This is a genomic window from Achromobacter sp. 18P8.1.1 (assembly GCF_057799415.1).
Genome location: NZ_JBYOKH010000045.1, coordinates 1 through 54,701, shown reverse-complemented (window position 1 = coordinate 54,701; position 54,701 = coordinate 1). Strand labels below are relative to the sequence as shown.

At 67.5% G+C, this 54,701-nt stretch carries 48 protein-coding genes; 23 read left to right on the top strand and 25 right to left on the bottom strand.

What is annotated here, in order from left to right; translation table 11 throughout:
• The first annotated feature begins 80 nt into the window (after nt 1–80).
• The 5 genes from ccmE to ccmI are packed head-to-tail and all read left to right on the top strand — an operon-like array spanning nt 81 to nt 4,870.
• Nucleotides 81–542: a cytochrome c maturation protein CcmE gene (ccmE, locus tag AC27VE_RS23680; RefSeq protein WP_088588521.1), complete on the top strand. Its 462-nt coding sequence runs from the start codon at nt 81–83 to the stop codon at nt 540–542.
• A complete protein-coding gene (locus AC27VE_RS23675) occupies nt 539–2,548 on the top strand; it encodes a heme lyase CcmF/NrfE family subunit (protein ID WP_488705143.1) in 2,010 nt (669 codons plus the stop codon). The genes ccmE and AC27VE_RS23675 overlap by 4 nt, the downstream gene beginning before the upstream one ends.
• On the top strand, nt 2,548–3,069 hold the full coding sequence (locus AC27VE_RS23670; protein ID WP_006224208.1) for a DsbE family thiol:disulfide interchange protein: 522 nt from the start codon (nt 2,548–2,550) through the stop codon (nt 3,067–3,069). The genes AC27VE_RS23675 and AC27VE_RS23670 overlap by 1 nt, the downstream gene beginning before the upstream one ends.
• A 2-nt stretch (nt 3,070–3,071) precedes the next feature.
• Nucleotides 3,072–3,548: a cytochrome c-type biogenesis protein gene (locus tag AC27VE_RS23665; protein ID WP_488705142.1), complete on the top strand. Its 477-nt coding sequence runs from the start codon at nt 3,072–3,074 to the stop codon at nt 3,546–3,548.
• Nucleotides 3,545–4,870 (top strand): c-type cytochrome biogenesis protein CcmI, encoded by a 1,326-nt coding sequence (gene ccmI / locus AC27VE_RS23660; protein ID WP_488705141.1) that lies wholly within the window; start codon nt 3,545–3,547, stop codon nt 4,868–4,870. Before AC27VE_RS23665 ends, ccmI begins: the two co-directional genes overlap by 4 nt.
• A 26-nt stretch (nt 4,871–4,896) precedes the next feature.
• Here ccmI and AC27VE_RS23655 read toward each other — a convergent pair whose 3' ends face one another.
• The 4 genes from AC27VE_RS23655 to AC27VE_RS23640 all read right to left on the bottom strand — a co-directional run bounded on the left by AC27VE_RS23655 (nt 4,897) and on the right by AC27VE_RS23640 (nt 11,191).
• Nucleotides 4,897–8,094: a tetrathionate reductase subunit A gene (locus AC27VE_RS23655; RefSeq protein ID WP_488705145.1), complete on the bottom strand. Its 3,198-nt coding sequence runs from the start codon at nt 8,092–8,094 to the stop codon at nt 4,897–4,899.
• A 54-nt stretch (nt 8,095–8,148) separates the two neighbouring features.
• Nucleotides 8,149–9,183 (bottom strand): NrfD/PsrC family molybdoenzyme membrane anchor subunit, encoded by a 1,035-nt coding sequence (nrfD, locus tag AC27VE_RS23650; protein WP_488705140.1) that lies wholly within the window; start codon nt 9,181–9,183, stop codon nt 8,149–8,151.
• Nucleotides 9,184–9,202: 19 nt separating this feature from the next.
• Nucleotides 9,203–9,964, bottom strand: a complete 762-nt coding sequence (gene dsrO / locus AC27VE_RS23645; protein ID WP_088588527.1) for a sulfate reduction electron transfer complex DsrMKJOP subunit DsrO — start codon at nt 9,962–9,964, stop codon at nt 9,203–9,205.
• Nucleotides 9,965–10,654: 690 nt separating this feature from the next.
• Nucleotides 10,655–11,191 (bottom strand): DNA-deoxyinosine glycosylase, encoded by a 537-nt coding sequence (locus tag AC27VE_RS23640; protein ID WP_488705139.1) that lies wholly within the window; start codon nt 11,189–11,191, stop codon nt 10,655–10,657.
• Nucleotides 11,192–11,357: 166 nt separating this feature from the next.
• Between AC27VE_RS23640 and AC27VE_RS23635 the strand changes: the two genes are divergently transcribed.
• A complete protein-coding gene (locus tag AC27VE_RS23635) occupies nt 11,358–12,221 on the top strand; it encodes a pirin family protein (protein WP_488705138.1) in 864 nt (287 codons plus the stop codon).
• A 237-nt stretch (nt 12,222–12,458) separates the two neighbouring features.
• Nucleotides 12,459–13,487 (top strand): AraC family transcriptional regulator, encoded by a 1,029-nt coding sequence (locus AC27VE_RS23630; RefSeq protein WP_006224217.1) that lies wholly within the window; start codon nt 12,459–12,461, stop codon nt 13,485–13,487.
• Nucleotides 13,488–13,565: 78 nt separating this feature from the next.
• Here the strand turns inward: AC27VE_RS23630 and AC27VE_RS23625 are convergent, their stop codons facing one another.
• From AC27VE_RS23625 to AC27VE_RS23585, 9 genes are all read right to left on the bottom strand, one after another.
• Nucleotides 13,566–14,462, bottom strand: coding sequence for a SphA family protein (locus tag AC27VE_RS23625; RefSeq protein ID WP_427955191.1), 897 nt, complete (start codon nt 14,460–14,462; stop codon nt 13,566–13,568).
• Nucleotides 14,459–16,081 carry a phytoene desaturase family protein gene (locus AC27VE_RS23620; protein WP_488705137.1) on the bottom strand — a complete coding sequence of 541 codons (1,623 nt, stop codon included), beginning with the start codon at nt 16,079–16,081 and terminating at the stop codon, nt 14,459–14,461. Before AC27VE_RS23620 ends, AC27VE_RS23625 begins: the two co-directional genes overlap by 4 nt.
• A gap of 24 nt (nt 16,082–16,105) precedes the next feature.
• A complete protein-coding gene (locus AC27VE_RS23615) occupies nt 16,106–16,615 on the bottom strand; it encodes a flavin reductase family protein (protein ID WP_006224219.1) in 510 nt (169 codons plus the stop codon).
• Complete coding sequence (locus AC27VE_RS23610) at nt 16,612–17,853, bottom strand: styrene monooxygenase/indole monooxygenase family protein (RefSeq protein WP_488705136.1); 1,242 nt, start codon at nt 17,851–17,853, stop codon at nt 16,612–16,614. The genes AC27VE_RS23615 and AC27VE_RS23610 overlap by 4 nt, the downstream gene beginning before the upstream one ends.
• A gap of 60 nt (nt 17,854–17,913) precedes the next feature.
• Nucleotides 17,914–18,702 (bottom strand): SDR family oxidoreductase, encoded by a 789-nt coding sequence (locus AC27VE_RS23605; protein WP_488705135.1) that lies wholly within the window; start codon nt 18,700–18,702, stop codon nt 17,914–17,916.
• Nucleotides 18,703–18,911: 209 nt separating this feature from the next.
• A complete protein-coding gene (locus AC27VE_RS23600) occupies nt 18,912–19,541 on the bottom strand; it encodes a class I SAM-dependent DNA methyltransferase (RefSeq protein WP_488705134.1) in 630 nt (209 codons plus the stop codon).
• Nucleotides 19,538–20,623, bottom strand: coding sequence for a PDDEXK nuclease domain-containing protein (locus tag AC27VE_RS23595; protein WP_488705133.1), 1,086 nt, complete (start codon nt 20,621–20,623; stop codon nt 19,538–19,540). Before AC27VE_RS23595 ends, AC27VE_RS23600 begins: the two co-directional genes overlap by 4 nt.
• A 112-nt stretch (nt 20,624–20,735) precedes the next feature.
• Complete coding sequence (locus AC27VE_RS23590; RefSeq protein WP_488705132.1) at nt 20,736–22,592, bottom strand: phosphoenolpyruvate carboxykinase (GTP); 1,857 nt, start codon at nt 22,590–22,592, stop codon at nt 20,736–20,738.
• A 141-nt stretch (nt 22,593–22,733) separates the two neighbouring features.
• Nucleotides 22,734–24,356: an acyl-CoA synthetase gene (locus tag AC27VE_RS23585; RefSeq protein WP_488705131.1), complete on the bottom strand. Its 1,623-nt coding sequence runs from the start codon at nt 24,354–24,356 to the stop codon at nt 22,734–22,736.
• Between the two features lie 101 nt (nt 24,357–24,457).
• Between AC27VE_RS23585 and AC27VE_RS23580 the strand changes: the two genes are divergently transcribed.
• Nucleotides 24,458–25,201 (top strand): TetR/AcrR family transcriptional regulator, encoded by a 744-nt coding sequence (locus tag AC27VE_RS23580; protein WP_088590460.1) that lies wholly within the window; start codon nt 24,458–24,460, stop codon nt 25,199–25,201.
• Here the strand turns inward: AC27VE_RS23580 and AC27VE_RS23575 are convergent.
• Nucleotides 25,147–26,076 (bottom strand): SDR family oxidoreductase, encoded by a 930-nt coding sequence (locus AC27VE_RS23575; RefSeq protein WP_488705130.1) that lies wholly within the window; start codon nt 26,074–26,076, stop codon nt 25,147–25,149. The two genes, AC27VE_RS23580 and AC27VE_RS23575, sit on opposite strands and share 55 nt — an antisense overlap.
• 137 nt (nt 26,077–26,213) lie before the next feature.
• On the opposite strand from AC27VE_RS23575, the gene AC27VE_RS23570 reads away from it, so the two are divergent.
• The 4 genes from AC27VE_RS23570 to AC27VE_RS23555 all read left to right on the top strand — a co-directional run bounded on the left by AC27VE_RS23570 (nt 26,214) and on the right by AC27VE_RS23555 (nt 29,741).
• The gene (locus tag AC27VE_RS23570) at nt 26,214–27,008 is read left to right on the top strand and encodes an enoyl-CoA hydratase/isomerase family protein (protein WP_488705129.1); all 795 of its coding nucleotides are present in this window, start codon (nt 26,214–26,216) and stop codon (nt 27,006–27,008) included.
• A 57-nt stretch (nt 27,009–27,065) separates the two neighbouring features.
• Nucleotides 27,066–28,358, top strand: a complete 1,293-nt coding sequence (gene ertE / locus AC27VE_RS23565; RefSeq protein WP_488705128.1) for an N-carbamyl-l-glutamate amidohydrolase ErtE — start codon at nt 27,066–27,068, stop codon at nt 28,356–28,358.
• A gap of 115 nt (nt 28,359–28,473) precedes the next feature.
• Nucleotides 28,474–28,809 carry a thioredoxin family protein gene (locus AC27VE_RS23560; RefSeq protein ID WP_006226863.1) on the top strand — a complete coding sequence of 112 codons (336 nt, stop codon included), beginning with the start codon at nt 28,474–28,476 and terminating at the stop codon, nt 28,807–28,809.
• A gap of 56 nt (nt 28,810–28,865) precedes the next feature.
• Complete coding sequence (locus tag AC27VE_RS23555; RefSeq protein ID WP_488705144.1) at nt 28,866–29,741, top strand: DMT family transporter; 876 nt, start codon at nt 28,866–28,868, stop codon at nt 29,739–29,741.
• Nucleotides 29,742–29,751: 10 nt separating this feature from the next.
• On the opposite strand, the gene AC27VE_RS23550 is transcribed toward AC27VE_RS23555, so the two are convergent.
• Both AC27VE_RS23550 and AC27VE_RS23545 read right to left on the bottom strand, forming a co-directional pair.
• A complete protein-coding gene (locus tag AC27VE_RS23550; protein WP_315140816.1) occupies nt 29,752–30,636 on the bottom strand; it encodes a DMT family transporter in 885 nt (294 codons plus the stop codon).
• Nucleotides 30,627–31,355, bottom strand: coding sequence for a GNAT family N-acetyltransferase (locus AC27VE_RS23545; RefSeq protein WP_488705127.1), 729 nt, complete (start codon nt 31,353–31,355; stop codon nt 30,627–30,629). Before AC27VE_RS23545 ends, AC27VE_RS23550 begins: the two co-directional genes overlap by 10 nt.
• Nucleotides 31,356–31,477: 122 nt before the next feature.
• Between AC27VE_RS23545 and pdxR the strand changes: the two genes are divergently transcribed.
• Complete coding sequence (pdxR, locus tag AC27VE_RS23540; RefSeq protein WP_424625827.1) at nt 31,478–32,968, top strand: MocR-like pyridoxine biosynthesis transcription factor PdxR; 1,491 nt, start codon at nt 31,478–31,480, stop codon at nt 32,966–32,968.
• An 18-nt stretch (nt 32,969–32,986) separates the two neighbouring features.
• On the opposite strand, the gene AC27VE_RS23535 is transcribed toward pdxR, so the two are convergent.
• Both AC27VE_RS23535 and AC27VE_RS23530 read right to left on the bottom strand, forming a co-directional pair.
• Complete coding sequence (locus AC27VE_RS23535) at nt 32,987–33,283, bottom strand: hypothetical protein (protein ID WP_006226868.1); 297 nt, start codon at nt 33,281–33,283, stop codon at nt 32,987–32,989.
• Nucleotides 33,283–33,915, bottom strand: coding sequence for a LysE family translocator (locus tag AC27VE_RS23530; RefSeq protein WP_006226869.1), 633 nt, complete (start codon nt 33,913–33,915; stop codon nt 33,283–33,285). The genes AC27VE_RS23535 and AC27VE_RS23530 overlap by 1 nt, the downstream gene beginning before the upstream one ends.
• A 273-nt stretch (nt 33,916–34,188) precedes the next feature.
• Here AC27VE_RS23530 and AC27VE_RS23525 point away from each other — a divergent pair, with 273 nt between their 5' ends.
• Nucleotides 34,189–35,013, top strand: coding sequence for a DUF72 domain-containing protein (locus tag AC27VE_RS23525; protein ID WP_488705126.1), 825 nt, complete (start codon nt 34,189–34,191; stop codon nt 35,011–35,013).
• 18 nt (nt 35,014–35,031) lie between these two features.
• On the opposite strand, the gene gorA is transcribed toward AC27VE_RS23525, so the two are convergent.
• Nucleotides 35,032–36,390 (bottom strand): glutathione-disulfide reductase, encoded by a 1,359-nt coding sequence (gene gorA / locus AC27VE_RS23520; protein WP_488705125.1) that lies wholly within the window; start codon nt 36,388–36,390, stop codon nt 35,032–35,034.
• Between the two features lie 163 nt (nt 36,391–36,553).
• Between gorA and AC27VE_RS23515 the strand changes: the two genes are divergently transcribed.
• The gene (locus AC27VE_RS23515) at nt 36,554–37,177 is read left to right on the top strand and encodes a LysE family translocator (protein ID WP_488705124.1); all 624 of its coding nucleotides are present in this window, start codon (nt 36,554–36,556) and stop codon (nt 37,175–37,177) included.
• A 22-nt stretch (nt 37,178–37,199) separates the two neighbouring features.
• Here AC27VE_RS23515 and aceE read toward each other — a convergent pair whose 3' ends face one another.
• Complete coding sequence (aceE, locus tag AC27VE_RS23510; protein ID WP_488705123.1) at nt 37,200–39,863, bottom strand: pyruvate dehydrogenase (acetyl-transferring), homodimeric type; 2,664 nt, start codon at nt 39,861–39,863, stop codon at nt 37,200–37,202.
• Nucleotides 39,864–40,047: 184 nt separating this feature from the next.
• Nucleotides 40,048–41,130, bottom strand: a complete 1,083-nt coding sequence (nirK, locus tag AC27VE_RS23505; RefSeq protein WP_488705122.1) for a copper-containing nitrite reductase — start codon at nt 41,128–41,130, stop codon at nt 40,048–40,050.
• 194 nt (nt 41,131–41,324) lie between these two features.
• On the opposite strand from nirK, the gene AC27VE_RS23500 reads away from it, so the two are divergent.
• Nucleotides 41,325–42,098, top strand: a complete 774-nt coding sequence (locus tag AC27VE_RS23500; RefSeq protein ID WP_488705121.1) for a Crp/Fnr family transcriptional regulator — start codon at nt 41,325–41,327, stop codon at nt 42,096–42,098.
• A 4-nt stretch (nt 42,099–42,102) separates the two neighbouring features.
• Here AC27VE_RS23500 and AC27VE_RS23495 read toward each other — a convergent pair whose 3' ends face one another.
• Entirely contained in the window at nt 42,103–42,909 is an 807-nt protein-coding gene (locus AC27VE_RS23495; protein WP_488705120.1) for a formylglycine-generating enzyme family protein, read from the bottom strand.
• Nucleotides 42,910–43,014: 105 nt separating this feature from the next.
• Nucleotides 43,015–45,300: a nitric-oxide reductase large subunit gene (locus AC27VE_RS23490; protein ID WP_488705119.1), complete on the bottom strand. Its 2,286-nt coding sequence runs from the start codon at nt 45,298–45,300 to the stop codon at nt 43,015–43,017.
• Between the two features lie 232 nt (nt 45,301–45,532).
• On the opposite strand from AC27VE_RS23490, the gene AC27VE_RS23485 reads away from it, so the two are divergent.
• Together AC27VE_RS23485 and AC27VE_RS23480 are read left to right on the top strand one after the other, a co-directional pair.
• Nucleotides 45,533–45,991 carry a MarR family winged helix-turn-helix transcriptional regulator gene (locus AC27VE_RS23485; RefSeq protein ID WP_006226879.1) on the top strand — a complete coding sequence of 153 codons (459 nt, stop codon included), beginning with the start codon at nt 45,533–45,535 and terminating at the stop codon, nt 45,989–45,991.
• Entirely contained in the window at nt 45,988–46,710 is a 723-nt protein-coding gene (locus tag AC27VE_RS23480; protein WP_488705118.1) for an aspartate/glutamate racemase family protein, read from the top strand. Before AC27VE_RS23485 ends, AC27VE_RS23480 begins: the two co-directional genes overlap by 4 nt.
• A 5-nt stretch (nt 46,711–46,715) precedes the next feature.
• Here the strand turns inward: AC27VE_RS23480 and AC27VE_RS23475 are convergent, their stop codons facing one another.
• Entirely contained in the window at nt 46,716–47,426 is a 711-nt protein-coding gene (locus AC27VE_RS23475; RefSeq protein ID WP_488705117.1) for a Crp/Fnr family transcriptional regulator, read from the bottom strand.
• Between the two features lie 163 nt (nt 47,427–47,589).
• Here AC27VE_RS23475 and AC27VE_RS23470 point away from each other — a divergent pair, with 163 nt between their 5' ends.
• The 5 genes from AC27VE_RS23470 to AC27VE_RS23450 all read left to right on the top strand — a co-directional run bounded on the left by AC27VE_RS23470 (nt 47,590) and on the right by AC27VE_RS23450 (nt 53,908).
• The gene (locus AC27VE_RS23470) at nt 47,590–49,281 is read left to right on the top strand and encodes an acyl-CoA synthetase (protein WP_488705116.1); all 1,692 of its coding nucleotides are present in this window, start codon (nt 47,590–47,592) and stop codon (nt 49,279–49,281) included.
• 42 nt (nt 49,282–49,323) lie between these two features.
• Complete coding sequence (locus AC27VE_RS23465; RefSeq protein ID WP_088590445.1) at nt 49,324–51,093, top strand: acyl-CoA dehydrogenase; 1,770 nt, start codon at nt 49,324–49,326, stop codon at nt 51,091–51,093.
• Nucleotides 51,094–51,321: 228 nt separating this feature from the next.
• On the top strand, nt 51,322–52,332 hold the full coding sequence (locus AC27VE_RS23460) for an ABC transporter substrate-binding protein (RefSeq protein ID WP_454676560.1): 1,011 nt from the start codon (nt 51,322–51,324) through the stop codon (nt 52,330–52,332).
• Nucleotides 52,333–52,427: 95 nt separating this feature from the next.
• Entirely contained in the window at nt 52,428–53,180 is a 753-nt protein-coding gene (locus tag AC27VE_RS23455) for an ABC transporter permease (protein WP_088590477.1), read from the top strand.
• Nucleotides 53,168–53,908, top strand: coding sequence for an ABC transporter ATP-binding protein (locus AC27VE_RS23450; RefSeq protein WP_488705115.1), 741 nt, complete (start codon nt 53,168–53,170; stop codon nt 53,906–53,908). The genes AC27VE_RS23455 and AC27VE_RS23450 overlap by 13 nt, the downstream gene beginning before the upstream one ends.
• Nucleotides 53,909–53,950: 42 nt before the next feature.
• Here AC27VE_RS23450 and AC27VE_RS23445 read toward each other — a convergent pair.
• Nucleotides 53,951–54,701 (bottom strand): MFS transporter (locus AC27VE_RS23445; RefSeq protein ID WP_488705114.1); only part of this gene is annotated, 751 nt, incomplete at its 5' end.

Genomic DNA, 54,701 nt, shown 5'->3' with positions numbered 1-54,701 from the left:
GGTGGTGTGGGGGTTGTGGTGGGGCGCCGCGCGCGCGCCCGGCGCCAGGCCGCACGCAGGCAAGCTGGCGAGGGACGACCATGACGCCGCGCAAGCGCCGCATGTTCGCCATCGCGGGCGGCCTGGGGCTGCTGGCCATCGCCACCGCGCTGGTACTCAATGCGCTGCAATCGAACCTGGTGTTCTTCTTCAGCCCCACGCAGGTGGTGGCGAAAGAAGCCCCACGGACCGGGAGCTTTCGCGTGGGCGGGCTGGTGGAGCAAGGTTCCGTGCGCCGCGAGGCCGACGGTCTGACCCTGCGGTTCATCGTGACCGACACCGCGCATACCGTGCCCGTGACCTATCAGGGCCTGCTGCCCGACCTGTTCCGCGAGGGCAAGGGCGTGGTGGTGGCGGGCAAGCTGGACGCCGATGGCGTGTTCCGCGCCACGGAAGTGCTGGCCAAGCATGACGAGAACTACATGCCGCCCGAGGCCGCCGATGCGATCAAGCGCGCCGGACAAGCCACGGCTGCCAACGCGATGCGGGAGCAGCCCCGATGATCCCCGAGATCGGCCTGTTCAGCCTGATCCTGGCGCTGCTGACGGCGCTGGCGCAAGCCACCCTGCCGCTGATCGGCGCCGCCACCGGCTGGCAGGCCGGACTGCGCGTGGCGCGGCCCGCCGCTGTGGGCCAGTTCTGCCTGACCGTGCTGGCCTTCGGCTGCCTGGCCTGGTCGTTCGTGCACAACGATTTCTCGGTGCTGTATGTGGCAGGCAATTCCCACGCCGACCTGCCTGCCGCCTACCGCTTCGCGGCCGTCTGGGGCGGACACGAGGGGTCGCTGCTGCTGTGGTTGCTGCTGCTGACCGCCTGGACGCTCGCCGTCGCCGTGTTCAGCCGCCGCCTGCCCCTGGCTTTCGCCGCCCGCGTGCTGGCCGTGATGGGCTGGATCAGCGTGGGCTTCCTGCTGTTCCTGCTGTTCCTGTCAAACCCTTTCGAACGACTGATGCCGCCGGCCATGGCCGGGCGCGACCTGAATCCGCTGCTGCAGGACCCCGGCATGATCGTGCACCCGCCCATGCTGTACATGGGCTATGTGGGGTTTTCCGTTGCCTTCGCCTTCGCCATCGCCGCCTTGCTGTCGGGCGAACTGGATGCGCTGTGGGCGCGTTGGGTGCGCCCGTGGACGCTGGCCGCCTGGACCTTCCTGACCATCGGCATCCTGCTGGGCAGCGCCTGGGCCTACTACGTGCTGGGCTGGGGCGGCTGGTGGTTCTGGGACCCGGTGGAGAACGCCTCGTTCATGCCCTGGCTGGCGGGCACGGCCCTGATCCACTCGCTGATCGTCACCGAGCGCAGGGGGGCCTTCCGCAGCTGGACGGTGCTGCTGGCGATCTGCACGTTTTCGCTCAGCATCCTGGGAACGTTCCTGGTCCGTTCCGGCGTGCTGACCTCCGTCCACGCCTTCGCGGTGGATCCGGGCCGCGGTCTGTATATCCTGGCCTTCATGACCGTGATCGTGGGCGGTTCGCTGACGCTGTACGCCTGGCGCGCGCCGACGGTCGGGCTGGGCGGCGGCTTTTCGCTGCTGTCGCGGGAATCGCTGCTGCTGTCGAACAACGTGGTCCTGACCGTGGCGGCCGGCTCGGTGCTGCTGGGCACGCTGTATCCGGTAGTGCTGGACGTGCTGGACTGGGGCAAGATATCCATCGGCCCGCCCTACTTCGAAGCCGTCTTCGTGCCGCTGATGACGCCGGCCATCTTCCTGATGGGCGTGGGGCCCATGGCCCGCTGGAAGCAGGCCGGCATACCCGACCTGGGCCGACGGCTGCGCGTGGCATTCGGCGTCAGCGTGGCAACCGCCGTGCTGCTGCCGCTGGCGATGCCGGGCCCGCTCCGGCTGGGCTCGCCCATGATCATGCTGGGCCTGTGGCTGGCGGGCTGGTCGGTTGCCAGCGCCGCGGCGCACGCCCGGCAGCGCCTGACGGACGGCGACGGCCATTGGCTGCGTCGCCTGGGCCGCCAGCCGCGCGCCTGGTACGGCATGTTGCTGGCGCACGCCGGCGTGGGCATTTTCATCGCCGGCGTCACCTTGGCCAACGGCTACGAGGTCAAGCACGAATTGCGCATGGAACTGGGCGCCACGCAGGAAGCCGGCGGCTACCAGTTCACCTTCGCCAGCCTGGCGCCCGCCGCCGGGCCGAACTACAGCGCGCAACGCGCGGTATTTCCCGTCACGCGCAACGGCAACCCGGTGGTGACGCTATATCCCGAAAAGCGCCTGTACACCGTGCAGGACATGGCGCTGAGCCAGGCCGACATCGACAGCGGCTTTAGCCGCGACCTGTTCGTGGCGTTGGGCGAGCCCGTGGGCGATGGCGCGTGGACGGTACGCATCCAGGTCAAGCCCTTCATGACCTGGATCTGGACCGGCTGCCTGCTGATGGCGCTGGGCGGCCTGCTGGCCGCAGGCGACAAGCGCTACCGCCGCGCCCAGGAAGCATCGGCGCGCCGCCCCGAGGGCGAGGCGGCCCCCGCCCCCCGTCCGGCGCGGGAGGGGTACTGATGCTGCGCTACCTGCTGCCGTTAGGCGTCTTCATGGCGATGGCCGTCTTCCTGGCGATGGGCCTGTCGCGCGATCCGCGCGCGGTGCCGTCGGCCATGATCGACAAGCCCGCCCCGGCGATCAGCCTGCCGCTGCTGCAAGCGCCCGGCCAGCAATTGGACGTGCAGTCGTTGCGCGGCCAGGTCTGGCTGCTGAACGTGTGGGCGTCGTGGTGCGGCCCCTGCCGCGAAGAGCTGCCGGTGCTGCGCGAAGCCGCCCAGCGCCACGGCATTCCACTGTACGGGTTGAACTACAAGGACAAGCCCGAAGATGCGCTGGCCTGGCTGGCCCGCAACGGCAACCCCTACATCGCATCCGCCAGTGACACCGACGGCCGGGTCGGTATCGAATACGGGGTCTATGGCGTGCCCGAAACCTTCGTGATCGACGGCGCCGGGCGCATCCGCTACAAGCAGCTGGGCCTGATCACGCCCGACATCTGGCGCAACCGCATCCAGCCATTGATCGAGGGGTTGCGATGAGAATGCCCGGCCTTCTAGCCGCCGCGTCGCTGGTGCTGGCATTGGCGCTGAGCCTGGCAGCGGCGCTGGCGTCCGCCGCGCAAGCACCGCCTGCCCTGCCCGCGTTGTCTTCCGCCGACCAGCAACGCGCCGACAAGCTGGCCCATGGACTGCGCTGCCTGGTCTGCCAGAACCAGACGCTGGCGGACTCCAATGCGCCGCTCGCCCACGACATGCGCAACCTGATCCATGCCCAACTGGCCGAGGGCCGCAGCGACGCGCAGATCATGCGCTTCTTCGAAGACCGCTACGGCGATTTCGTTCGCTACGACCCGCCGTTCAAACCCATCACCTGGCTGCTGTGGCTGGGGCCGTTCGCGTTGCTGGCGCTGGGCTTCTGGGTATTGATGCGTACGCTGAAACGCCGGTCGGGCGCCCGCGCGCCCCTGACGGCCGACGAACGCGCCCGTGCCGCCCGCTTTCTGGATACCGGTTCATGACAACCCTCTGGCTCGCCGTCCTGTTGCTGCTGTTAGCGACACTGCTGTGCCTGATCCCGCCGCTGGTACGCCGCGCGCCGCCCATTGACACCGCCTCCGACGCCAATGTGCGCGCGTTCTACCTGGCCCAGCGCGAACAATTGCGGCGCGACAGGCAGAACGGCAGCCTCACCGCCGATGGCCTGGCGCGCGCGGAAGACGAGTTGCAGCGCGACCTGCTGCAAGACCTGGCCCAACGCCAGCGACAGGCCGCGCCGGTGCGTGGCCAGCGCGCGGGTGTAGCGACCGCCTGCCTGCTTAGCGTGCTGATCCCGGTGGCCGCCGTGCTGCTGTACGGCAAGCTTGGCAATCCCCGCGCGGCGGCAGACGTGTCGGTCATGGCAAGCGCCGTCGAACCGCACGCGGACGACACGGGCGACGACATGGCATTGGCCATCAATGCGCTGGCGCAGCGCCTGCGCAACGCGCCCGACGATGCGGACGGCTGGTACACGCTGGCGCGCTCTTATGAAACGCTGGGCCGCTACACCGATGCGGTCGCGGCTTACCAGCAGGTGTTGCGCCTGGTTCCCGGCCAGCCCGCCGTGTTGGCTGACCTGGCCGACGCCCTGCTGTCGGCCAATCAGGGGGTACCGGACGCCAATGCGGTCGCGGCCGTGGTGCAATCGCTGGCCGCGCAGCCGGATCAGCCCAAAGCCTTGGCGCTGGCGGGCATGATGGCGTTGCGGCGCGGCGACGCCGCCGAGGCGCTGGCCCATTGGGAACGGCTGCAAGCCCTGCTGCCGCCGGACTCCGAGGCCGCGCGGCAGCTCCAGTCCAATATCGCCCAGGCCCGCACGATGACAGCCGGCGCGCCATCCGCGCGTAACACCACGGAGACCGCCCCGATGAATGCGACGGGGGGTGCCACGTCGGGTACCACACCGCAGGCCGCGCCGGTTGCACCTTCCGCGGCGCCGCCCGTCGGCGATGCCACGGCCGCCCGCATCAGCGGGCAAGCCCGCATCGCGGACGCCTTGCGCAGCCAGGTCCAGCCCGGCGATACCGTATTCATCCTGGCGCGGCCCGTCGAAGGGTCGCGCATGCCGCTGGCGATTCTGCAGCTGCGCGTTTCGGACCTGCCGCGCGCGTTTGTGCTGGATGACAGCAACGCCATGTCGCCGGACGCAACGCTGTCACGCGCGAACCGCGTGCAGGTGGAGATCCGCATCAGTCGTTCCGGCACAGCCGCCGCCCGGCCTGGCGACCTGAGCGGCGTGCTGCCCGATGTGGCCGTCCGCGCGGACGGCCTGGAACTGGTGGCCGACACCGTCGTGCGCTAACACGACTGGGCATCGGCCACGCCAGCCTAGGCGCGCTCGATCCGCGCCGGCAGGCCCTGGCGCACGGCCGCGCCAGACACCCAGTCGATCCAGACGTTGGCGTGTTCACCTCGCGTGGCGTCGCCGAAACCCAGGTCGTTCAGGTTGACCCCTGCCGCCAGTGCAGGATCGTGCGGCATGGGTTTGCCGTCGACCACGTGGGCGCGTGCGCCCAGCTCGGTGTGGCCATAGCCGTGCTCGATGCCGACTGCACCCGGCTGGATGCCGTCGCGCAGCAAGGCCAGCCCGGTTACGGCGCCGCCGGGCGTCACGATGCGCACAGGGTCGCCGTTGCGCAGCCCCAGGCGTTCGCCATCCTGCCGGTTGATCGACACCGGGTTGTGCGGATGCACCTGGCGCAGACGGTTCACGCCGATCGACATGGAGCTCATCAGGTTCGATTTGAACGAGCTGAGCAGGAAGGGCCATTGCTGCGCCGGGTACTCCGTGCGCACGTCGCGGCCATCGGCCAGGCGTGCGGGATACCAGGTCGGACAGCCGCTGTAGCGTTCGCCGGTCATCGCATGGCGAAAACCCGCGAGTTCCTCGCTCCAGACCTGCAGCGGCTTGGCGTAAGCCTGGCGGGTCTGGCGGTTCTGGCCCTTGTCGACCCAGGCGTCTTCCATCTTGTCGAAGCGGCCGCCCCGGCTCATCAGCATGGCGACCTGCCGCCATTCGCCAGGCTTGAGCTTGTGCTGCAACAGGCTGCGATAGCGGTCCACCCCGGTCAGCGCCATGTCGTCGTCGCTGGCCTCGGGCACGGCGCGGCCGGCCGAGAACGCGATGTTGGCCATGCCGCGCAGGAAGAAGTCCTCGGGCGTGTCCAGCGCGTACTTGGCGCCGTCCTTGTCAGAGATCGCGTTCTGGCCAAAGCCTGGCATGCCCAGGCGCTTGGCACAGGCAATCAGGAAAGTTTCCAGGCAGACCGGCTCGTTGGTGGCGGTGCGTGCCACGCGCGGTTGCACGGCCGGCCAGCGCACGGTGGAAGCCTTGGCTACCACGTCGGCCCAGGGCGCCGACACGCCCCAGCTTTCGTACGTGACCGTGTCCGGCACGATGTAGTCGGCCAGCGCGTTGGTTTCGTTGATGAACGGGTTGATCGAGACCGACAGCGGCAGGATGCGCGGGTCCTTCATCTTGTCGATGATCACGCCCTTCAAACCCGCAATGCCGTAAATCGGGTTGCTCATGTGGTTGAACCAGACCTTGGCGCGGTACGGATACCCCGCCAAAGCGGACGCCAGCATTTCAGAACTGAGGCCGCCGGTGGCCGGATACCAGGGCGCGGACGCCGGATACGCCGGCTGCCCCGCCGCCTTCTTGCGCTTGAATTCGCTGGACTTCTCGTACGGGTAGCGGTTGCGCGACAAGGCAACGCCCTTGGGCGTGGCGCGGTTGGCGAAGCCGGCGATGTTGTAGCGCGGGCCGGGGCCGTAAGGCGGGAACGGACCGGCATCCAGCACCAGACCGCCGTCCACGTTCAGGTTGCCCACCAGCGTGTTGAGCATGGCAATGGCGTAGGCCGTGTAGAAACCCGCGCCGCTCATCGTGCCGCCATGCGCGTCGGCCACGGCGCACTTGCCGTAGCTGGTGAAGCGCTTGGCCAGCGAGGCGATCTTGTCGGCCGGCACGCCGCACAGTCCAGCGTATTCGTCCAGCGACTTGCGGTGCGATTCCTCGCGCAGCAAGGCCAGGGACGAGCAGACGCGCACCGTTTCCGCGCCGCCTGCCACACCCGGCACGGCGATGCGCTCATCGACGAACAACGTGGCCGGCGACGCAGTCGTGTGCGGCGCCAGCGTGCCGTCTTCCAGGCGCACCGCATAGACGTCTTCCCACTTTTCGTCGGCGTCGGCCGGCCGCGGCCAGCCCAGGTCTGCGCCGCGCACGAAACTGCCCAGCCGCGGGTGGCCGGGTTCAGCCACCACCAGATGCGTGGCGTTGGTCCAGGCGGCTTCGTCAGCCGCCTTCATGGCGTTGGGGCCGGGTTGCGCCAACATGCGGGCATCGAAGCGTTCGTTGTCCAGGATCCAGCGGATCAGACCCATCGCCAATGCCAGGTCGCTGGCGGGATTCACCGGCACCCACTCGTTGCCTGAGCCGGCCGACAGGCTGGAGGACGCGGGCAGCATGGGCGACACGACCACATAGGTGAAGCTGTCTTCCTCCGGCCGCACGCGTGCTTCGGCCAATTGCCGGGCCTGGCGCTGGAAGGGGTTGCCCGCTTGCGCCGGCGCTGCGCCGATGAAGAGACCAAAGCGCGCGTTGTCCCAATCCGGCTTGCCGTGCGGCATACCCTTCAAGTCGCCCAAGGCGGCGCCCGCACCCACGCGGAAGCTCTGGCCGCAGTACGAGCCATGGTTGCTGAAGTTGACCGTGCCGAAGGACTGCGCGGCAAAGCGCTGGATCAGGGGCGTGCGGCCTTCGTTGGAGGCGTCGGTGAAGAGGAATTGGTTGACCTTGGCGCCGTACTCCGGATTGTCAGGGTCCAGCAGTGTGTCGCGGTCGAAAATGGCGCGCAGGCCTTCCACATGGCCTTCGCCGAAGAGGTCGCCGCCTTCGCACACTTCCTGCACCAGTTGCTCGAACGAGATGGTCTGCCACTTGCCTTCGCCCCGCCCGCCCACGCGCTTCATCGGTTGCAGCACGCGGAACGGACTGTTCATCTGTTCCAGCATGGCCGAGCCGCGGGCGCAGGACGTGGCGCGGCCTTCCAGGCCGTTCTCGCCGCCGAGTTGCGCATAGACCTCGCGCACGGGCGTTTCCATCGCGGCGGGGCGCGTGGTGGCCAGCGGGTGGTAGGGGTTGCCCGCCACGCGCAGGATGCGGTTTTCCTTGGTGTCCACGCGCAGGCGCACGCCGCACTGGGTCCAGCAGCCCAGGCAACTGGACGGGCTGACCGTCTGGCCCGGCTGGGCGGACAACACGCCGGTCAGCGGGTCGATGCGGAATTCCGCCGTCAGCGAATTGCCGCGCACGGCATGGGCGGTGGGCACGCCGGCCGTGCCGTGCGCCAGGCCCTTGACCGCGCGGGTGACGGTTTCGCCATAGCCGGCCGCAAAGGCCGCCATGCCGCCGGCCACCATGCCGCCTCGCACCATCAACTTGCGCCGCGCCGCGTCCTGCAGCGCATTGTCGGGCGCGTCGGCCGCGCCAGGCTTGTCGTCTTCGTGTTGCTTGTCCATTGCTTTGTCTTCCATGTGCTTTCGTCTTGCGGCCGCTTTTGCCGCTTAGGCCACTCAGGCCGCCATGCCGCGCGCGTGCGCCGGGAACCGCTCCAGGGCCCAGGTCACTGCGGTGACCAGCGCCACGCACAGGCCCAGCACTCCGACCATGCCCAGCAGGCCGTCGCTGCCCCAGGGCATGTCGTACAGGTAGAGGCCCGCGCCATACTTGGGCACGCCCTGCACGCTCATGAACACCACCCAGCGGAAGATCCACGCGGCCGCCAGCATGGTCAGCGCCAGGGTGGCCGACGGCAGCGGAGCGGCCAGCGCCTGGGCCGGGCGCTGCAGCAGCGCGATCATGCAGAAGGCCGTGATGACGGCGCCCGCCAGGCTGATGCGCCAGATCGGGAATTCGGCGAACAGCCGTAGGGCCGCGTCGAATGACGGATCCACGCCCAGCGTGCCCAGCACGGCCCAGGCACCGGCGCCCAAGGCCATCAGCACGACGGCGGCCAAGCTCAGCTGGCGCAGCATGCCCACCGGCAAGGCGTTCATGCCGCCGGGCAGCCAGCGGCCCACCAGGAACATGGCGCCCAGCGCCCCCAGCCAGGCCGTCAAGGCGAAGTTCACGGGCAGGAACACGGTGTGCCACAAGGGCCGCGAACGCAGCACCATGACTTCGGCGCCGGTGTAGACAAGGATCGACACCGCCGACAGCGCCAGGGCCACGCCCAGGAGGCGCACCCAGGCGATGCGGCCCCACCACCACGCGGCGCAAAACAGCACGGCCAGGCCCACGAACACGGGCAGCAGCAAGGCGCCCAGCCACATCCACGACCATGGCGTGACATGCGCGTAGAAGTGCCAGAACCTGCCGGGCTGGTGCAAGTCGGCCAGCAATGACACCGGCGCGGCGACGGCGGTCACCAGCAGCACGGTCGCGGCCGCCGGCAGCAGCCGGTGCGCGGACGATCCGGCCGGGCCGAAAGCGGCGAAGGCGGCGGTCAGCGCGGTGGTGGCGCTGATGCCGATAAGAAAGAAATACTGCACGGCCCAAGGCAACCAGGCGGCGTCATAGACCGGCGTGAGCAATTCCGAGATCTGCATGAAAGTCCCCTGTGATGGCTCAATGTCCGCCAGCCAGGCGCACGCCGGCCTGGCCGTCGACCTGGTGCACGAACGCGTCGGGCAGGCCGATGTAATAGACGTGGGGGTCGGTCTTCATTTCGGGTTTCAAGACCTTGATGTCCGCCTTGTGTTCGACGAGCAGTTTGGAGATGGCGCTCTCGGGGTCGTTCATGTCTCCGATGACGCGCGCACCGCCGACGCAGCTTTCCACGCAGGCCGGCAGCAGGCCGGCTTCCAGGCGGTGTTCGCAGAACGTGCATTTGTCGGCCGTTTGCGTTTCGTGGTTGATGAACCGGGCGTCGTAGGGACAGGCTTGCACGCAGTAGGCGCAGCCGACGCAGCGTTCGTTGTCGACCAGCACGATGCCGTCTTCCCGCTGGAAGGTGGCTTGCACGGGGCAAACGGGGACGCAGGGCGGGTTGTCACAGTGGTTGCAGAGGCGGGGCAACATGACCATGGCGCAGGGGCCGCCGTCGTCGGGGGTGACTTCGTACTGCAGGACGGTGGTGCGGAATTGCCCGATGGGGGGCAGGTTTTCCATGGAACAGCTGACCGTACAGGACTGGCAGCCGATGCATTTGCGCATGTCGACGACCATGCCGTAGCGCTTGCCGGGGATGCCGGGGCGACGCGGAGGTTGGCCGTTCAGGCCGGTGGCTTCGGCGTGGATGGGGATGATGGTGGCGGCGGCGCTCAGGCCGAGGAGTCCTTTCAGGAAGCCGCGTTTACTGGGTAGGGGGGGTTCGGGTGAAGGGGGCATTGCTTGGGGCTCCGGGGCGGTTACTTTTTGTTGTTATTAACTTATCACTAGGAGTTATATAGGGGGTTGATTTGAATCAATTGGGGGACGGATACGGGGCAAGGAGTCGCAGGTTGCCGTTGCTGGTTGCTGGCTGCTGGTGCTGGTGCTGGTGCTGGTGCTGGTGCTGGTGCTGGTGCTGGTGCTGGTGCTGGTGCTGGTGCTGGTGCTGGTGCTGGTGCTGGGTTCTTGGGGCGCCGGTTGTCGCGCGGGCGGGGGTGGCGCGGCCAACGATGACGGTCCGGCCCGCGGGGGCCGGACTTCCCCGTCCTCATCCTCGTCCGCCTACGGCTCCCTTCGGATTCCGTCGGGCGTCACCGAACGGCCGCCCCACCCCCGCCCGCGCGACAACCAGCTCCAGCAGCGTCATGCCAAGGCCGCTGGGGAGAGCGGTGTGCTTGGCGTTCTGGTGGGGGTGAGGATGCCGCTGGAAGGGGGTGGCATGCCCGCCCGAAAAGGCCGCCCTGCGCGGCCTTTTCGGGCATACGTGTTGGGGGTTGCGGGGGCCGGAGGTGTTGCCGGGGGGGGGCGGGAGGTGTTGCCGGGGGGTGCGGGAGGTGTTGCCGGGAAGCTGCGGGCGTGTTGCGGGCGTGTTGCGGGGGAGCTGGGGGGTGTTGCGGGGGAACTGCGGGGGTGTTGCCGCCGTGGTGTTTAGGCAGTGAGTGCTTGTTGCCAGGCGGCGAGCTTTGTCTCGAAGGAGGCGGCGGCGTGGGCGGGGCTGGTGGAGGGGAGGTCCACGTATTCCAGGTTTGTTTGGGGTAGCGTGGGCAGGACGTGGCGGCGGTAGAGGGTGGCGGCCTTGCCGCCGTTGAAGCAGATGCGGGTGATGGCCGGGTGGGCCGTCAGGAAGGCGGCGAAATCGTTGGGGATGAGCGTGTCGTGGCGGATGTTGGCGTCCAGGCTGCCGGGGCGTTCGCAGGCTTGCAGGACGTCCCACAGGGCGATGCCGGCGGCTTGCAGGGCTTGCAGGCGGTGGGGGTAGTCCAGGGCGGGATCGAAGCCCAGGACCTGCGCGGCGATGGGCCAGAATGCGTTGCGGGGGTGGGCGTAGTAGCGGACTTGCGCTAGCGACGCCACGCCGGGCATGGAGCCCAGGACCAGCACCCGCGAATGGGGGGTTGCGACAGGGGCGAAGCCCCAGACGTGGTGGTTGCGCCCTTCCTGGGCAGTGTCCGCGCGTAGTTCCATCGGGCAAGGATACGACAGACGGCAGCGGGCGTGACGGCGCGGGGCATCGTCCGATCTATGGAACAGTGCTTATCAATAGGGGGGACTACCGAAACCAGCGTTCCGCCCTTATCTTTAACCCTATGACGAACGACCCCGCAGGGGTCGCGCAATAGGAATAGACGCCATGAAGAAGATCCTCGGTTTGCATGCTGCTCCCCGCCCCCACTGGGTGGGCGACGGCTTCCCGGTGCGCTCGATGTTCTCCTACAACGACAAAGGCAAGAACGTCAGCCCCTTCCTGCTGCTGGATTACGCCGGCCCGGCCAAGTTCGAGCCGGCCGACCATCCGCGCGGCGTCGGCCAGCACCCCCATCGCGGCTTTGAAACCGTGACCATCGTCTACAGCGGCGAGGTTGAGCACCGCGACTCCACCGGCAATGGCGGCGTCATCGGTCCCGGCGACGTGCAATGGATGACGGCGGCCTCGGGCATTCTGCATGAGGAATTCCATTCCCCCGCGTTCACCCGGTCGGGTGGCGAGCTGGAGATGGTGCAGCTGTGGGTCAACCTGCCTGCCCGCGACAAGACCGCGCCGGCGGGTTACCAGGGCATCCTCAATGCGGACATCCCCGTGGTGGCGCTGCCGGACAATGCGGGTTCGCTGCGGGTGATTGCGGGCAACTTCGCGGGCCAGGCCGGTCCGGCGCGCACCTTCACGCCCATGGACGTGTGGGACGTGCGGCTGAATGCGGGCAAGACCGCGACGTTTCCCGTCGCCGCAGGCCGCAACAGCATGCTGGTGGTGCTGCGCGGCACGGTGCTGGTCAACGGCGAGTCCGTCGCCCGCGACGCGCATCTGGCGCTGTTCTCGCAGGACGGGGAAGACATCACGGTCGAAGCCAACAACGACGCCGTGTTCCTGGTCCTGAGCGGCGAGCCGATCGATGAGCCGGTGGTGGGATACGGTCCGTTCGTGATGAACTCGCAAGCGGAAATCGTCGAAGCCATCCAGGACTTCAACGCCGGCCGCTACGGGAAGATGCACTGACGCCACGGGGCGGGCGCCGTCTGCCCGCCCCAGGCCTTAACTCCTTCATTTGACGGCGATTAAGCCGTGCGCGAAAAACCGTGGCCCTGGCCGCGGTTTTTTGCATTCCGCGGATAGGCAGTGCAGGAAACGGCCAGGCTCCCCCGGCGCGGGACGGGTTTTCCACCAGTCCCCCCCGCCCTGCGCAGCTTTACTATCGAATCCTTCCAGGCTCCCACGCGGGAGGAAACCCCTGCCATGATCAACCCGACGCCGTCCGCCACCAGCACTACCTGGCCGCCTGCCGCGCCGCGCATCGAATCCGTCCTGGGGCTGCCGGCGCAGCAGTTGTTCGCCTCCGGCGACCTGGACGAAGCCCGCTCCATGGTCGGCCGGGTCATGCGGCCGCATCAGTTGGGCGTGGTGGGCGCGATGCAGCGCCTGGATGCCCGCATGCATCACCAGCCGCTGGGCGATGTCTCGTTGAACCGGTTGCGCTACGGCGCCCATGTCGAGATCCGCCCCGGCCCGCTCGAGGACTTCTTCCTGGTGCAGATGCCGCTGGCGGGATCGGCCCGCATCAGCAGCGGTCCCCAGCAAGTGGACTCCACGCCGGATGTCGCGTCCGTGGTCAGCCCGGACGACGACCTGGCGATGCGCTGGAGCGACGACAGTGATCAGTTCATGCTTCGCGTGGGCCGCTCCCTGCTCGAGCGCACGCTGATGGGTCAACTGGGCTGTACGCTGGATCGGCCGCTGCGCTTCCAGCTGGGATTCCGCTGGCGCGATTGCCCGGCCTGGCGCTGCCTCATGACGTATCTGCTGGACTGTTCGTCGCAGCACGCGGACCTGGCCACGCACAAGTTGATCGTGCACCAGATGGAACAACTGGTCGCGGCCACCCTGCTGTCGGCCCATCCGCACAACTACACCTGCGTGCCGCCCGGCCGCCGCGCCGCGGTGCTGCCGCGCCACGTGCGCAGCGTGCAGGACTATCTGCAAGCCCACGCGCACGAACCCGTCAGCGCCGAACAACTGGCCCGCATCGCTGGCGTCAGCGTGCGCAGCCTGTATGCGGGGTTCAAGGAATTCCTGGACGTGAGCCCCATGCACTACCTGCGCGACCTGCGCATGGAGCGCGCCCGCGCCGAACTGCTGTCGGGCGAAAGCCACAACATCGCCGCCGTGGCACTGCGCTGGGGCTTCGCGCACATGGGCCGCTTCAGCGCCGGGTACAAGGCACGGTACGGCGAAAGCCCCAGCCAGAGCTTGCGTCGTTGCGGGTGAGAACACGCCTGGGCGAAAAAGGTCCAGCACGACGGGGCCGCGCTGGACTGGGGTCGTGCCGGGGCGCCCCCCCCGGCCTTAAAACGGGATCGCCAGCTTCACGTACAGCTGCGAACCTTCTGGCCGGTTCTTTACCTTGAATTCCTGCTGCCATTTGGCGGTGAACAGCCAGCCCTTGTCGTTCAGGTAGCGCACCGACGGGCCGACCCCGAACGCGCGCGCCCGGCCCGCGGCGCTGTTCGGTCCGCTGTCGTCCGTCACTTGCTGGAAGGCGTGGCCGCCTACCCCCAGCACCCAGCCCTTGCCCACGCCCCAGCCCAAGGCGTAGTCGGCATGGATCGCCTGCCCCGAACGGGTGTCCGTGGCGGAGTTGCGGAAGTTGAAGTCGTACATCAGCTTCAGGTCGGCGTTGAAGCCATCCGGGCTGATGCGGCTAAGCGCGAACACGGGCTGGGCGGTCCAGTAGTTCTTGCCCAGGCTGGACGGGTCCTTGCGGTCGTACTCGCCGGTGGGCGCATACATGTCCAGTCCGACGACGTAATGCAGCGTCGGCGACACGTGATAGCCCAGCGCCACGCCCAGCGTCATGTCGCCCAGGCCGGTGCTGCGGTAGCGTTCGCCGGCCGCCTTGAACGTGACGTCCAGGAGCGGCGCGATCGCGTGGAAGGCCAGTTGCCCGCCCATCACCTGCTGCTCGGTCACCCAGATCAGACGTGGCGCCAGCACGTTGACGTCGACCTTGAAGCCCGGCACCGGCACCCGCTCGCCATCGTTGCCGCGCAGCGTGTCGTAGCGCGCCCCGCCGCCGTAGACCAGCATGTGCACGCCGGGCGGCGGCAAGGCGCCGGACATGAAGTTCTCGAGGCCGTCGGGGTAGATGCCCAGCCCGCCGCCTTCGGTGGCCTGGGCCGCCGTGCCTGCCAGCGCCAATGCCACGGCACAGGCCAGCCGCCGGCGTTCAAGGTGTCTGCTCATGTTCCGCTCCTGCCCCCACGGGGCGCCAGATGTTGCGCGACGAGATAGCCGGAGCCGCCACCCAGGCCGGGGCCTGGATGGGTGGCGGCGCCGATGTGGAAAAGGTTGGAGAGCGGCGTCCGATGCGCGCGCGCGCCCTGGCTGCCGGCAAAGGGCCGCAGCCAGAAGAATTGGTCGGGCGAGCACACGCCCGAATAGGGATCACCGCCCACCAGGTTGCAGTTCAGGGCTTCAAGGTCTGCCGGGCAATAGCTGCGGCGGCCGACGATGCGCTGCGCCAGCCCCGGCATGACTGGCTCCAGCCGCGCCTGCACGCGGTCGGCCACTGCCTCGCGCAGCGCGGCGTTCCAATGCCCGTCTTCGGGTGCCGCGATCTCGCCTGCCGCGTCGCCTTTGACGCGCACCGGCAGTTCCTGCATCTGCACCCACAGGATCCAACCGCCTGCCGGGGCGCGTGACGGGTCCACCGCGACGGGCTGGCCGATGGCCAGCGTGGGGCGCGCCGGCAACAGGCCGTTGTTGGCTTCGGTCACCGATGCGCACACCTGCTCCATGCTCTCGGTCAGATGCACCAGCGGCACATGACGCAATTCGGGGGTCAGCCAGTCCGGCGGCGCGTTCAGCGCGAAATGGATCTGCATGCCGCCGCGGCCGTAGCGGTAGCCGGCTGCGCGCTGGCGCACGGGTTCGGGTGCGTCGGGCAGTAGCTGGCCGTACAGTTGCCCGGGCGTCACGTTGCAGACCACCGCCTCGGCCGCGCGGTATTCGCGGCCGCCCGCCACCACGCCGACCGCGCGGCGCCGACGGCCGTCTCCTCGGGTCAGCACGCGTTCGACCGCGGTTCCGGTCAGCAATCGGCCGCCGTGCTGCTCGATCACTTTCGCCAACGCCTCCACCACGCCGCTGCCCCCGCCCTTGACCACCGGCATGCCGCCGGCCACGACGGCCGCGAAAGTCAGCTTGCCGATCAACGCAGAGCACGCGTCGTCGGGGCCCAGCCCCGTATGCAGCACCCAGGGTGCGATCAGGGCGCGCGCCGCGTCCGACCGCAGTTCGCGTTCGGCCCATCGGCGAAACGGTTCCAGGGACGCCGCGGCAAAGGCGGCCAGGCCGTCCATGCCGCGCTTGCGCCATTCCTTGAACAGCAGCGTGAGCATGCCCGCGCCGTACGGATTCTGCCCCAGCATCCCGAACGTCAGCGCGGCGTCCTCGCCGAAAAGCCGTTGCGCCATGGCGGCAAATGCCGCGCCATCGCCCGGCGCCCAGGCGTCCAGCCGCTGCGCGCTGTCCTGGATGTCCTGCTTGAGTGCCAGCCCCGAACCGTCGGGCCGCACCAGCCCGGTCGTGTACTCACCTTGCAGGAATTCCAGGCCGGCTTCGGCCAGCGCGGGCTTTAGCGCCGCATAGGCCGGGCTGCCCACAAACAGCGGATACCAGCACGACAGCACGTCGTGGTGGTAGCCCGGGAACAGTTCTTCGGTGCGGATGCATCCGCCCAACCGGTCGTTGCGCTCCAGCACCAGCACCGACTTGCCGCGCTGCGCCAACAGCGCGGCGCACACCAGCGAATTCATCCCGCTGCCGACGATGACGACCTGCGCATCTGAGTCTGTGGCCATGAATCACTCCAACGGGAAAGGCCGCTACGCGGCGGTCAGCGCCGTGAAGCGCCCGGCATGGAACACCAACGGCGTCGCCGCGACGCTGGCCACGCGCAGCACGCGCCCGAACAGCAGCAGGTGGTCGCCCGCGGCGTTCTGCTGGTCGTTCGCGCACACCAGCGTGGCGACGGCGCCGGCGATCGCAGGCACGCCCTCCGGCACTTCATGCAGCGGCGTGCCGTCGAACTTGTCGGCCACCGCCGAACTGGCGAATCGCATCGCCAGCGCTTCCTGGCCGCAGGCCAGCACGCTGATGGTGAAGTGGCTGCAATCGCGGAACGCCGCCAGATTGGGCGAATGGTTCACCAAGCTCCACAGCACCAGCGGCGGATCCAGCGACAGCGAGGCGAACGAATTGATGGTCAGGCCAACCTTGCGGCCGTCCGGGCAGCGCGTGGCCACGATGGCCACGCCGGTCGGGTAGCTGCCCAGCACGCCGCGCAGGACCTTGGGGTGCAGGTCGGTGCTGCCCCAGTCCAGCGGCGCCGTCATGCCGCCGCCCGTGCCGCCTTCGAGGCGATGAACGCTTCGCAGGCGAGTTCGTCGCGCCACCACGGGAAGAACGACGGGGGATGGTTGAACCCATTGGCGACGGCGCTGGCCAGCGCCGGCGAATCCTCGGCCGCCTTCAACAACTTGAGCAGATGCGGCGCGGGCGGCATCAGCATCGAATTCGTCCATTCCACCACCGCGCCGCCGTAGTCCCAGAAGCGTTCGAAGGTCTGCTGCATCCATTCGGCCGTAAAGGCGGCGTCGCCATGCGCCAGGATCGCCTCCAGATACACGGCGCAAGCCTTGGTCGCGTTGTTGGAGCCTTGTCCGGTGATGGGATCGTTGGTCACCACGGCGTCGCCCAGGCCGAACACCAGACGGCCCGACGGCAAGGTCATCACCGGCTTGCGCACCGTGGGCGCGAAACTGCCGGCCAGGATACCGTTGGCGTCCGTCAGCTCTACTGCCTTGCAGCGGTCGGCCTCCCAGGGCAGGTAGGTGCGCAAGATATCCAGGCTCTGCGCCAGGTGCGCCTGCGGCGACTTGATGTCGCGCCAGCAATCCATCGGGCCGCCGGGAATCCCTTCGAACACCATGATTTCGCAGGGGCCGCCCGTCGTCAGCGCCGGGAACACGAAGTATTCGCCTACGCCGGGAATCAGGTTGAAAGCGACCCGCGAGTAGTCGGGCGCGGGGCGCATGCCGGCGACGTAAGTCAGCGCCAGCGCGCGCTGCGGCCGATCGAATTGCGACCGTTGCGCGTCGCGCTCGAACAGCTTGACGACATCGCCCTTGCCGGCGGCCAGCAGCACCAGGTCATGCGATGCGGCCAGCAGTTCCAGCTCGCCCACGCCGCCGTCCTGGATCAGCAGCCTGCCGCCGCGGGCCTCGAACCGTTCCATCCAGGCCGGCATCTTGATGCGCTGGTCCACCGCCTGCGCGGAATGGTCCAGGCGCGCGGCCCAGTCGATCAGTTTGTGCCCGGGCTGCTCGGGATGCGGCACCGTCAGCCCGATGCCGTCGACGGTAGGACAGTCGGCCTCCCATTGGTTCAGGCCCAGGTCACGTTCGATCTGCAACGACGCATCGAACATGCATTGGCTGGACATCACTTTGCCGTTGCGGATGTTGTCCGGGTCGCGATTCGTGACCACGGTGACCTCGTACCCTTTGTCCAACAGCCCCAACGCCAGGGGCAGTCCGGCCTGGCCGCCGCCCACGATCGCGATTCGACGCATCATCCCTCTCCTTTCGTTTGGATTGCCCGCCGCCCTTGCCGCGGGCCTGTTCATGGCTCGTTACTGCGCCAAACGGGGAATCGCCGGCCGCGCCTGCTCCGGCCCCATGGCGGAGTAGCCGCCATCCACCGCGTAATCGGCGCCGGTGACAAAACTGGCGTGGTCCGACAGCAGAAACGCGACCACCTCGGCCACTTCGGCCGGATCGCCGGCGCGCCCCAGCAAGTGGTAATCGGCGGCCACGCGATCGGTCTTGGCGCGGTCGCCTTGCGTCAGTTCGTCCATCACGCGCGACCACGTCCAGCCCGGCGATACGGAATTAACGCGGATGCGGTCAGCCGCGTAGTCCATGCCCAGGCTGCGCGTGACCTGCAGCAGCGCCGCCTTGGACACCGGATACAGCCAGCGGCCGGTCTGCGCGACGCGCGACGAGATGCTGGTGAAGTTGACGATGGCGCCGCCGCCGGCGGCCAGCAGATGGGGATGGACGGCGCGGGCGGCCATCACGGCGCTCACGACGTTGATGTCCAGCGCCCGCAGCCAATCGGCGCGGCCGGAAGCGGCGCCGTCGTCCAGGTAGGTCGCGGCCAGGTTCACCAGATAATCGATGCGGCCAAAGTGGGACGCGGCCTCGGCCACGCCGCGCGCCAACTGCGTGTCGTCCGAGATGTCCACTTGCCAGAACCGCGTGGCGGCCTGGTCCGCCCCGGCCACGCGTTCGCCATTGGCGGCGTCGATGTCGAACAGCGCCACGCGCGCGCCCTTGTCGCGCAGCGCCTGGACCACGCCCGCGCCGATCAGCGTGGCGCCGCCGGTCACGATGGCAACCTTGTTTTGCAGACCCTTCATCGCATCACCTCCGCATTGCTGACTGAGTGAGGCGAATACTGATGCCGCGCCGCGTGGTGGGCGTAGCCGGATCCGGCAGCCGCTATCCGCGGACTGCGCTTATTCGAGGAAATGGGGATACAGGCTGGACACGATGGCCGGAATTCGCAGCCGCTGTCCGTTTTCTGCCAAGGCGCCGCCCGTGGCGGCAGCGCCCGATGCGCACCGCGCTAGCCTATACGCCGCCAGACGCTGGCCAGCCAGGGCTGCTGGTCGCGCGGCAGTCCTTCCGGGCGGTAGTAGTGTTCCAGCGCTTCGAAGCCGGCGTCCTCCAGCAGGCTGCGCCAGCCGTCCAGGTCGTGGTAGACGCCATAGCGCCCACGGTTCCATCCTTCCTGATTGCCGCCGCGCGGGTTCGAGCTGAACAGCACGCCGCCCGGTTTCAGCGCCGCGCGCAGCGCGCGCAACACCTGGGGCAGTTCCTGGCCGGGCACATGAAACAGCACGGCATTGGCGAAGATGCCGTCAAAGCGTTCGGCGGGCAACGCCAGTTTCAGGAAATCCTGGTGCCAGACTTCGCAGCCACTGGCCACGCGCGCCATGGCGACAAAGCTGGGCGTGCCGTCCAGCCCCACCGGCCGATGGCCCAGCGCGACGAAGGTCTTCAAGTCGCGGCCGGGTCCGCATCCCAGGTCCAGGATGTCGTAGGGTGGCTCGCCCTGGATATGCCGCAGCAACGCGGCGATGTTCTGGCTGACATCGTGGTCGCGCGTGCCGGCCTCGAACGATTCCGCGTTCTCTTCATAGTGCGCGAGCGTCAGCGCGCTGATCTTCGCAAGGTCTTCCGGGTCCAGTTTCATGAAGCCATTGTGCCTCGTTCCGCCATGCCCCGCAGTTCGATCTGCGCACGCGCCCGGCAAGCGGCCTGCTGCAACCGTTCCACCAGCACCGCCCGCGGCGGCAAGGCGGTCAGATACTCCGCCACGTGTATGCCTGACTTGTCCAGTTCCAAGAGCTCGATTTGTTCGGACTTCTTGCCCGCGCAAAGGATGATGCCGAGCGGCGCGGCTTCCTCGGGCTCGCGCTCGAATTTATCCAGCCATCGCAGGTAAAGCTCCATCTGGCCTTTGTAGGCCGCCTTGAACTCATCCACCTTCAACTCCACCGCCACCAGCCGGCGCAACTTGCGGTTGTAGAACAGCAAGTCAAGGTAAAAGTCCTCGTCGTCGATCTGGATGCGCTTTTGCCGGGCCACAAAGGTAAAGCCCGCGCCCAGTTCAAGCAGGAAGGATTCCATGTCGCGGATGATGGCCGCTTCCAGGTCGCTTTCCTGCCAGGTGTCGCGCAGTTCTAAAAAGTCGAGGATATAGGGATCGCGCATCACCAGACTGGGCGACATCCGCTGCGCATTGCGCAGGGATTCCAATTCCTGTGCAACCAGCCTGTCCGGTTGACGAGACAATGCGGTGCGCTCGTAGAGCATTGAGCCGATCCGCTCGCGCAGCGTTCTGACGCTCCAGCGATCAATTCCGGCCATGTGCGCATAATATTCGCGTTGCCGTGGATCCTTCAGGGCCAGGAGCAGCACAAAGTGCGACCAGCTCAATTGTCGCGACAGCGTCGCGACAATTTCCTCGACCGGAAAAGTCACTGCGAATTTGACCATCCGGCGCAGGTTTTTCTCTCCGAAGCCTCGCCCGTAGTCGCGGGCAAGCTGCCCTGCCAAGGTCGACAAGATCTCCTCGCCATACCCTGCCCGCCTGCCGGCCAACACTTCGGTATGGATGCGATGGCCAACACGCCAGAACAGCAGGGTCAATTCGGCATTGACGGCGGCCGCCGCACATTGATGCGCCGCGTCGATCAAAGAACGGATGTCGCCTAGCAGGGTTTGCGTTTGTCGCTCGTCCACAGCGGACTTCGTCAATTTCGGTTTCGCCACAATGACTCCTTAAATATCCCGCTGGCTCGCAATGCCCCAGGGAAAAGTCATCATGAAATAGAAAAGCCCGCGTGCCTATGCGGCACGCGGGCTTTTCAGACGCAGTCAGCGATCAGGCTGCCAGGCGCCCTTCGATCTTGGCCTTGGTGGCCGGCAGGTCTTCAGGCAGGCCCTGGGCCAGTTGGCCGAAGAGCTCGTGGTGCAGCGCCAGTTCCTCGCGCCAGGCGGCAGCGTCCACCGACATGACCTGGTCGAACTTGTCCGGCGTGAATTCCAGACCCGTCCAATCGATGTCCTGATAGCTGGGCGATACGCCAAACACCTGGTCCACGCCCTTGGACTGGCCGTCGATGCGGCCCAGCATCCAGCGCAGCACGCGCATGTTCTCGCCGAAACCCGGCCAGACGAACTTGCCGTCCGGGCCCTTGCGGAACCAGTTGACGCAATAGATGCGCGGCAACGTGGCGCCGGTGGCTTCCAGTTGCTTGCCCAGCTTCAGCCAGTGGTTGAAGTAGTCGCTCATGTTGTAGCCGCAGAACGGCAGCATGGCGAACGGGTCGCGGCGCACCACGCCCTGCTGCCCGACGGCGGCGGCGGTGGTCTCCGAACCCATGGTCGCGGCCATGTAGACGCCTTCGACCCAGTTGCGCGCCTCGGTCACCAGCGGCACCGTGGTGGAGCGGCGGCCGCCGAAGATGAAGGCGTCGATGACCACGCCTTCGGGGTTTTCCCATTCCGGATCGATGGACGGGCACTGCGCGGCCGGCGCGGTGAAGCGCGCGTTCGGGTGCGCGGCCTTGCGGCCGGTTTCGCGCGCGATGGCGGGCGTCCAGTCCTGGCCTTGCCAGTCGATCAGGTGCGCGGGCGGCGTGTCGGTCATGCCTTCCCACCAGACGTCGCCGTCATCGGTCAGCGCCACGTTGGTGAAGATGACATTGGCCTTGAGGGTCGCCATGGCGTTGAAGTTGGTCTGCTCGCTGGTGCCCGGGGCCACGCCGAAATAGCCGGCTTCCGGGTTGATGGCGTGCAGGCGGCCGTCGGCGCCCGGCTTGATCCAGGCGATGTCGTCGCCAATCGTGGTGACCTTCCAGCCGTCCATGCCTTGCGGCGGGATCAGCATGGCGAAGTTGGTCTTGCCGCAGGCGGACGGGAACGCGGCGGCCACGTGGTATTTGCGGCCCTTGGGCGAGGTCACGCCCAGGATCAGCATGTGTTCGGCCAGCCAGCCCTGGTCGCGCCCCATGGTGGAGGCGATGCGCAGCGCAAAGCACTTCTTGCCCAGCAGCGCATTGCCGCCATAGCCCGAGCCGTAGCTCCAGATCTCGCGGCTCTTGGGGAAATGCACGATGTACTTGGTGGGGTTGCAGGGCCAGGCCACGTCGGCTTCGCCGGCGGCCAGGGGCTTGCCCACGGAATGCACGCAAGGCACGAAGTCGCCGTCGGTGCCCAGCACGTCATAGACCTGCTTGCCCATGCGCGTCATGATGCGCATGTTCACGGCCACGTAGGGGCTGTCGGACAGTTCCACGCCGATGTGGGCAATGTCCGAACCCAGGGGGCCCATCGAGAACGGCACGACGTACAGTGTACGGCCGCGCATGGCGCCATCGAACAGGCCGTTGAGCGTGTCGCGCATCTGGGCCGGGTCGGCCCAGTTGTTGGTCGGGCCGGCGTCTTCGGGCCGGTCCGAACAGATGAAGGTGCGGTCTTCCACACGCGCGACGTCGGACGGATCCGAGCACGCCAGGAAGGAATTGGGCCGCTTGGCGGGATTCAGCCTGCGCATCGTGCCGGACTGGACCATCTGTTCGCACAGGCGGTCATATTCCTCTTGCGAGCCGTCGCACCAGACGACACGATCGGGTTTGGCCAACGCGACAAAACTGGCCACCCAGTCAATCAGGCCGCGATGCTTGACGTGGGCCGGCACGTTCAACGCCGCAAGGCCCCCATCCAATGGCTTATTCATTGGGGCTATCTCCATACTTAGACAAATGGTGATACGGCCCCAATTGCGTGGGGCCGTATGTAATTTGCGCCATCATACTTGCAGCGCGGGGCAACCCGTCAACCCATCCTCATGGACGAGTTTGTCACGGGTTGAGACGGCTCAGGAATAGCGGCCGTCACGCAACTCCCTGCGAATGATCTTGCCGGTGGCGGTGGTCGGCAAACTGGTTACAAAGCGGATCGCGCGCGGGTATTCATGCGCGGCCAAGCGGGTGCGGACATGCGCCTGCAGGGCCTTGACCAGCGCCTCGTCGCCGTCGAAGCCGTCGTTCAGCACCACATAGGCCATCACGATTTCCGTGCGCTGCTCGTCCGGCACGCCCACCACCGCCGCCATCCGCACGGCCGGATGGCCGATCAGGCAGTCCTCGATGGGTGCCGGGCCGATGCGGTAGCCGGCGCTGGTGATGACGTCGTCATTGCGCCCCACGAAGCGGATGAAGCCTTGCTCGTCGCGCACGCCCAGGTCGCCCGTCAGCAGGTAGTCACCCACGAATTTCTCGGCGGTGGCCTCGGGGTTGTTCCAGTAGCCCAGGAACATGACCGGGTCCGGCCGCGATACGCCGATGTTGCCCTCTTGTCCATCGGCCACTTCCACGCCCTGGTCATCCACAATAGCCACCCGGTGCCCGGGCGCCGCACGGCCGATCGAGCCGATTTGCGGGTCGAACAGCGACGAGCACGACGACACCAGCATGTTGCATTCGGTCTGGCCATAGAACTCGTTGATGGTGACGCCCAGCACGCGGCGGCCCCAGTCGATGAGCTCGGCCCCCAGCGATTCGCCGCCGCTGGCCACCGAGCGCAGGGCCAACGGGCCGGCCGCTTCGGGATAGGCTGCGCCGCGCATCATTTTCAGCGCGGTAGGCGGCAGGAAGGTGTGCGTGACGCCGTGGCGCGCCATCAGTTCCAGGGCGGAGGTGCCGTCGAACTTCTCGAAACGACGCGCCAGCACGGGCACGCCGTGGTGCCAAGACGGCAGCAGCACATCCAGCAGGCCGCCGATCCAGGCCCAGTCGGCCGGCGTCCACATCAGCTTGGCGTTTTCGGGGAAGAACTCGTGCGACATCTCCACGCCGGGCAGATGCCCCAGCAGGACGCGATGCGCATGCAGCGCGCCCTTGGGCTTGCCCGTGGTGCCCGACGTATAGATGATGACGGCGGGGTCGTTTGCCGCGGTGCGCACCGGCGTGTAGTCGTCGGACTCGGCGGCCAGCGCCGGATGGAACGGCACCGCGCCGCCCTCGCCTTCGCCATCGATGCAATAGATGACCTTCAGGTCCGGCAGGCTGGCGCGGATTTCGAGCAGCTTGCGGCAGCCCTCGGCGTCGGTCACCAGCGCCGCAGCGCCGCTGTTGGCCAGCCGGTACTGGATGGCGTCCACGCCGAACAGCGTGAACAGCGGCACCGCCACCGCGCCCATCTTGTAGACGGCGATGTGCGTCACCGCGGTCTCGGGCGCCTGCGGCAAATACACCGCCACGCGGTCGCCGCGCCGCACCCCGTGGCGCTCCAGGCTATGCGCCAGGCGGTTGGACTGCGCCTTGATGTCGTCGAAGGTATAGCGCGTTTGCGCGCCGTCGGTCTTTTCGTAGATCAGCGCCACGCGTCCGCTGCCGTCGGCCCATTTGTCGCAGGCGTCGACGCCGATATTGAAGTCCGCCGGCACCTGCCATTGGAATTGGGACACAAGCTGCTTGTAGGATTCGGCTCGGGACAGCATGGTTTAGTCTCTGATGTTGTTATGGGTCATCCAGGGCTTGCTCAACTTGCTTGACCCTGGCTCAATAATAAGCCCCGCCTACCCGCCCTTTTGCCGTCCGCATGGAAAAAACCCCTGTCGTCCCGACCCGCCGCCCGGCGGCCAGCGCCAAGTCGGAACAGCGCATCCGCGACATCCTGAACATGGCCCGGCAAGTCTTCTCCGAGGCCGGCTTCCAGGCGGCCACGACGACCGAGATCGCCCAGCGGCTGGGCGTATCCGAAGCCACGATCTTCACCTACTTCGGCGGCAAGCGGGAATTGTGCGTGCGGGTGATCAGCGACTGGTACGACGAGATCATCGGCAAGGTCGAAGACAGCCTGCCCCACGTGCAGGGCGCGCGCGCGCAGCTGCACTATCTGGTGCATACGCACCTGCGGCACCTGCTGGCCGAAGGGCCGGGGCTGTGCGCCTTCATCCTGTCCGAAGGACGCGCCCGCAACGACGATTTCGGCGAGGTCTACGCCGGCCTGCAGCGCCGCTACACCGCGCCGCTGATGCGCATCCTGGCCCAAGGCCAGGCCGACGGCGACATCCGGCGGGACATGCCGTTGCGGCTGTTGCGGTCGGCGGTCTATGGCCCCATGGAGCACGTGCTGTGGGACGCCATCCTGCGCGGCGCGCGGGTAGATGTGTCCGCCACGGCCGACCAGCTGGTCGGCTTCCTGTGGCAGGCCTTGCAGCCGCCCCGCCAGGACGCGCTGGCATTGGCCCGGTTCCGCGGCGAAGTGCGCGACGCCCTGCATCGGCTTCAGGCTTCCGAGTCGTCAGCAGAGTCCGAAAACAAGGACGGCGGCACGTACTGAGGAAAGCCGTTATAGACCTCGCCGCGCTCGGCGGGCTGCAAGGACCAGGAGTGGCGCGCGTTGGGCACGCCGCCATCCACGCGGATAACGCTGCCATTGATGAAGGCGGCCGCCGGCGACAGCAGGAACACCACGGCCGCCGCCAGTTCCGCCTCGGTGCCGAAGCGTTGCAGCGGCACCTTGGTCTTCAGCTTGCGCAACACCGCGCGGTACTTGTCGTCGTAGCTGTCCATGCCGCTCGACGCGATCCAGCCCGGCGCCACCGCATTCACACGAACCCCGGCGTGCGCCCATTCGCAAGCGGCGGTTTCGGTCAGGTTCCACACGCCGGCCCGCGCCGCGCCCGAATGGCCCATGCCCGGCATGCCGCCCCAGATGTCGGCCAGCATGTTGACGATGGCCCCGCCGTGCTGGCGCATGTGCTGCGTATAGACCTCGCGCGCCATCAGGAAGGTGCCGTGCAGGTTGTTCTGGACCACCGCGTTCCAGCCGTTGAAGCTGATGCGGTCCAACGGCGCAGGAAACTGCCCGCCCGCGCAATTGAACAGGCCGTCGATGGCGCCATGCCGGTCCAGCACGTCCGTGACCACGCTGCGCACGCCGGCCTCGTCGCGGATATCGCACGCGTGCAGGCTGATGCGCCCGGCGGCTTGGGGGTAGATGCGGGCAATCTCTTCGCCCGCCGCCTCAAGCTTGTCCAGCTTGCGACCGACCAGAGCCAGGCTCGCCCCCAGCGCCGCCAGTTCGTGCGCGGTGCAGCGCCCCAGGCCGCTGCCGCCGCCCGTCACCAGGATGGTCTTGCCGTCGTACAGCCAGGGCCGGAATACCGACGCATAACGCTGATCGGCGGCCTGGCCGCCTGATTGTGGATTCATGTCTCGCTCCGTTATTTTTTTGAGGATAACTCAATACTTGACCGGAATGCATCGCGGATTACCCAAAATAGCCCTAGAATCATCGAGCACCAGCACCTAGCTTATTGAGCCATATTCAATACAACGGGAGACCCGGCATGACTCTGCACGCCCCCCTGGACGTCGCCCACGACGTCGCCATCGTCCGCCTGACGCTGAACCGCCCCGACATGCGCAACGCTTTCGACGAGACCCTGATCGCCGCGCTGACCAGCGCCGTCAGGCAGGCGGCGCAGGATCCCCGTGTGCGCGTGCTGCTCTTGACCGGCGCCGGCAAGGCGTTCTGCGCGGGCGGCGACCTGAACTGGATGCGCAAAATGGCCACGCATACCGACGCCGACAATCGCGCCGACGCCACCCGGCTGGCCGATATGTTGCACACCATCTGGTCGTGCCCCAAACCCGTCGTTGCCTGCGTGAACGGCGATGCCTACGCCGGCGGCATGGGCCTGCTGTCGGCCTGCGACATCGCCATCGCCGCCGATTCCGCACACTTCTGCCTGTCTGAAACCCGCCTGGGGCTGCTGCCCGCCACCATCAGCCCCTATGTGATCCGGGCCATGGGCGAACGGGCGGCCAACCGCTATTTCCTGACCGCCGAACGTTTTGACGCCGCCACCGCGCTGCGCCTGGGGCTGCTGCACGACGTGGTGCCCGCCGAGGCGCTGCATGACGCGGCCGACGCAATCTGCCGCACGCTATGCGCCAACGGCCCCGATGCCGTCCAGGCCAGCAAGCGTCTGGTGCGGGACTTCGCGGGCCAGCCGATCGACACGGCGCTGATCGCCGACACCGTGGAACGGATCGCGGCCTGCCGCAGCACCGACGAAGCCCGCGAAGGCGTGGCCGCTTTCCTGGAGAAGCGCGAACCGTCGTGGCGGCTGGCATCCTGAAGGGGCGGCGCACTAGATCGCCATGACATAATCTACGGCGCATCTTCAGGAATCTTCATGCCGCACGCAACACCCCCTGCATCGCCTTCCCCCCAATTCCCCCCGCTCAATGCCGACCGACTCTGGTCGCGCGTTGAAGCCTTGTCCCGCTTCACCCTGCCCGACGTCCCATGGACGCGCCGCGCCTTTTCGCCCTTGTTCGACGAGGCCCGCGTCTGGCTGCGCAGCGAGTTCGAAGCCGCCGGCCTGGCCACCCGCCTGGACGCGGGCGGCAACCTGATCGGCACCCGCGCCGGGCGCGACCCCGCGCGCAAGCCGATTGCCACCGGCTCGCATTGCGACACCGTCATGGCCGGCGGCCGCTTCGACGGCATCATCGGCGTCCTGGCCGGCATCGAAGTCGCCCACACGATGCAGGAACACGGCATCGAACTGGCGCATCCGTTCGAAGTCATCGACTTCCTGTCCGAAGAACCCAGCGACTACGGCATCTCGTGCGTGGGTAGCCGCGCGCTCTCCGGCCAGTTGACCGCCGACATGCTGGCCGCCCGCAACCCCGACGGCGAGACGCTGGCCCAAGGCATCGCCCGCGTCGGCGGCGACCCGGCGGCGCTTCATGCCCCCTTGCGCGGCGCGGGCGACACCGCGGCGTTTGTCGAACTGCATATCGAACAGGGCCCCGTCCTGGAAAGCCGCGGCCTGCCGATCGGCGTGGTCACCAACATCGTGGGCATCCGCCGCGTGCTGATCGTGGTGGAAGGCCAGCCCGATCATGCTGGCACCACCCCCATGGACATCCGCCGCGACGCGCTTGTCGGCGCGGCCCGCATCATCGATGCCGCCAGCCGCCAGGCCAGCGCCGCCAGCGGCAATCCGCATTACGTGGTGGCCACGGTGGGCCGCTTGTCGATGACGCCGAACGCTGCCAACGCCGTGCCCGGCCGGGTGGAGCTGACGCTGGAAATGCGCAGCGACAGCAACGCCGTGCTGGACGCGTTCCCGGAAACGTTGATGGCCGGCGTGGCCGACGACCTGAAGGCGCTGCGCCTGACTGCAGGCTTCACGCAACTGAGCCGCGCGCAGCCCACGGACTGTTCGCCGCTGGTGATGGACGCGGTCAAGGCCGCGGCCGACCAGCTGGGTTACGCGTCGATGCGCCTGCCCAGCGGCGCGGGCCATGACGCCGTGTACATGGCGCCCACGGGCCCCATCGGCATGGTCTTCATCCCGTGCCTGAATGGCCGCAGCCACTGCCCGGAAGAATGGATCGAACCCGCGCAGTTGCTGGACGGCACCCGGGTCCTGTACCAGTCGGTGCTGGAGCTGGACCGGGTGCTGCGCGGCGCTTGAATCGGCACACCCATTCGGCGCCCGCGGGTATCCCTGGCCCGCGGGCGGCGCGCTGCCATAATGGACGCCTTGCGCCGGGTTCGTCTGGCGCCCACGACTCGTCCCCCCGCCGCCCATGGAACAGATAGAACTCAATGACAGCACCGCCGACCGCTTCCTGCTGGATGCGCCCGGCCTGACGCTGCTGGTCTTTCACAGCCGCACCTGCGGCACCTGCCGCATCGCGCGCGAACAGCTGCCGGCGCTGGAATTGCCCGTGGAACGCGTGTGCTGGGTGGATGCGGGCGACAACCGCGGACTGGTCGAACGCTACGAGGTCTTTCATCTGCCCGCCATGTTCGTCACGCGCGACGGCGCCTTCTTCGGCCCGGTGCAATCGACCCTGGCCGAATGGGACTTGCGCCAACAGATCGGCCTGGCGCTGGACAGCTACCCCGCCGAACTGCCGTGAGCGCGCCCGCCGCCAAGCCGCAACGCTTGCCGCTGGACGCGCTGGCAACCAGCGGCATGCTGGCCCTGTGCGTGTGCTGGGGTTTCCAGCAGATCGCCATCAAGCTGGTGGCCGGCGATATCGCCCCCATCATGCAGATCGGCCTGCGCTCGACGTTCGCGGCGCTGGTGCTGGCGGTGGTGGTGTGGCGGGCCGAGGGCTTGCGCGCATTCCGCGACGGCACCGCCCTGCCCGGCCTGATCGTCGGCTTGCTGTTCGCGGGAGAATTCCTGTTCGTGGCGCAGGGCCTGCTCTACACCACGGCCTCGCACATGTCGGTGTTCCTGTACACCGCCCCCATCTTCGCCGCGCTGGGCCTGCATTGGCTGTTACCTGAAGAACGCATGCGCCCGCTCCAGTGGCTGGGCGTGGCGATCGCGTTCGGCGGCATCGGGGTGGCGTTTTTGGGCAAGCCAGCGCAGGCGGGATCCTCGAACATGCTGCTGGGCGATGCCATGGGCCTGGCCGCGGGCTTGCTCTGGGGCGCCACCACGGTCGCCATCCGCAAGACCTCGCTATCGGAAGCCGCGCCTTCCAAGACGCTGTTCTATCAGATGGCGGTGGCCGCCATCGGGCTGCTGGCCTATGCCGCCGCCACCGGTCAAGACACCATCCGCTACACGCAGGCCGCCGTGCTGAGCGTGGCCTTCCAGTCGGTGGTGGTGGCGCTGTCCAGCTACCTTGCCTGGTTCTGGCTGCTGCGCCGCTACCTGGCGTCGCGGCTGTCGATCCTGTCTTTCATGACACCGCTGTTCGGCGTGAGCTTCGGCGTGCTGATCCTGAACGAGCCGCTGGACGCCGGCTTTGCCATTGGCGCGGTGCTGGTGCTGGCGGGCATCACCCTGGTGAGCGGTGCGGAAGTGATCAGGAACCTGTTGCGCAAGCGGGTGTGAGCCGCCGGCGTCACCCCCGCGCCTTGCCCAAGTTCAGTACGATCAGGGCCGCCCCGGCCAGCACGAAGGCGAAGCCCAGCCAGTCTGCCGCGCCCGGCCGGTCGCCCACCAGCGCCATCGCGCCCAGCACCCCGACCACGGGCACCATCAGTGTCGTCAATGCCGCGACGGTGGCGCTGACCTTTTCGCTCAGCACGAACCACAGCCAATACGCCACCGCCGTGCCCAGGATGATGTGAAACGCCAGCGCGCCGGCCACCCGCACATTCCAGCCCTGCGTGGGAAACGACTCGCCCGCGATCAGCATGCCCGTCAAGGCGCAAGCCGCGCCCACCACCAGTTGCCAGGCCGTCACCACGATACGGTTGCCCGCCACGGGCCACCGCTTCAGATAGACCGTGCCGGCGGCCCAACCGAAAGCGGCGATCAGCGGAAAGGCCAGGCCTTTGGTCGCGGCGATGTCGTGGTCGACGAAGACGGCATGCAACACCGGCCAGGCCAGGATCGCCACGCCCAGCGCGCCTAGCGCCAGCGCCACGGCCCGGCGCCGGTCGGGGCGTTCACCCAGCACGGCCCAGGCCAGCACGGCCGACATCATGGGCATGGTGAAGGTCAACACCGCAGCGCGCGAGGTGCTGGTGCTGAGCTGCGCCCACGCCACCGCCAGGTTGAACACCGCCACGGCCAACAAGCCGCCCACGATGATGCCGGGCCACGACGCACGCGGAGGCAACAGGGCCACGCGCTTGGCCAGCGCCAGCAGCAACAGCAGCACCGCACCGCTGCCCAGGCCCATGACACGCAGCGTGAACGGCGGGAAGATCGACAGAATGATCTTCACCGCCGGCCAGTTCAGCCCCCAGAACAGCGCAAGCGCTATCGGGATCAGGCGCACGCGGCCTTTTCCTGGGCGGTCAGTTCGGCCAGGCCCTTGCGCTGGTTGCCTTCGGCGTCGAAATTCTCGGGGTCCAGCCAGCGCTCGTAGCCAGCGCGCAGCGCCGGCCACTCGCTGTCGATGATCGAGAACCATGCCGTATCACGGCTGCGGCCCTTGTAGACCGTCGCCTGGCGGAAGATGCCCTCGAATTGGAATCCCAGCCGGGCGGCGGCCTGGCGCGACGGCGCGTTCAGGCTGTCGCACTTCCATTCATAGCGGCGATATCCCAGTTCGTCGAAAGCGCGGCGCATCAGCAGGAACTGCGCCTCGGTCGCGATGCGGGTGCGCTTGAGCTGGCGCGAGAACGACACGAAGCCCACTTCGATCACGCCGTTGGGCGGGTCGATCCGCATCAGCGCCAGCGTGCCGATGGCGCGGCCCGTTTCCAGATCGATGATGGCGTGATGCAAAGGGTCGCTGCCTGCCTGCGCGGCCTCGGCGAACGTCCGGTAGGCGGCCTCGTCAGCAAAAGGGCCGACGCCCATGTAGGTCCAGTCGCTATCGTCCGGCGCCTGGCTGAAGGCCTGATAAAGGTCCGCCGCGTGGCGCTCGGCGGACAGGGGTTCCAACCGGCAGTAACGGCCAACGGCCGGAGTCAGGGGCGGACGCGCGCGCGGGGTCCAGCCGGGAACATCAGGGCCAATGGGTTGTTGGAATGCGTTGACGCGGGGTTGCATGCTACGGGCCTCATCCTGGTTAGCGCGCGTCGCCGGCGGTGGCGGACGCAACACGCATGACCTCACGATATCGGAATCGTGGCATCATAAAAAGCACCACGATCCTTGAATTTAATAGGGCCATGACTCCCCTGCCATCCTTGGGCGACCCTGCGGACGCCGCCCTGCTGTCCAGCCCGCTGGCGCGCGGCCCCGGGGCGCTGCCTCGCCAGCGCCAGCTGATCCAGCGGCTCAAGCAGGCCATCCTGGCCGGCCAATTGCCCGCCGGCGGCAAACTGCCATCGTCGCGCGCGCTGTCCGAGGACCTGGATATTTCGCGCAACACGGTCCTGATCGCCTACGAGCAGCTTACTGCCGAAGGCTATGTCATCGCCGACCGGCAAGGCACGCGCGTGGCGCCGCTGTCGGCCGCCGCCAGCAACGCCGCCCGGCAGGCCGCGCCGCCGCCCGCCGAATCCTCCTTCACCGCCAAGCGCCTGTCGCGCATCGTATCCTCGCGCTACCTGCACGACGGTTCCCTGCCGATGACGCCCGGCACCCCTGCGTTGACGCAGTTCCCGGTCAATGCGTGGCGCCGCGCGCAGGACCGCGCGCTGCAGGCCGCCCCGGCCACCACGCTGGGGTATGGGCATCCGGTGGGCGAACCCGCGCTGCGCGAAGCCATCGCCCAGTACCTGCGCGTATCGCGCGGCGTGCGCTGCGAGGCCTCGCGCATCGTCATCACCGAAGGCGCGCAGGGCGCGCTGGCGCTGTGCGTGCAACTGCTGACCAACCCCGGCGACACCGCATGGCTGGAAGACCCCGGCTACCGAGGCGCCAAGTCCGCCTTTCATGCGGGCGACCTGGACGTCGTGGCGATGCGCGTGGACGCCGACGGCATGGTGATTCCCGAAGACGCGTGGCAGACGCGCCCGCCGCGGCTGATCCAGACCACGCCGTCGCACCAATACCCCACCGGCGCCGTGCTGTCGGTGGCGCGCCGGCTGGACCTGCTGGAACGTGCGCGCCGCGCGGGTGCGTGGATCATCGAAGACGACTACGACAGCGAATTCCGCCATCAGGGCGAGCCCATCGCCGCCATGCAGGGCCTGCTGCCCGACGCGCCCGTGCTGTATGTGGGCACGTTCAGCAAGACCATGTTCCCTGCCCTGCGCCTGGGTTTCCTGGTGCTGCCCGAAACCATCGCCACGCAAGCCATGCCGTCCGTCATCGAAATGCTGCGCGGCGGCCACCGCCTGGAACAACTGACCATGGCGGCCTTCATCGACAACGGCCAGTTCTCGCGCCACCTTGGCCGTATGCGGCGGCTGTACCGCGAGCGCCAGGCGGCGCTGCGCGACGCGCTTGCCGCGCACCTTGAGATCGATCATGAAGTGCTGGGCGGCCACAGCGGCCTGCACCTGACCGTGCGGCTGCCGCCGGCGTTTTCCGATGTGGCGATCGTGGAGCAGGCGCGCAAGCTGGGGATGAACCCCGGCGCGCTGTCCTCATTCGCGATCACGCCCCGCCCGGAAGACAATGGGCTGGTGATCGGATATGGGAACACGGGGGCCGAGCGGTTCCCGGCGCTGGTCGGCCGGCTGCGGGATATCGCGTTGAAAGCCCGGCGCTGACGGCCAGGCCGCCCGCGGCTAATCCACCAGCCCGCCCAGCACCAGCACCGCCAGCACCAGCCAGAAGAGAAATCCGATGATGGAGCGGCGCAGCAAGGCCTTGACCGCCGCCCACAGGAACATCAGGCCCAGCACCAGCAGGACGAAGTTGAAGATCGACGGGCTCATGCCCATCGCGCCGGCCAGTCCGGAATAGAAGTCGCCCAAGGCGCCGCCCAGCCCGCCCAGCAGCCACTTGATGCCCGCAACGATGCCGCGCAGCGCTTCGCCGAGCATGCCGCCCAGCGACGCGAAAAAGCCGCTATCGTGTTCCATCAGCGGCGCGTATCCATGATCATGCGCACGGCCAGGCCCGCCAGTACCGTTCCCATCAGCCAGCGTTGCACGACCATCCACAGCGGACGGCCCGCCAGGAAGCCGGCGATCGACCCGGCCATGATGGCGATGACGGCATTGACCGACAGGCTGACCGCCACCTGCGTCATACCCAGCGCCAGCGACTGCGTGAACACGCTGCCGTGGTCGGGCTGGATGAATTGCGGCAGCAGCGACACGTACATCACCGCGATCTTGGGATTCAGCAGATTGGTCACCAGGCCCATGGTGAACAGCGTACGCGGGCTGCTCTTGGGCAGTTCGCGCACCTGGAACGGCGAACGGCCGCCCGGCCGGATCGCCTGCCACGCCATGTACAGCAGGTACAGCGCGCCGCCGATGCGCAGCGCGTCATAGGCCAGCGGCACCGTCAGCAGCAAGGCGGTGATGCCGAAGGCGGCGCACAGCACATAGAAGATGAACCCGACCGCCACGCCGCCCAGTGAGATCAGACCCGCTTGGGGGCCTTGGGAAATGGAGCGGGACACCAGGTAGATCATGTTGGGCCCGGGCGTAAGCACCATGCCCAGCGCAACCAGGGCGAACGTCAGCAGATGAGTCAGGTCAGGCATGATGAGCCGGCGGGCGCCGGGCGAAGTCGGATTGAAGGCCTACACGTTATCGCAAAACTGTACCGGAACAGGAGTTTTTTGTCGTAGGCAAACACGCAAGGTGTTTGCTGGCATGAAGGCAAACTCCAGAAGTTCGCAAAGGGTCGGATTGCCGTATCGCGAATACGACAGCCGCGCCAGTGTTACTTCCTGTTCCGGGCCCGCACGCTTTACGCCGGCATGGGCGCGGCGATACAGTGGTCAGGTTCGTCCGATTGCATGGAGCACCTGGACATGCCGCAGCGTCACCCGTCCGTGGTGGGCAGTTCCCCCCGTATCCGCGTTGGCATAGGAGGCTGGACCTACGCGCCCTGGCGCGGCCCGTTCTACCCCGAGGGCCTGCCCCACGCGCGGGAACTGGAGTACGCCAGCCGCCAGTTGACCGCCATCGAAATCAACGGCACCTATTACAGCACCCAGAAGCCGGCAACCTTCGCCAAATGGCGCGACGAGACGCCGGAGGGGTTCGTGTTTTCGCTCAAGGCGTCGCGCTACGCGACCAACCGCCGCGAATTGGCCGGCGCCAAGGATTCGATCCAGCGCTTCGTGAACAGCGGCATTGCCGAACTGGGACCCAAGCTGGGCCCGGTGGTCTGGCAGTTCGCCCCCACCAAGACCTTCAACGCCGAGGACTTCGGCGCCTTCCTGGAATTGTTGCCGGACAAAGTCGACGGCCTGAAGCTGCGCCACGTGCTTGACGTGCGGCACGCCAGCTTCGCGTGCGACGAATACCTGGAATTGGCCCGCCGCCACCGCGCCGCCACCGTCTACACCGATAGCGAAGACTTCCCGGCCATCGCCGACCGCACGGCCGATTTCGTCTATGCGCGCCTGATGCGCGCCAGCCCCACCTTCAAGGCGGGTTATGCGCCCAAGGTGCTGGATGCCTGGGCCGAGCGCCTGCGCACCTGGGCGCGCGGGGCCGACCCGGCGGACCTGCGCCGCATCGGGCCTGCCCCCTCGGGCGCCGCCCGGCCGCAGGACGTCTACGCGTTCTTCATCAATGGCGCGAAAGAACGCGCGCCCGCGGCGGCGCGCGCCATGATCGAACGCCTGTAGCGCTCCGCCGGTACCGCCTTATTGCGCGACCGGGGTGCGCAGCGTGACGAACTCTTCGGCCGCCGTGGGGTGGATGCCGATGGTGTCGTCGAACACCTGCTTGGTCGCGCCCGCCTTCAGCGCCACGGCGATGCCCTGCACGATTTCGCCCGCGTCGGGGCCCACCATGTGCACACCCAGCACGCGGTCGGTCTTGGCGTCCACGATCAGCTTCATCAGCGTTTTTTCCTGCGACTCGGTCAGCGTCAGCTTCATGGGCCGGAAACGGCTTTCGAAGAGCTTGACCTCGTAGCCGGCCTCGCGCGCCTCTTCCGTCGTCATGCCCACCGTGCCAATGTTCGGCAGGCTGAACACGGCGGTCGGGATCAGCTTGTAATCCACCTTGCGGTATTCCTCGGGGCGGAACAGGCGGCGGGCCACGGCCATGCCTTCGGCCAGGGCCACCGGCGTCAGCGGCACGCGGCCGATGACGTCGCCAATCGCCAGGATGGAGGGCTCGGCGGTACGGTATTCGTCATCCACCTCGATGAAGCCGTCTTTCTTCAGCTTGACGCCGGTATTTTCCAGGCCCAGGTTATCCAGCATCGGACGACGGCCCGTGGCGTAGAACACGCAATCGGTTTCGATGACGGAACCGTCCTTCAGCGTGGCCGCCAGCGTGCCGTCGGCCTGCTTGTCGATGCGTGTGACTTCGGTGTTGAAGCGCAGGTCGATACCTTTTTTCACCAGCTCGTCGCGCAAGTGTTCGCGCACGCCCTGGTCAAAGCCGCGCAGGAACAGCGGGCCGCGGTAAGCCTGGGTGGTCTGTGCGCCCATGCCGTTGAAAATCGAGGCGAACTCCACGGCGATGTAACCGCCGCCCACGACCAGCACGCGATGCGGCAGCGCCTTCAGAAAGAAGGCCTCGTTCGAGGTGATGGCGTGTTCCTTGCCCGGGATGTCCGGCACCTGCGGCCAGCCACCGGTGGCCACCAGGATGTTGGCGGCGCTGTGACGCTGGCCATTGATCTCGACCGTATGCGGGTCGACGATGCGGGCGTGGCCTTCCAGCAGCGTCACGCCGCTATTGACCAGCAAATTGCGGTAAATGCCGTTAAGGCGCTCGATCTCGCGGTTCTTGTTGGCGATCAGGGTGGGCCAGTCGAACGACGGCTTGCCGGCGGTCCAGCCAAAACCGTGCGCCTGCTCGAAGTCCTCGCTGTAGTGGGCGCCGTAGACCAGCAGCTTCTTGGGCACGCAGCCCACGTTGACGCAGGTGCCACCCAGGTAGCGGCTTTCCGCCACCGCCACGCGCGCGCCGAAGCCCGCCGCGAAACGGGCGGCGCGCACGCCGCCGGAGCCCGCGCCGATCACAAACAGATCAAAATCGAATGCCATGGTGTTTCCTTCGCGAGAAGCCTTGCGGCCACGCGTTCACTGTCCGGGAAAACCGTATTTAACACCACCCGGCGCCAGGGCATTCCCAAAGCGCGGCGATTGGCCTACAGTCACCGGCACGGCTGCCCGGCAGCCCCCCTACCCCCATCGGAGCGCGAGTCCCATGTCGCTTGAAACCTGGTTGGCCTTTCTGGGGGCATCCGCCCTGCTCGTCATGTTGCCCGGCCCGACGATCCTGACCGTCATCAGCTATTCCATGACGTACGGCAAACGCGCGCGCCTGCCGCTGGTGCTGGCCGTAGCGCTGGGCGACTCCACCGCCCTCGTGCTGTCGCTGCTGGGCTTGGGTGCCCTGCTGAAGGCCTCTGCCTTCTGGTTCACGGTGGTCAAGACCGCCGGCGGGCTGTATTTGCTGTATCTGGGCTTCAAGCTGCTGCGCGCGGGCGTAGCTCCGGCCTCGCTGCCTGTGGCCACCGCCGCGGCCTCGCGCTGGAAGCTGTTCGCCAACACGTACCTGGTGACGGCGTTGAACCCCAAGGGCATGATTTTCTTCGTCGCCTTCCTGCCGCAGTTCATCGACCCGGCGGGCGATGTGACGCGCCAATTGTGGATGCTGTCGGCCACGTTCGTCGCCTGCGCCGGCATCAACGCCGCCGCCTATGCGGTGTTCGCGGGTTCTGCCAGCCGGCTGCTGGCGTCGCCCCGGGCGCAGCGCGGCTTCAACCTGGGCGGCGGCGCCATGATGTCCGCAGCCGGCGTCTGGGCCATGCTGGCGCGCCGGGTCTAGCCCCGACGCGCCTCCTGCTCCCCTACGGCAAGGCGGCGGAAACCGCTTCCGCATCGATGCCGTAGCGGGCGATGGCGTCGGCCGCCTTAGCCCGGTCAATCAGACCGTCGTCCGCCAATGCCTTCAAGGCCGCCAGCGCGATGTGATGGCGGTCCACCCCAAAGAAGGAACGCAGCGCCTGCCGCGTATCCGACCGGCCGAACCCGTCCGTGCCCAAGGTCACATAGCGGCGGCCCGCCATGAACGGCCGGATCTGCTCGGGCACCGTCTTCATGTAGTCGGTGGCCGCCACGACCGGCCCGATGCTTCCGGCCAGCGCGGTTTCGGCGTAGCCGCGGCGCGCGTCCTCCAGCGGATGCAGGCGGTTCCAGCGTTCGGCCTCGTGGCCGTCGCGCCCCAGTTCCGAATAGCTGGTCACGCTCCAGACGTCGGCCGCCACGCCGAAGTCCTGTTGCAGCAGATCTGCGGCGGCCAGGGTCTCGCGCAAGATCGCGCCGCTGCCCAGCAATTGCACCCGCAGCGCGCCCGGCGCCGCCTCGCGCAAGCGGTACATGCCCTGCAGGATGCCGGCCTCGGCGCCCGCCGGCATGGCCGGATGCGCGGTCTTCTCGTTGATCAGCGTCAGGTAGTAGAAGACGTCTTCCTGATCCTGGTACATGCGGCGCATCCCGTCCTGCACGATTACCGCGATCTCATAGGCGTAGGCAGGATCGTAGGCACGGCACGACGGAATGACCGAGGCCAGCACGTGGCTGTGGCCGTCATCGTGCTGCAAGCCTTCGCCTTCCAGCGTGGTCCGCCCCGACGTCGCGCCCAGCAGGAAGCCGCGTGCGCGGATGTCGCCCGCCGCCCAGGCCAGGTCGCCCACGCGCTGGAAGCCGAACATCGAATAGAAGATGTAGAACGGAATGGTGGCAACACCATGCGTGCTATGGGCGGTGGCCGCGGCGATCCACGACGACATGGCGCCCGACTCGTTGATGCCTTCCTGCAGGATCTGGCCCTTGCGGTCTTCGCGGTAGACGCTGAGCTGGTCCGCATCCTGCGGCGTGTACAACTGCCCCACGTGCGAGTAGATGCCTACCTGCCGGAACATGCCGTCCATGCCGAACGTGCGCGATTCGTCCGGCACGATCGGCACCACGCGCGGGCCGATCTCCGGGTCTTTCAGCAATTGCGCCAGCACGCGCACGAACGCCATCGTGGTGGAAAACTCGCGCCCGTCACTGCCCTTCAGGTGCGAGGCGAACGCGTCCAGCGCCGGCGTGGCCAGCGGGCCGGGCCCAGCGGGACGGCGAGGCAGATGGCCGCCCGCCCGCGCGATGGCGGCGTCGAAGTAGGCCTGTTCCGCGCTGCCCGGCGCGGGCTTGATGTAGGGAATCTGCTCCAGCTGATCGTCCGGCACCGGAATGGCAAAGCGGTCGCGGAACGCGCGCACGGCCGGGTCGGCCATCTTTTTCTGTTGGTGGTTGGTGTTCGCGGCTTCGCCGGCCGCGCCCATGCCGTAGCCCTTGACGGTCTTGGCCAGGATGACGGTGGGCTGGCCGCGATGCGCCAGGGCCGCCGCATAGGCGGCATAGACCTTGGCCGGGTCATGCCCGCCGCGGTTCAACGCGCCGATCTCGTCATCCGACAGATGGGCCACGCGTTCCAGCAGCACCGGGTCCGCGCCGAAAAAGTGTTCGCGCACATAGGCGCCGCCACGTGCCTTGAACACCTGATACTCGCCATCCACGCACTGCATCATGCGGCGGCGCAGGCGGCCGTCGTGGTCCTGGGCCAAGAGCGCGTCCCAGCCGGCGCCCCAGATCACCTTGATCACATTCCAGCCAGCGCCGCGGTACACGCTTTCCAGTTCCTGGATGATCTTGGCGTTGCCGCGCACCGGGCCGTCCAGCCGCTGCAGGTTGCAATTGACCACGAAGATCAGGTTGTCCAGCTTTTCGCGCCCGGCCATCGCCACGGCGGCCAGCGTTTCGGGCTGGTCCTGCTCGCCGTCGCCCAGGAATCCCCAGACCTTGCGGCCTTGCACGGGTATCAGTTCACGGTCCTCCAGATAGCGCATATAGCGCGCCTGGTAGGCGGCCATCAGTGGCCCCAGGCCCATCGACACCGTCGGGAACTGCCAGAACCCGGGCATCGTGCGCGGGTGCGGATAAGACGCCAGGCCGCCCCCGCCGATCTCGCGGCGGAAGCGGTCAAGCTCGGCTTCCGAGATGCGGCCTTCCAGATAGGCGCGCGCGTAGATGCCGGGGGCCGAATGGCCCTGGATGTACAGCATGTCACCCAGGAATTCCGGGGTGGCCGCCCGGAAGAAATGGCGAAAGCCGGTTTCGTACAGCGTCGTGGCCGACGCATAGGTCGCGATGTGGCCGCCCACGCCTGAGGTCTTGCCCGCGCGCAGCACCATAGCCATGGCATTCCAGCGCAGGTAGGCGTCCAGGCGCAGTTCGACCCCCAGGTCGCCGGGAAACCCGCCCTGCGCGGCCGCAGCGATGGAATTCACGTAAGGCGTGACGCCCGGCGCCGCGTAGCGGCCGTTGGCCGCGCGGTCCTGGTTGATCAGTTGATCCAGCAAATAGTGCGTGCGCGGCAGGCCTTCGTGGGCCAGCACGGCCTGCATGGCTTCCAGCCATTCCTGGGTTTCCTGCGGGTCGGCGTCGATCGGGTCGATCGGGGTGTCCATGGGCGTCCTCCTTTGGGTGCGTGGGCGGCGCCTGGATCGGGATAGCGGGCGCCGTCATTTCACATCGTGAATTGCAATTGCATAATGTGCAATTGCAATCGTAGGGAGGTTTTTTAACAATTGCAAGTGCAACTATTCACGCACAGCTGGGCGCCATGGCGGCGCCCTTGCCCGTCGAAGCCACTCAGCGCGGAATCGGCGCCGGCGCCTTGATCTGCTGCATCAGGTCGTTATTCCACTTGCCTTCGACCTTGATGTGCCCGGCCGCGCCCAGTTCAAAGGCTTCGATCAGGTTGTGGTTCAGGTAGGCGTACACGCCCGGCTGCTTGAAGGTGTAGAGCGCGGCCCCCGCCGAGCCGCCCCGGATGAACCAGGTTTCCAGGTTTTTCTGGGGCGGGTTGCCGAATTTGCCGGTTTCCCAGACCCAGTCGCCATGCCCCCCGATCAGATGGGGCCGCGTGTCGCGGTTGGCCTGCGAATGGATCAGCATCACGGTCTCGCCCACCTTGGCCGTCAAGGCGTTGTCGCCCATCAACGCGCCGACCTTGCCATTGAAAACGATGTGCGACGGGGTCAGCGTGCGCATGACTTCCAGCGTGTCCGCGTAGCTGTCGGCCAGCGTCGCGTAGTCCTTGTATTTGCCGTTTTCGTCCTTGGGGATGTAGAGGTCGAACTCGCCTATGGTGTAGACGCGGTCGTAGTGCAGCGGCTTGCCGTCGGGGTCTTTCAGGCCGTCGCGCGGCAGCACCATCAAGGTGCCGCTCATGCCCGACACCACGTGCCAGGGCACCATGCCCGTCGGCGCACAGTGATAGACAAAGGTGCCGCTGCGGTCCGCCTTGAAGCGCAGCGTGGCCTGTTCGCCCGGGTTCACATTGGTCAGTTGGGCGCCGCCCAGCGCTCCCGTGGCGGCATGGAAGTCCACGTTATGCGGCATCGCGTTGGTGGCGGGATTCACCAGCGTCACCTCCACGTAATCGCCCTCATGCACGACCATCGTCGGGCCCGGCAACGACCCGTTGAACGTCATGGCCTGCAACGTGGTGCCCTTGCCGTCGATGACCATTTTCTTTTCTTCGATGGTCATGACGAATTCGATCACCTTGGGCCCGGACCGCGCCACCTGCTCGTGCGGATGGACAAGCGGCGGGGCAACCAGCGCGACCTTGGCGCGCGGCAACTGGTCGGCGTTCTGGGCATCGGCCAGGCCAGCCGCCAGCGTGAAAAACAAGGCCGTGGCGATCACGGTGGGACGCAAGGCATTCATATGCAACTCCTCTTTCCGATTCTTCAACGCCGAGTCTGTCGGCAACTCCATTGAAGGCGTCGCGCACGCATCCTTCTTTGCTGTAGCGCAAACTCGCGGCCAGGCAATGCCCGCGTGCGCATTGCCGTCACACGGCCGCGGTGTCACCATCAAGGCGTGGAAATCTGCTCCGCCCTTTCAAACGGACCATCGCCATGCCATCGCCGCTTTGCCACGCCCTGCTGCGCAACCTGGACCTGTTCAGGCCGCTGTCCGATGCGCAGTTGAACGCCGCGCTGCAAGGCGCCGCGCCCTGTCGGCTTGAGGCCGGGGCCGTGGCGTATGCCCAGGGCGCACCGGGCGCACACTTCTTCGTGCTGCTGCACGGTTGCCTGAAAGTGGTCCAGGTCACGCCAGAGGGCGAGCAGATCATCGTGCGCTACGTCAACCCGGGCGACATGTTCGGGCTGGCCTGCGCCATGGGGCAGGCCTGTTATCCCGCCACGGTCCTGGCCGTGCAGGAAAGCGTGTGCCTGGCCTGGCCCGCCGCGGCCTGGTCCACCTTCACCGCCAGCCATCCGCAGCTGGCCGCCACCGCCCTGCACACGATGGGGCACCGTTTGCAGGAGGCGCACCAGCGCATCCAGGAACTCTCCAACGACGACGTCGAACAACGCGTGGCGCGCACGATACTGCGGCTGATCGACCAATCCGGCCTGCCTACCCGCGACGGCGTCGACATCGGCTTTCCCATCACGCGGCAAGACATCGCCGAGATGACCGGCACCACCCTGCACACCGTCAGCCGGCTGCTCAGCGACTGGAAACAGCGCGGCATCATCGGCGGCGGCGGGCGCATGCGCATCGTGCTGCGCTCGCCCGCCGCGCTGGCCCGCCTGTGCGGGCATACCCCGTTGCCGGTGGATTGCGCCGCCTGCCTGTCGTGCCGCGCGGGCCCGTCCGCGGGCGTTGTTCCTGCCGTGCACTGAGCCCTTAGCCGGATTCCATCACCAGGCGCAGGCCCAGATTGGCCGGCGGCACGCCCACGGAACACGCGCCGTTCCTGGGGTTGCGGATGAAGTCCGGCAGATAGGCGATATGCCGGCCCGCCGCGACGCGGATGCCGCAATTGCCCTCGCCGGCCGTCTCCTGCGGATCGTCCAGCGCCGCCGTCAACTCGCGACGCACATGGCAATCCGACGTCCAGTCCCACACGCTGCCTGCCATGTCCTTCACCCCTCTGGCGTTGACGCCGTACGCGCCGAACCCGCGCACCTCGCCGTCCGCCTGTCCGCTTGCCTGTTGCGCATATTCCGCCAGCCAGCGCTGCGCGGGATCGTCGCGGTCGGGAAATGGTTCGACCGCCGTTTCGCGGAACGCTTCGCCCGCCGCATAGGCCCATTCGGCATAGGTCGGCAAGCGAAACCGCTGGCCGGTGCCGGCCGACAGCCAGGCAGCGTAGGCGTCGGCATCAGCCCAGCTGATGCCCACCGCCGGCCGGTCGGACGCCGACGCCCGCCGTTGTTCCGCATCTAGCGGCTTGCACGCGCCCGCGGCTACACACGACGCATACTCGGCCTGGCTGACCTGGCGCGTCATGATGGAAAAACCTTGGGGAAAGCGCGCAAGCCGCGGCACGGGCGTTGCGGGATAGCCGTTTTGCAGCACCTCGCCAGGCGGCACGTGGCGCAGTTCACCCGGTGGCAGGCGGGTCAGTTCCGGCACGGCAAGGCGGGCCCGGTCGGCGGGCCCGCAGGCGGTCATCAGCAAGGACAGGACCGCGAGGCAAAGCAGGCGCATGGAAGGCTCCGGAGGCCCCGCGCCGACCTGGCGCGGGCAAGTCTCCATTGAACCGGCCGATGCGCGCAGCCACGTTGCGCTGGCGCAAAGTCGGGACCGTCTGCCCTACCCTTGCGCGGTCCCGGCCCGCAGGCGCGGTTCTGCCAGCGCGGGACGGGCGCTCAACAATCCCAGGATCACCTGCATCACCATCGCCAGCGCGCCCAGCAGGAACACCACGTCGCCGAACGTGCGGCCCCAGCGCAGCGTCTTCAGCAGGTCCTGCTGCATGAAGGCCTCACTGCGGGCATACCAGAGCCCCTCGCTGACGCTGGCGTGGAACTGGATCAGGCCGATCGGCAAGAGGCTGGTGAAGATCATCAGCGCCAGGCCGATGTTCAAGCCCCAGAACGCCAGTTTCATCAAGCCGGGGCTTAGCGCGTAGTGCGGACGGATGTAGCGCAGCACCAGCAAGGTGAATCCCAGCGCCAGGAATCCATAGACGCCGAAGAGCGCCGCGTGCGCGTGTACCGGCGTGGTGTTCAGGCCCTGGATGTAATAGAGCGAGATCGGCGGGTTGATCATGAAGCCGAATACGCCTGCGCCCAGCATGTTCCAGAACGCCACGGCCACGAAGCACATCAGCGGCCACTTCAGGTCGGCCATCCAGGGCGCGCGCGACTTCAGGCGCCAGTTCTCCCAGGCCTCGTGGCCCAGCACGATCAGCGGCACCACCTCAAGCGCCGAGAAGCTGGCGCCCACGGCCATGACGGGCGTGGTGGTACCCGCGAAATACAGGTGATGGAACGTGCCCGGAATGCCGCCCAGCATGAACAGCGAAGCCGAAGCCAGGCTGGCCGTCGTCGCCATGCGGCGCGACACCAGGCCCAGCGTCGAGAAAATGAATGCCAGCGCCGTCGTCGCGAACACTTCGAAGAAGCCCTCGACCCACAGGTGCACGATCCACCAGCGCCAGTACTCCATTACCGTCAGGTGCGTGCGTTCCCCGTAGAAAAAGCCCGCGCCGTAGAACAGCCCGATCGCGCCGACCGACGCCGTCAGCAGCGCCAGCAGGTTCTTGTCGCCGCCAGGCTTGCGCAAGGCGGGCACGATGCCGCGCAGCATCAGCGCCAGCCAGAAGCAGATGCCGGCGAATTTGCCGATCTGCCACAGCCGGCCCAGGTCCACGTATTCATAGCCCTGATGGCCAAGCCAGAAATTCAGGTCGGGCGGCATGATCTGCGCGATCGCCAGATAGTTGCCGGTGAACGACCCGACCACCACCAGCACCAGCGCCCAGAACAAGATGTCGACGCCCGCCTTCTGGAACTTCGGGTCGCGCCCGCCGTTGATCAGGGGCGCCAGGAACAGGCCCGCCGCCAGGAACCCGGTGGCGATCCAGAACAAGGCGCTCTGGATATGCCACGTGCGCACCAGCGAATACGGGAACCACTGGGACACGTCGATGCCGTAGAACTTCTGGCCTTCGACCGTGTAGTGCGCCGTGAAGCCGCCCAGCAGCACCTGGAAGCCGAACAACGCCACCACCAGGAACAGGTACTTGCCCAAGGCGCGCTGCGATGGCGTCAACGCGAACGTGGTGAGCGGATCGCGTTCAGGCGCCTGCGGCTCGTCTTCTTCTTTGCCGCGCAAGAACGCCCAGGCCCAGACCAGCAGGCCGACGCCCGCCAGCAGCACCACGACGCTGATGATGGACCACATGACGTTTTCGGCGCTGGGCTGGTTGCCGATCAGCGGCTCATGCGGCCAGTTGTTGGTGTAGGTGACGGTTTTCCCTTCGCGCTCGGTCGCCGCCGCCCACGCGGTCCAGAAGAAGAACCGGGTCAGCTGGGTCCGGCGCGCGGCGTCGGGCAAGGTGTTTTCTTTCATCGCGAAGCTCTCGCGGCTACCGTGCAGCGCGGGCGCATCGGAAAACAGCTGGTCGTAGTAGGCGGCGGTCTGCGCGATGGCGCGCGCCCGGCGCGGGCTGACGGTCAGCGTGTCGGTCGCGGCATCACTGCGGTTGGCGCGGTATTCGGCCTTCAGCGCTTCGCGCAGGGCCGCCTGATCGGGCGGGGCCAACTGCGCATAGGCTTGGCCGTGCTGATCGCGCGCGGCCAGATCCAGCCAGGCCGTCAGTTCGCGATGCAGCCAATCGGCGGTCCAGTCCGGCGCCTGGTACGCGCCATGCCCCCAGACGGAACCCAGCTGCATGCCCCCCACGGATTGCCAGGCGGTCTGGCCGTCCAGGATGTCATCGCGGCCGAACAGGCGCGCGCCGTCGGCCGTGGCGACCGTGCCGGGGATGGGCGGCGCCTGCCGGTAGACCTCGCCACCGTAGAATCCAAGCAATGCGAACGTGATCGCCACCACGGCGATCAACGTGAACCATAATTTCCGATACGGACCCATGATGGGAACGCCCTCCAGTGTTGCGGTTAGTGGGGTACGTTCCCTTATGCGAATTCCATGCCAGGAAAAAGCAGCGTCAAATCAAACGCTTGAATTCGGAAAGGTAATTTTGACCTCGACCGGAAAGGGTATAAATCACTGTCCACAGGTTCTTTCTACCCTGACACGCCGGGCCCTGCCTTCTACAATCGCCGGCTGCATCCCTGTCTTTCAATCAAAAGGAATCGACCGCATGGCCACGGGCAAGCCCGACGCGTGGAGCCTCTTCCTGACCGCGCATGCGTTGGTGGTAGAGGAAATCGAAAAGCGGCTGTCGGCCGCCGACCTGCCGCCGCTGGCGTGGTACGACGCGTTGTGGGCGCTGGAACGCGCGCCCGATGGCACGGCGCGCATGTTTGAAATGGCCGAACGCATGGTGATCGCGCGCTATAACCTCACGCGCCTGATGGACCGCATCGAAGCCGCGGGCCTGGTGGAGCGCTTCCGGTCCGACGAAGACCGACGCGCCACCTACGCCCGGCTCACGCCCAAGGGCCGCGCGCTGCGGCTCCAGATGTGGAAGGTGTACGGGCCCGCCATCGACGAACTGTTCCTGTCGCAACTACCCGCCTCGCAGCAGGCGGCGATGGCCGAGAGCTTCCGCCAAATCGCCCGCCACGTGCGCGCCTTGAACAAGGAGTCCTCAGAATGAACGCCACACCGCTACACATCGGCATCGTCGCCTGCTCGGCCGAGGGCGCGGCGCTGTGCTATCGCACGCTGTGCGCGGAAGGCGCGCAACGCATGGGGCCGCACGCGCACCCGGAAATCTCGCTGCACACCCATTCGCTGGCCGACTACGTGGTCTGCCTGGACCGCGGTGACCTGCCCGGCGTGGGCGCGCTGATGCTGTCGTCGGCCGACAAGCTGGCGCGCGCGGGCGCAGATTTCCTGATCTGCCCGGACAACACCATCCACCAGGCGCTGGCCCATGTGCTGCCGCAGTCTCCGCGGCCCTGGCTGCACATCGCCGAGGAAGTCGCCACCGAGGCCGCGGCGCGCGGCTATCGGCGCATCGGCATCCTGGGCACGCGTTGGCTGGTCGACAGCGATGTCTATCCCGACAAGCTTGGCGCGCAAGGCCTGGACTATGTGCGGCCCGGCCAGGAAGACCGCAGCGCGCTCGCCCGCATCATCATGGATGAACTGGTTTACGGCGTGTTCAAGCCCGAATCGGTGGCGCGGCTTCAAGCCATCATCGGCAACTTGCGCGATGCCGGCTGCGACGCCGTGGTGCTGGGCTGCACCGAGCTTCCGCTGGTGCTGAACGACGGTAATTCCGCATTGCCCACGCTGGACTCCACGCGCATCCTGGCGCGCGCCGCCTTGACGCGCGCCCTGCAGCCCCTACGCGCCCAGCCGCCCCGCTAGGCGGCTCAGATCTGATCCAGGCCGTATTGCCGCAGGCGGTCCAGGCCGAGCACCTTGATCTGGTTGTACGCCAGCGCGAGGATGCCCTGGTCGGCCAGCGCCTGCAACGCCTGGTTGACCCGCTGGCGCGACAGGCCGGTCAGATACCCCAGTTCTTCCTGCGAAATCGCCAGGGTCAGATCGGTGGACGGATACAGCTGCGGATTGAACAGCTGCGCCAGCGACTGCGCCACGCGCGCATCGGCATCCAGCAAACGGTGGTTCTGGATGGACGCGATGAATTCGCCCATCCGGTCATTCAACTGGCCGATGACAAAGTGCGAAAACGGCAGACTGGCCGACAGCAGCGCGTGAAACGTCGCGGTCGGCACCAGCATCACCACCGACGGCTGGATCGCCACCACATCGTATTTGCGCAGTTCGCGCTTGATGACGCTGCCTTCGCCGAACCAGCCGCCCGGCGGCACGCCCGAGAACGTGCAACTGCGTCCGGACTCGTTGTAGATCGCCAGTTTGAGCAAGCCGGCGTGCACGCCCAACCAATAGTCCGACGGCGCATTGCGCCGCGCGATCCAGGCGCCGCTGGCCACGTGTTCGGCGCGCGAGGTCGCCAGCACCAGATCCTGGTGGCGGCCGTCCAGTGCGCCGAACCAGGCGCAGGCCCGGAACAGGCGGGACAGTTCCGGGGCGGAAACAATGTTTGAAACGTCGGTCATGGGCAGAACCGTGTAAAACTGGAGTTTGCAGGGTCGACCGGCGGTCTGTCATGCAGGCGACAGACAGTATTTTCCGGCGCGCCCTAAGCTCACGCAAGCGACGGGAATCAAGGTTCCCGAAAATAGATAAGGGGCGCCTGGGCGCCCCGCTCGGAGACAACGCATGAGCAGCATGTTCGACCACGGCCTGGCGCGCCGCGACGCCAACTATGAAGCCTTGACCCCGGTAGATTTCATCGCCCGGGCGGCGGACGTCTACGGGCACCGCCTGGCGGTGGTGCACGGCAAGGTGCGCCGCACCTGGGCCCAGACCTACGAGCGCGCCCAGCGGCTGGCCAACGCGCTGGCGAATGCCGGCATCCGGCGCGGCGACACCGTCGCGGTGATGCTGCCCAACATCCCCGCCATGGTCGAAGCGCACTTCGGCGTGCCCATGCTGGGCGCGGTGCTGAACACCCTGAACACCCGGCTGGACACCCCCAGCGTGCTCTTCATGCTGGGCCACGGCGAGGCCCGCGCGCTGATCGTCGACACCGAATACAGCGACGTCGCCCAGCGCGCCCGCGCGGAATTCCCGCACCTGAAAATCGTGTCCGTGCACGATCTGGACAGTGCCCCGGCCGCGCTGCCCGGCGCCACCGACTACGAAGCGTTCCTGGCCGACGCCCCCGCCCACTACGACTGGAAGCCGCCCGCCGACGAATGGGACGCCATTGCGCTGAACTACACGTCCGGCACCACCGGCGACCCCAAGGGCGTGGTCTACCACTACCGCGGCGCCTACATGAACGCGGTCAGCAACATCCTGGAATGGGACATGCCCAAGCATGCGGTCTATCTGTGGACCCTGCCGATGTTCCATTGCAACGGCTGGTGCTTCCCGTGGACGGTCGCCGCGCGCGCCGGCGTGAACGTGTGCCTGCGCAAGTTCGATCCCAAGACCGTGTTCGACCTGATCCGCGACGAGGGCGTCACCCACTACTGCGGCGCACCCATCGTGCAAAGCGCGCTGGCCAATGCGCCGGCCGAGATGCGCGCCGGCATCATGCACACGGTGCGCACCATGGTGGCGGGCGCCGCGCCCGCGCCGGCGGTCATCGCCAAGATGCGCGACATCGGCTTCGAATTGACGCACGTGTACGGCCTGACGGAAGTCTACGGACCGGCCGCCGTCTGCGCCCGCCAGGAATCCTGGGACGCGCTGGACGACGAGCGCCGCGCCCTGCTCACCGCGCGCCAAGGCGTGCGCTACCACCTGCAGGCGGGCATCTCGGTACGCAACCCCGACACGATGGAAGAAGTGCCCGCTGATGAACAGACCGTGGGCGAGATCATGTTCCGCGGCAATATCTGCATGAAGGGCTACCTGAAGAACGAACGCGCCACCGAGGAGGCCTTCGCGGGCGGCTGGTTCCATACCGGCGACCTGGGCGTGATGACGGCCGACGGGTACGTCCGCATCAAGGACCGCAGCAAGGACATCATCATCTCGGGCGGCGAGAACATCTCCAGCATCGAAGTCGAAGACGCGCTGTACCGCCACCCTGCCGTCGCCGCCGTGGCGGTGGTGGCCATGCCCGACCCCAAGTGGGGGGAAACGCCGTGCGCCTTCGTCGAGCTGAAAGCCGGCTGCACCGCCACCGCCGAAGAGATCATCGCGCACTGCAAGCTGCTGCTGCCCGGCTTCAAGGTGCCCCGCGCCGTGCGTTTCGGCGAACTGCCCAAGACCTCCACGGGCAAGATCCAGAAATTCGAACTGCGCGCCGCCGTCGGCGCAACCCGGGCCATCGACGTGGCCGACCCCGATTCCAAATCCGATTCCAAACCGGATTCCAAACCCGATCAGGCCGGCTGAACGCCGTCCCCGCACAACCCTGAATCCAGGAGCTCCGACGCCATGACGTACCAAGCCCCCGTGAAAGACATGCTGTTCGTGTTGAACCATCTGGCCGGATTGCAGCAAGTCGCTGCCCTGCCCGGTTTCGAGGAGGCCACGCCCGACACCGCCCAGGCGGTGCTGGAAGAATCCGCCCATTTCGCCGCCGAGGTGCTGGCGCCGCTGAACCACCCCGCCGACCGCGAGCCCAGCGCCTGGCGCGACGGCGCCGTAACCACGGCGGCCGGTTTCAAGCAGGCCTTCCGCCAATACACCGAGGCCGGCTGGCAGGGCATGTCGCATCCTGTCGAATACGGCGGCCAGGGACTGCCCGGCCTGATCGGTTCGCCCTGCTCTGAAATGCTGAACGCCGCCAATCTGTCGTTCGCGCTGTGTCCGCTGCTGACCAACGGCGCCATCGAAGCGTTGCTGACCGCCGGTTCCCCCGAGCTGAAAAAGCGCTTCATCGGCCCCATGATTTCGGGTCAATGGACCGGCACGATGAACCTGACCGAGCCGCAGGCCGGTTCCGACCTGGCGATGATCCGCACGCGCGCGCAGCCGGTGGGCGATGGCACCTACCGGCTGTCGGGCACCAAGATCTTCATCACCTACGGCGACCACGACCTGACCGAGAACATCCTGCACCTGGTGTTGGCGCGGCTGCCGGACGCGCCCGAAGGCGTCAAAGGCATCTCACTCTTCCTGGTGCCTAAATTCCTGGTGAACGAAGACGGCTCGCTGGGCGCGCGCAATGACGTCACCTGCGTGTCCATCGAACACAAGCTGGGCATCAAGGCCAGCCCCACCGCCACCTTGCAGTTCGGCGACGCGGGCGGCGCGCTGGGTTATCTGGTCGGCCAGGAAAACCGCGGGCTGGACGCCATGTTCATCATGATGAATGCCGCCCGCTATGCCGTAGGCGTGCAGGGCATCGCCATCGCCGACCGCGCCTACCAGCATGCGCTGGCCTATGCCGCGGACCGCGTGCAGAGCCGTCCGGTGGACGGGTCCTCGCGCGAGGCCGTGGCCATTATCCAGCACCCCGATGTGCGCCGCATGCTGGGCACCATGCGCGCTTTGACCGAAGCTGGCCGCGCGCTTGCCTACGTCACCGCCGGCCATGCCGACCAGGCGCACGCCCACCCCGACGCCGACGTGCGTCGCCGCCATCTGGCCGTCCAGGAATTCCTGGTGCCCATCGTCAAGGGCTGGTGCACCGAGATGTCCATCGACGTGGCCAGCCTGGGCGTGCAGGTGCACGGCGGCATGGGCTTCATCGAGGAAACCGGCGCCGCCCAGTACTACCGCGACGCCCGCATCCTGACCATCTACGAAGGCACGACCGCCATCCAGGCCAATGACCTCGTCGGCCGCAAGACGCTACGCGACGGCGGCGCCGTGGCTCAGGCCTTGCTGGAAGCCATCCGCCAGACCGAATCAGAACTGGAATCGCGCAGCGAACCTGCCGCCAATCTGGTGCTGAAGCCGCTGCGGCAGGCCCGGCTGGCGCTAGCGAACGTGGTGGACTTCGTGCTGGCCAACGCCGCCAGCGCGCCGAACGCCGTGTTCGGGTCAGCCGTGCCCTACCTGCTGCTGGCGGGCACCACGCTGGCCGGCTGGCAGATGGCGCGCGCGCTGCTCGTCAGCCTGGACCATCAGCAGGAAGATCCCGAGTTCCATCAGGCCAAGATCGCCACGGTGCAGTGCTATGCGCTGCACAAGCTGACCCAGGCCCCGGGCCTGGCGGCCGTGGTGCTCGGTTCCAAGGACTACGAGATCCAGCCGTAACCGCCCGGCAGCCGCATGACTAAAAGACCGCAATTTCGCGGTCTTTTTCATTGGGTTTTCAGGGATGAGTCTGCCGCTATTCCCCGTTCCGCGGCACCATTAAACATATAACCATAATGAATAAAGAATAAGAATAAACATATTTAAAATCATTAGGCGGACACCGGAAAACCCTTTGCCCGTAGGCAAAGCGCCAGCCGCATCAAGGCGCGACTCACAGGATTTCCCATGCTCCGCAAGCTCTTGGCTGTCACCGTGCTCTCTGCCGCCGCGTCCTCCCCTGTCTTGGCTGCGCCGCCCGCACTGGAAATCGGCTATCTGCCCATCCTGCCCGATGCCCAGCTGTTTATCGGCCTGGAAGAAGGCAACTTGCAGGCCAAGGGCGCCCCGGCGCCCAAGCTGGTGCAATTCCAGAGCGGCCCGGCGTTGACCCAGGCGTTGATCGCCGGCCAGTTGGACGCCGCCTACGTCGGCATCGGGCCCGCGCTGGTCGCACGCGCCAAGGGCGCGGACATCAAGGTCGTCGCCTCGAACATCGTGGAACAGGTCAATGTGGTGGCGCTGGGCCCGCTGGCCCCGTACTTCGCCTCCGGCGACCCGGCCACGGCATTCGCCCGTTTCGCCAAGGACCATGGCCGCAAGCCCGTGCTTGCCAGCTACCCGAAGGGCGCCGTGCCCGAAGCCGCGCTGCAGTATTGGCTGCGCAACCAGATCAAGGCCGATCCCGCCAGCGTGGAACTGATCTACCAGGGCGAAGCCCAGATCCAGCAATCGCTGCTGACGGGCGCCATCGACGGCGCGGCCATCCTGGAACCCACCGTCACCACCGTCCTGACCCGCGCCCCGGAATCCCGCGTGGTGGCGCGCGGTTCGCAGCTGTTCCCGAAACAGCCTGGCGCCGTGCTGCTGGTGCGCGAGAAGCTGATCGCCGACCACCCCGACACCGTGCAGCAACTGGTGAACGCGCATCTGTCGGCCACCGCGCTGCTGAAGAACGATCCGGCCAAAGCCGCAGGCTACGTGCAGAAGTACGTGGGCGGCGGCCGGCTGGACCGCGGCCTGGTGGAAAAAGCCATCCGCAGCTCGCATGACCAGTTCGTAGCCGACCCGCACGCCATCGTCGACGCCACGGCCGAACTGCAGACGTTCCAGGCGACGCTCGGCACCGTCGAAGCGCCCCCGGTCGACGTGAAGCAGTTGTTCGACACCCGCTATTACGACAAGGCCGCCAAGCCATGAGTCAGGCAATTGACCCGGGAATCAACCCGGCAATGAGCCCGGCCACGCCGCCGCTCGCCGCACCTGCTGCCGGGCGCAGCGGCCCGCCGCCGTGGATGGCCGCCGCGCGCCGGGCCGCCTACGGCATCGCCGGGCTGATCCTGTTCATCGGCATCTGGAAAGCCGCGCTGGTCTGGGAATGGGCGCCGCGCGGCACCCTGCCCGACCCCTTCGCGTTGCCCGGCACGCTGGCCCAGGAATGGCAATCGGGGCGCCTGCTGCCTGCCATCGGCTCCAGCCTGATCCACTATTTCTGGGGGCTGGCGCTGGGCACGGCGCTGGGCTTCGGCGTGGGCCTGGCCGCGGCCACGCTGCCGCGCTTCGACCTGACCCAAGCCTATCTGGCCCGCATCCTGCGCCCGATCCCGCCGCTGGCGTGGGTCGTGTTCGCCATCGCCTGGTTCAAGGTCAGCCACGCGGGCGCGGCCTTCGTCATCGCGATCGGCGTGTTCTGGGTGAACTACTTCGCCACCTACAGCGCCGTACGCAACGTGGACCCGCGCTACTACGAACTGGCCCGCGCGTTCGGCCATGGCGGTTATCTGGCGCGCGCGTTCTCGGTGACGCTGCCAGCCATCGCCCCCGGCGCCCTGTCGGGCGTGCGCACCGGCATCGGGCAAGCCTGGATGACGCTGATCGCCGCCGAACTGCTTGGCGTGCCCGGCATGGGCCAGGAGATGAACGCCGCCGCCGGCGTGGGCGCCTACGACGCCGTGGTCGTCTACATGCTGATCATCTCGCTGGTCTACACAATCTGCGACCTGGCGTTCTCCGCCGTTGAAGGGAAGGTGCTGCAATGGCGTCCGTGATCGAATTCACCCAGCTGTCCTATCAGCATCCGGGTGCCGCCGCCCCGGTCATCCAGGGGCTGTCCCTGAACATAGAGTCGGGCAGCTTCGTCGCCGTGGTCGGCGGGTCGGGCGTGGGCAAGTCCACCCTGCTGCGCGCCGCCGCGGGCCTGACGGAACCCACGACCGGTGCGGTCCGTTTCCAGGCGCAGCCGCGCCCGGGACGCCGCACGCGCGCCGTCGTGTTCCAGGACAGCCGCCTGATGCCTTGGCGCACGGTCGGCGGCAACGTCGGCTACGGCCTGGAAGGCCTGGGGCTGGATCGCGTGGAAAAGACGCAACGCATCGATGCCGCGCTGCAGCTGACAGGCATGGGTGACTACGGCCGCCGCTGGCCCCACCAGTTGTCCGGTGGGCAGGCGCAGCGGGTGGGCATTGCCCGCGCCCTGGCCGTCAAGCCGGACCTGCTGCTGATGGACGAACCCTTCAGCGCGGTCGACGCCATTACCCGCCGCAACCTGCAGCAGGAACTGATCCGCGTCTGGCAGGCGTCCGGCGCCGCCGTGCTGTTCGTCACGCACGATATCGAAGAAGCGGTGTTCCTGGCCGATAAGGTCGTCGTGCTGGGCGGGCATCCCGCCAACGTCGTGGGCAGCTACGACATCGCCCTGCCCCGCCCGCGCGACCGAGGCGCGGCGGCGTTCGCTTCTCAGGTCGCGGCCATCGCCCACACGCTGGAACACCACTGATCGGCATGCCGGCACCAACGGGTGCCGGACTCAGCAACGGGTTCAGCACCGGGCCGCGTGCGCAGCCGCCTTCCTCGGCAGCGTCGCCGCCCAGAACAGCAACGCCGCCAGGCTGATGCCGGCGCCCAGCACACAGACGCCAGACCATCCCCAACGCGCATACACGGCCGTTGACGCGATAGCCCCCAACCCGCTGCCCACGGCGTAGAACATCATGTACGCGCCCACCAGGCGGCTATGCGCCTGCGCGCTGATGCTGAAGACCATCGTCTGATTGGTCACGTGCAGCGCCTGCAACGCCACATCCAGGATCAATACGCCCAGTGCCAGCGCCCACAGGCTGTGCTCCAGCAAGGCGATGGGCGCCCAGGCCAGGCAGAGCAGCAGCAGGCCCGCGGCGGTGGTGCGCTGCTCCAGCCCGCTGTCCGCCCACCGGCCGGCGCGCGCCGCCATCAACACGCCCAGCACGCCCACCAGCCCGAACGCGCCAATTGCCGTGTGCGACAAGGAATACGGCGGCGCTGACAGCGGCAACACCAGCGCCGTCCAGAAGGCGCTGATCGCCGCGAACATCAGCAACGCGATCATGCCGCGCACCCGCAGCACGGGTTCGCGCGCCATCAAGGCGTACAGGGAACGCAGCAATGCCCAGTACGACAGGTCGGCCACCGGCAGACGCCGGTGCGGCAAGCGGCGCGCCAGCACCCAGGCCAGCAAGGCGGCCAGCGCCGCCGACACCACATACACTGCGCGCCAGCCCCATGCATCCGCGACCAGGCCCGCCACCGTACGC

What these genes read in the sequence shown, in the direction of transcription:
- AC27VE_RS23590 (WP_488705132.1), bottom strand. Translation starts at nt 22,592, where the DNA reads ATGAATAAGCCATTGGATGGGGGCCTTGCGGCGTTGAACGTGCCGGCC.
- AC27VE_RS23475 (WP_488705117.1), bottom strand. Translation starts at nt 47,426, where the DNA reads ATGACCGACGTTTCAAACATTGTTTCCGCCCCGGAACTGTCCCGCCTG.
- AC27VE_RS23605 (WP_488705135.1), bottom strand. Translation starts at nt 18,702, where the DNA reads ATGAAGGGTCTGCAAAACAAGGTTGCCATCGTGACCGGCGGCGCCACG.
- AC27VE_RS23490 (WP_488705119.1), bottom strand. Translation starts at nt 45,300, where the DNA reads ATGGGTCCGTATCGGAAATTATGGTTCACGTTGATCGCCGTGGTGGCG.
- AC27VE_RS23465 (WP_088590445.1), top strand. Translation starts at nt 49,324, where the DNA reads ATGACGTACCAAGCCCCCGTGAAAGACATGCTGTTCGTGTTGAACCAT.
- AC27VE_RS23460 (WP_454676560.1), top strand. Translation starts at nt 51,322, where the DNA reads ATGCTCCGCAAGCTCTTGGCTGTCACCGTGCTCTCTGCCGCCGCGTCC.
- nrfD (WP_488705140.1), bottom strand. Translation starts at nt 9,183, where the DNA reads ATGCAGATCTCGGAATTGCTCACGCCGGTCTATGACGCCGCCTGGTTG.
- AC27VE_RS23640 (WP_488705139.1), bottom strand. Translation starts at nt 11,191, where the DNA reads ATGGAACTACGCGCGGACACTGCCCAGGAAGGGCGCAACCACCACGTC.
- gorA (WP_488705125.1), bottom strand. Translation starts at nt 36,390, where the DNA reads ATGGCATTCGATTTTGATCTGTTTGTGATCGGCGCGGGCTCCGGCGGC.
- AC27VE_RS23675 (WP_488705143.1), top strand. Translation starts at nt 539, where the DNA reads ATGATCCCCGAGATCGGCCTGTTCAGCCTGATCCTGGCGCTGCTGACG.
- AC27VE_RS23495 (WP_488705120.1), bottom strand. Translation starts at nt 42,909, where the DNA reads ATGCGCCTGCTTTGCCTCGCGGTCCTGTCCTTGCTGATGACCGCCTGC.
- ertE (WP_488705128.1), top strand. Translation starts at nt 27,066, where the DNA reads ATGCCGCACGCAACACCCCCTGCATCGCCTTCCCCCCAATTCCCCCCG.
- AC27VE_RS23580 (WP_088590460.1), top strand. Translation starts at nt 24,458, where the DNA reads ATGGAAAAAACCCCTGTCGTCCCGACCCGCCGCCCGGCGGCCAGCGCC.
- AC27VE_RS23585 (WP_488705131.1), bottom strand. Translation starts at nt 24,356, where the DNA reads ATGCTGTCCCGAGCCGAATCCTACAAGCAGCTTGTGTCCCAATTCCAA.
- AC27VE_RS23455 (WP_088590477.1), top strand. Translation starts at nt 52,428, where the DNA reads ATGGCCGCCGCGCGCCGGGCCGCCTACGGCATCGCCGGGCTGATCCTG.
- AC27VE_RS23570 (WP_488705129.1), top strand. Translation starts at nt 26,214, where the DNA reads ATGACTCTGCACGCCCCCCTGGACGTCGCCCACGACGTCGCCATCGTC.
- nirK (WP_488705122.1), bottom strand. Translation starts at nt 41,130, where the DNA reads ATGAATGCCTTGCGTCCCACCGTGATCGCCACGGCCTTGTTTTTCACG.
- dsrO (WP_088588527.1), bottom strand. Translation starts at nt 9,964, where the DNA reads ATGCCCCCTTCACCCGAACCCCCCCTACCCAGTAAACGCGGCTTCCTG.
- AC27VE_RS23635 (WP_488705138.1), top strand. Translation starts at nt 11,358, where the DNA reads ATGAAGAAGATCCTCGGTTTGCATGCTGCTCCCCGCCCCCACTGGGTG.
- AC27VE_RS23470 (WP_488705116.1), top strand. Translation starts at nt 47,590, where the DNA reads ATGAGCAGCATGTTCGACCACGGCCTGGCGCGCCGCGACGCCAACTAT.
- ccmI (WP_488705141.1), top strand. Translation starts at nt 3,545, where the DNA reads ATGACAACCCTCTGGCTCGCCGTCCTGTTGCTGCTGTTAGCGACACTG.
- AC27VE_RS23530 (WP_006226869.1), bottom strand. Translation starts at nt 33,915, where the DNA reads ATGCCTGACCTGACTCATCTGCTGACGTTCGCCCTGGTTGCGCTGGGC.
- AC27VE_RS23515 (WP_488705124.1), top strand. Translation starts at nt 36,554, where the DNA reads ATGTCGCTTGAAACCTGGTTGGCCTTTCTGGGGGCATCCGCCCTGCTC.
- AC27VE_RS23450 (WP_488705115.1), top strand. Translation starts at nt 53,168, where the DNA reads ATGGCGTCCGTGATCGAATTCACCCAGCTGTCCTATCAGCATCCGGGT.
- AC27VE_RS23560 (WP_006226863.1), top strand. Translation starts at nt 28,474, where the DNA reads ATGGAACAGATAGAACTCAATGACAGCACCGCCGACCGCTTCCTGCTG.
- AC27VE_RS23535 (WP_006226868.1), bottom strand. Translation starts at nt 33,283, where the DNA reads ATGGAACACGATAGCGGCTTTTTCGCGTCGCTGGGCGGCATGCTCGGC.
- AC27VE_RS23625 (WP_427955191.1), bottom strand. Translation starts at nt 14,462, where the DNA reads ATGAGCAGACACCTTGAACGCCGGCGGCTGGCCTGTGCCGTGGCATTG.
- AC27VE_RS23655 (WP_488705145.1), bottom strand. Translation starts at nt 8,094, where the DNA reads ATGGACAAGCAACACGAAGACGACAAGCCTGGCGCGGCCGACGCGCCC.
- AC27VE_RS23670 (WP_006224208.1), top strand. Translation starts at nt 2,548, where the DNA reads ATGCTGCGCTACCTGCTGCCGTTAGGCGTCTTCATGGCGATGGCCGTC.
- ccmE (WP_088588521.1), top strand. Translation starts at nt 81, where the DNA reads ATGACGCCGCGCAAGCGCCGCATGTTCGCCATCGCGGGCGGCCTGGGG.
- AC27VE_RS23575 (WP_488705130.1), bottom strand. Translation starts at nt 26,076, where the DNA reads ATGAATCCACAATCAGGCGGCCAGGCCGCCGATCAGCGTTATGCGTCG.
- AC27VE_RS23610 (WP_488705136.1), bottom strand. Translation starts at nt 17,853, where the DNA reads ATGCGTCGAATCGCGATCGTGGGCGGCGGCCAGGCCGGACTGCCCCTG.
- AC27VE_RS23480 (WP_488705118.1), top strand. Translation starts at nt 45,988, where the DNA reads ATGAACGCCACACCGCTACACATCGGCATCGTCGCCTGCTCGGCCGAG.
- AC27VE_RS23500 (WP_488705121.1), top strand. Translation starts at nt 41,325, where the DNA reads ATGCCATCGCCGCTTTGCCACGCCCTGCTGCGCAACCTGGACCTGTTC.
- pdxR (WP_424625827.1), top strand. Translation starts at nt 31,478, where the DNA reads ATGACTCCCCTGCCATCCTTGGGCGACCCTGCGGACGCCGCCCTGCTG.
- AC27VE_RS23620 (WP_488705137.1), bottom strand. Translation starts at nt 16,081, where the DNA reads ATGGCCACAGACTCAGATGCGCAGGTCGTCATCGTCGGCAGCGGGATG.
- AC27VE_RS23665 (WP_488705142.1), top strand. Translation starts at nt 3,072, where the DNA reads ATGCCCGGCCTTCTAGCCGCCGCGTCGCTGGTGCTGGCATTGGCGCTG.
- AC27VE_RS23525 (WP_488705126.1), top strand. Translation starts at nt 34,189, where the DNA reads ATGCCGCAGCGTCACCCGTCCGTGGTGGGCAGTTCCCCCCGTATCCGC.
- AC27VE_RS23545 (WP_488705127.1), bottom strand. Translation starts at nt 31,355, where the DNA reads ATGCAACCCCGCGTCAACGCATTCCAACAACCCATTGGCCCTGATGTT.
- AC27VE_RS23600 (WP_488705134.1), bottom strand. Translation starts at nt 19,541, where the DNA reads ATGAAACTGGACCCGGAAGACCTTGCGAAGATCAGCGCGCTGACGCTC.
- aceE (WP_488705123.1), bottom strand. Translation starts at nt 39,863, where the DNA reads ATGGACACCCCGATCGACCCGATCGACGCCGACCCGCAGGAAACCCAG.
- AC27VE_RS23485 (WP_006226879.1), top strand. Translation starts at nt 45,533, where the DNA reads ATGGCCACGGGCAAGCCCGACGCGTGGAGCCTCTTCCTGACCGCGCAT.
- AC27VE_RS23615 (WP_006224219.1), bottom strand. Translation starts at nt 16,615, where the DNA reads ATGACGGCGCCGCTGGACTGGGGCAGCACCGACCTGCACCCCAAGGTC.
- AC27VE_RS23555 (WP_488705144.1), top strand. Translation starts at nt 28,866, where the DNA reads ATGCTGGCCCTGTGCGTGTGCTGGGGTTTCCAGCAGATCGCCATCAAG.
- AC27VE_RS23630 (WP_006224217.1), top strand. Translation starts at nt 12,459, where the DNA reads ATGATCAACCCGACGCCGTCCGCCACCAGCACTACCTGGCCGCCTGCC.